This is a genomic window from Micromonospora sp. C51, assembly GCF_018070435.1.
In the GTDB taxonomy this organism is placed as follows: domain Bacteria; phylum Actinomycetota; class Actinomycetes; order Mycobacteriales; family Micromonosporaceae; genus Micromonospora; species Micromonospora sediminimaris.
This window is the reverse complement of the sequence record NZ_JAGPXQ010000046.1, coordinates 1-44,460: the sequence shown is the minus strand read 5'-3', so window position 1 is coordinate 44,460 and position 44,460 is coordinate 1. Positions and strand designations below refer to the sequence as shown.

Here is a 44,460-nt window from a genome sequence, read left to right as displayed (position 1 = left end):
CCTGACCAGGCCACCGGACCACGCACCCCGCGCCGCGTGGATCATGCAGTTGTGGCAGGGGCAAAAAGCAGAAAAAGGGCGTAGCGGCGACCATAACTGCATGATCGGCGAAGACGGGCGGGCGGCCCTCCGTGCTGCCGACGCGGAGGGCCGCCCTTCACCGGGGGATATCGGTGTCCGTGGGGCTTTGGTAACCCTGGGGCCAGATTACCGATGAATGGGGGTCTCGGGAAGAGTGTCCGACTTTGCGTGCCGGCGGCCCGGGACCCGGGTGCCGGGCCGCACCGGCAGGACGACCAGCAGCACGAGGCAGAGCCACACGTACGCGTTGCGGAGCAGGAACTCCCACGGGCTTCCGGTCGGCGACGGCGTGATTCCCCAGTCGTAGAAGGACACCACCCCGTACACGATGATCGAGGTGACGGCGACGGCGAGAATCAGCAGCCGGCGGCGTCGGCGTGCCCCCACCACAGTGCGCGGATCGGTGCCCAACGCCGCGTCCGCCAGGATCACCACCGCCGGGATGAACCAGTAGATGTGGTGTGTCCAGGTGATCGGGCTGATCAGCGCCGCCACCAGTCCGGTAAGCGTCAGGCCGGTCAGCGCGTCCCCGGCCTGCGACGCCCGCACCGCCCGCCACAGCCCGTACCCGCTGACCACCGCGACCAGCAGCAGCCAGATCAGCCGGCTCGGCTCCTCCGGAGCGATGAGCCGGCTCAGCAGTCCGAACAGCGACTGGTTGCCGGTGTAGTCGGTACGGCCGACCCGGTCGGTGGCCCACAGTTCGTGCGTCCAGAACCGCCACGAATCAGCCGGCGCGACCGCCGCGGCGAGCAGGGTCGCCCCGGCCGCGGTCGCCCCGGCCACCACCGCCGCCCGCCACCGCCGGGTGGCCAGCAGGTAGATCACGAAAATGGCCGGGAACAGCTTGAGCGCCGCCGCCAACCCGACGCCCACCCCGGCCCAACGGCTGTCGCGGGGTACGGCGAACAGCAGGTCGGCCAGGATCAGCACCACCAGCAGCATGTTGATCTGCCCGAAGGTGATCGTCTCCCGGGTGCTCTCCACGCCGAGTACGAGCAGCACGCCGACCACGAGGGTGAACAAATGGGGCAGGTGGTTACGACGGATCACCGGATCGAGCAGCCACTTCGTGGTGACCACCACGCCGAGCAGGGTCAGCCCGGTGAAGATCGCCACCGTGGCGCCCAACTTCAGCCAGGAGAACGGCAGCAGGACCAGAGCGGCGAACGGCGGATAGGTGAAGTACAACTCGCCCTGCACCCGGTCCGGCTGCACGTAGTCGTACAGCGGGTTGCCGGCGGCCCACCAGTCCATGGCCGCCATGTAGATCTTCAGGTCGAAGTAGTCGTGGGTGCGTCCCGGCAGGTAGAGGGCGGGAAGCGCCGCCGCCAACGCCAGCGCTCCCACGATCCGGCGGGCCGTACGGCTGCCCGGGTCGTCCAGGTCGACGCTCGGTGGTGTGGCGGGTTCGGCGGACACGGGGAAGACCTTAGCGGTCGGTGACCGTGGCGGCGCGGAGCCACGAGACTTGGCCTGCGCGTAGGCTGTCCCGGTGGCTGATCTTCTCGTTTGGATCGACTGTGAGATGACCGGGCTGGACCTCGGTGGCGACAAACTGATCGAGGTCGCCGCGCTGGTCACCGATCCCGACCTCAACGTGCTCGGTGACGGCGTCGACGTGGTGATCCACGCTGACGACGCCGCGCTGGACGCGATGCCCGAGATCGTCCGGACGATGCACGGCAAGTCGGGGCTGACCGACGAGGTACGCCGCTCCACCGTCACCCTGGCCGAGGCGGAGGAGCGGGTGCTCGACTACGTCACCCGCCACGTCAAGGATCCGCGCACCGCCCCGCTCTGCGGCAACTCGATCGCCACGGACCGGGGCTTCATCGCCCGGGACATGCCCCGCCTCGACGCCCACCTGCACTACCGCATGATCGACGTCTCCTCGATCAAGGAACTGTGCCGCCGCTGGTACCCCCGCGTGTACTTCGGCCAGCCGCAGAAGGGCCTCGCGCACCGGGCCCTGGCCGACATCCGGGAGAGCATCCGGGAGTTGGAGTACTACCGGCGCACCATCTTCGTCCCCCTGCCCGGGCCCGACGTGGAGAGCGCCAAGGCCATCGCCGGCGAACTCTGACCGCCCCGGGCGGCCGCGGGGTGCTGTCGCGGCCCGGCGGCAACCCGCTGGACGTGGTCGGCCGTGGTGGGGGTATGATTTCACCGCACCCGCCCCGGGCGATCGACCGGGCGCGGCGGCATGGTGGCTGTAGCTCAGTTGGCAGAGCACCGGGTTGTGGTCCCGGTTGTCGTGGGTTCAATTCCCATCAGTCACCCCACCGGTCAGGCCCCCTCCACGGAGGGGGCCTGACGCGTCATAGGGGACTGGTAGGGGAAGTCAGTTCATGGTGCCCCGTCGGCTGAACCCGTCTGCGTACCCCTCGGCGTAGGTCTGCTCGACGACAACCCCGACCACCTGGCGGCGGGCGAGGCGGTGCGGCAGCTGGGGGTGGAGGACCCGGTGCAGTAGCCGGACCGCCGCTGACGGATCCTGCAGGTCTACTGGTCGGACAGCTGGCTGTCACAGGTCGATGAGGTGTGGGACTCACGTCAAGATCGATGGGGTGGGGTCGAATCCGCAGCCCAAGACGATGATCCACCGGCAGTAGGAGCGTCACGCCGCGACGCCAGCAGCAGCGGAACACCCACGACCGGCACCAGCCACAACGCAATGTAGAGCCGATCACCCTGACCTGTCACCGGGTGGGCGACCTGCGTGGCCAACCCAGTGCCGGCGACAGCCAACGTCACCCACGCCAAAGCACGGTCGTGGCGCATCAGCGCCCACGCGCCCAGGGCCAGACCAGCGAGCAGCCACGGTGCCCGCAGCTCCTGCTGCAACCACTGCGGCCAAAAGTTGACATTCAGGTCGACCAGTCGACGCCACGGGTCGGCGACGTCGGGCCGGGTGAAGTGGTCGGTGAACTTGTCCTGCAACGTCTCCCCGGCGCCCGCCAGGTTGAGCACCTTGGCGGTCACGGCGATACCCGCCGCCGCGGCGGCACCCACACCGGCGAGGAGGAACGTGCCGGCGTGCCGGTGCTGCCGGCTGGTCGCGGCGGCAAGGAGAGCGGCAGCGGTCAGCCCCGCCGCGACCAGAAGGAACGTGGAGTGCCGCATCGTGGCCCCTACCGCGACCGCGCCGACAAGCAGCACCGTACCGGCCATGATGCGGCGGCGCGTCAACCACCACGCGCCAAGCAGCGCGGCAACGGTGAGCGCCATGACCGGCCCTTCGGTGAGCGGGTAGGAGCCCCACCAGCCGATCGGTGACCCGTAGTAGGCCACCTGCCCGGCTACCGCCAGGTGCACCGGTGCGCCGAGCTCGCGCAGCAGCCTGGCGACGAGCAGCCCGCCGATGGCGGTGCACAGCACGGAGGTCACGGACAGGCCGGCGTTGACGCCGAGGACTGCGACGAGCGGGGCGGCCAGGATCGGATAGCCGGGCCGGTCGCCGAAGATCGCTTCGTAGCGGGGCTTGTTCGGTGTCAGGCCGTCGGGGTACTTGGCGATGCAGTCACGGACGCGCTGAGCCATGCGGGGCGGTTTGTCGATGGTGAGCGGGTTGACGGCTGCCCGCCGAGCGTCCGACCGGGCCTGGTCGCGGCAGTAGGCCGCGAGGGCGGTCTGTTGCGCGTCGGCGGGTGTCTCGCCGAGCAGCTCAAGAGTGGCGCTTGCGTAGCGGTAGGCGTCGTTGGCCGGTCCGACGGCGGGGCGAAGCGCCACCACCCAGAGCCCCACCCAGGCGAGCGCCACGAGTAGCGGTAGCCAGCGCCTCAATGCAGTGCTCCCTTGCGTTGTCGCCCCCGTCTGGGTGCGGGTCAGGAGTGTATCGCCGCTCACCATCAGTCGATCAAGGAGATGGCGCCGAGACGCGTGCGCCCGCCAACCTGCTCGCGGTCCGCTCCTTGCTGATCTTCGGTACGCCGAAAACGGCCCGGGGCCGCCGTACCGTCACGTCCACGCCGAAGGTCGCCGAGGCGCTCAGCGCACTGGTCGTCGGCAAGAGCCGCGATGAGTTCGTCTTCGCCACCCCAACGGCGAGCCGGTGCGTGCCAGGAACTTCCGCCGGGGCTGGCTCACGTCAGTGGAGGCGGCCGGGCTGTCCGGGCTGCGTATCCACGATTTGCGGCACACCCAGGTGGCGGCTGATCTCGGCGAACGTGCCGCTGTCGGCGATCTACCGGCGGCTGGGCCACGGGAGCGTTGCGGTCACCGATGGTCTGACCTGGGCCTCTGGGCGGGTCCAATTCCTTCGGTCACCCCACCCGTCAGGCCCCCTCCACGGAGGGGGCCTGACGCTTTTGGAGTGACCGGCGGCCGGTCTGCGGCCCGCTGCGGGGAGCAGCCACCCCGGTTGCCGCATGTCGCGGTGTGCCCGCCGGCCGAGGCCGCAGGTTGCGGCATGACGCGGTACGCCCGCCAGCGGAGGCCGCAGGTCGCGGCATGTCGTGGCGCCGGTGCCGGCGTGGGGTCAGGCGGTGGGTGCTTCGCTTGACGAGACGTCTGGGTCGGTCTCGTCGTCGGCTGCCGGCTCGTACGGCAGGGCGCTGCCCTTGACGTACTCCTCCCAGCTGACGTTCCAGTCGGTCCAGCCGTTGCCGATCTGGAGCTTGCGTTCGGTGCCCTTGACGACGATCGGGTCACCGACCCGCGTGTTGTTGAACAGCCAGGCGCCGTTGGCCATCGAGACGTTCACGCAGCCGTGCGAGACGTTCGTCGTGCCCTGCTGCCCCTCCGACCACGGTGCCGCGTGAATGAACTCGCCGCCCCAGGTGAGCCGCTGCGCGTAGTCGATCTTCGTCCGGTACCCGTCCTCGGGGCCCAGCTCGTCGTACGTGTCGAAGACCGTCTTGCGCAGCTTCTCCATCACCACCATCGTGCCGCTGGAGGACGGGGTGCTCTTCTTGCCCAGGCTCACCGGGATCGTCTTGATCTTCTCGCCGTTCTTGGTGACGGTCATCCGCTTGGTCCGGTTGTCCACCGTCATCAGCAGCTTCGGGCCGATGGCGATGTCGACGGTCAGGTCGGCCCGGCCGTACCAACCATCGCCAAGCGGCAGCCCGCCGGCCTGCACGCGGTACGACACCTTGCTGCCGGCCTGCCAGAACTCCTTCGGCCGGTAACGGATCTCGGTGGGGCTGACCCAGTGCCAGATGCCCTCCTGGGCCGGCTCCGAGGTCACCGTCATCCGGCGTTGCAGGTCAGCCCGGTACTTCTCCGGAATGTCCCGGCCGAACTTCACGATCAGCGGCATGGCCACCCCGACCGTCTGGTCGTCACCGAGGAAACTGCTGATGCGTACCTGCTGGTCCGGCTCCTCCATCACGGTGAAGGCGCTGGTCGCGGTCACCGGCAGGCCATCGTCGCCGGTCGCGGTGACGGTGGCGGTGTACGCGGCGCCGTAGGTCAACGCCTTCGACGGCAGCCAGCTGCGGCCGTCGGTGGCGAGGTCGCCCTCGACCGCCTCGCCCTCGGCGTCGGTCAGCTCGACCGTGACGTCCTCGGCCTGCTCGGCGGCGAAGGCGATCGCCGTCGAGGCCGGCACGTCCTTGGCTTCCGCCGCCGGCTCGCTGATGCTCACCGACGCCTTCGCGGCCGGCTGGTCGGCGCCGTCCTGCCAGCCCGGCCCCTTGTCGCCACCCTTACCGCCGGTGCAGGCGGAGGTCAGTGCCAACGTCACGGCGAGCAAGCCCGCGGCGAGCACCCCCCGCCGTCGGTTGCGCTGGTCCCGAACTCGCATGGTGTCCTCACAGTCGTGGTCCGCTGCCCGTCCCCATTACTGACGCACCAGTTCACGTACCCGTTGCGACAAGTGAACCGAAACACGTGGAAGCGGGATGTCCGGATAGTGACATATTTCGTCCGGTCATACGGCCGGACCGGCGCCACCGTCCGGAACTGGCAGCGCACTGCCCTTGACGAACTCCGACCAGCTCAGGTTCCACGCGGTCCAACCATTGCCCGCCGCCAGCTTGCGTTCGGTGCCGGTGATGGTGATCGGATCGCCGATCTTCGTACGTTGGAAGAGCCAGCGAGCGTTCGCCATCGAGACGTTGACGCAGCCGTGCGAGACATTCTGCCGCCCCTGGACGTGCTCCGACCAGGGGGCCGCGTGGATGTACTCGCCGCCCCAGGTGATCCGCTGGGCGAACTCGATGTCCGTGACGTACCGGTTCTCCGGATCCGGGTCGTCCATCGTGTCGAAGACTGTCGCTTCCTTCTTCTCCATCACCACAAGCGTGCCGCTGGACGAGGGGGTCTTCTTCTTGCCCAGGCTCACCGGCAACGTCTTGATCAGCTGCCCGTCCTCGTACACCCGCATCCGCTTGTCGGAGTTGGTCACCTTCATCTCGAAGGCCGAGCCGATCTTCGCGGTGGCGTTGCGGTCGACGTTGCCGAACCGACCGTTGCTCAGCGGAATGCCGGCCAACGCGATGCGTACGGTCAGCTTGGTGCCGGCCTTCCAGTACTCCGGTGCGCGGTAGTACGCCTGGGTGCCGTTGTCCACCCAGTGCCAGGCGCCCGGCTGCGGCGGATCGGTCTGCACGAACATCCGCTTCTGCACCTTGGCCCGGTCCTTCTTCGGGATGCCCGGGTGGAACTCCGCCACCACCGGCATCGCCACCCCGTACGTCCGGTCGTCGAACAGGTACAGCCCCGAGGTGATCATCGAGCCGGGCTTGGCCATCGTGGTGAACGTGCTGGTGCCCTCGCTCACCGCGCCGTCCGGCCCCTTCGCGGAGACCGTGGCGGTGTAACGGGTCGACCACTTCAACGGGGCCGACGGCACCCACGAAGACCCGTCCGTACGCAGCTTGCCTTTGACCGCCTTGCCGTCTTCGGTCTTGAGGGTGACCTGCGACACCTCGCCGCCGTCCGGCAGCTTCGCGCCGATCTCCACGCTGACCGGCCGGTTCTTCGCCCCGTCGGCCGGACTCACCGTCAGCGGCGGACCACTCGACACCTCAGGCGCCCCCGGTGCGCCCGGCGTCCCGGTGCCGGACGCCCCGGGTGTCTGGCCGGGTACGAACTCGGCCGGCGCGCGCTCCTCGCCGCAGCCCGACAATGCCAGCGACGCCACCAGCCCCAAGGCGCTCAACAACGCCCCGGCCCGCGCGAACCTGCCCATCCCCACCCCTGTCCTAGCGCACCTGGCGGACATCGTGCCGTATCGCTGCCGCCCGGCATCACCCCGGTCCCACACTTTGCGAAGGCTTGTCATCAAATGTCCGGAAAGCTCGACCGAAGGGAGGACCCCGGGATCTGATTGGAACCCGCTTCAGGGTGCGTGCTAGTGTTTCCCCCGTTGTCAGCGAGCGCCGCTAGCTCAACTGGCAGAGCAGCGGACTCTTAATCCGCGGGTTCGGGGTTCGAGTCCCTGGCGGCGCACCAACGAGCAAGGCCCTGACCTGGTAAAACTCTGCCGGTCGGGGCCTTTTTCGCGTACGCCGGTGGCGGGTGGTAGCTCGGTGGGTGCTCGGGAGCCGTTGGACCCGGATTGGCGTCGGTGGGACCAGTGCGATGCCCATGGACGCCTGGGTTAGGTCCGGGCATGGCGTCATCGCGATTTGCCGTCACCAGAGGCGGCCGACCGATCCGCATTGGCAAGTTGGGTTGCTGTATCGAACGCCGTCGTCCAAGGGAAGGCGCGCTGCCGGTCCTTGCCACTGCCGGGCGGGTGTGGTTCCCAGCGGTCTTCGGGGCCGAGGAGGATGCGTACCCCTTCGTCGCGGAGGCTTGCCACGGCGCGGCGGAAGGGCGAACGGGCGGCGAGGGCGGCGTTGACGAACGGGACGATGACGGTCGGCACCTGTCGTCCGATCAGTTCGGCGACCGAGGTCATGGCGTAGTTGTCGGCGAGACCGAGGGCGATCTTGTTGATCGAGTTGTACGTCGCGGGTGCGATGACCAGGGCGTCGGCGGCGGGTAGCGAACGGCGGCCGCTGAAGGATGCCTGGTAGCTGGATCGAACGGCAGCACCGGTCAACTCCTCGATCACAGGCACGTCGATGAAGTCGATGCCGTTGGGGGTGGCGGTGACGGCGGTCGTCCACAAGTGCTTCTGCGCGGCGTTGATCAGTTGGGTCACGTCGGCGGCGGGCCCGGCGGCGCAGACGACAATCTGAAGGTGGCCGCCGCTCATAGCCGGATCCCGGCCTCTCGTGTGAAGTCGACGACGGCGTTGCGGGCGGAACCCTTGGCAAGGCTCGCGAGGTCGGTGGCGATGTGTTGGACGGTTGGGCGGCAGCGGATCTCCTCGGGTGCCACCTCGTACGCGGTGCGCAGCGCGGTCAGGCCGTGGTCGTAGCGCCCCCACTGGGTGTAGGCGCGGGCGACATCGATGTACAGCGCCGCTTTGCGCTCGGCGAGCGTCACCTTGTCCAGCGGTACCGTGCGCGCGATGCCGATGGCTGTGCCGGCATCACCGAGGGTCAGAGCGACGTTGACCCGGTGGAGCAGGACGTTGGCGGCACCGAACCCGGTCCACCGGTCGTTGCCGTCGTAGCCGAGTCGGGCGGCGGCGCGGCTCGCTTCATCGAGCATTGCTTGCGCGGTGTCACGGTCGTCGGTGCGGGCGGCGGCGACGGCACCTCGGAGGACGAGTGCGCCGTACACGGCTACCGCGTCCGCCGAGGTGAGGCGCGTGTCTTGGTCGAGCACGCCGGCTGCGTTGCCGGCAAGGGTCACTGCCTGCTTGTCGTGGCCGTTTGTCATCAGGGCGTGGGTCATGATCCGAGCGCTCGTGGCGGCGGCTACCGGGTCCTCGCTCGCCGCTGCGGCTCGGGTGCTTCGTTCGGCCGCGATTAGGGCCATCCCTCGGTCGCCCACCTTGAGCAGGACGCTGCCGACGACGTGGTACAGATTCGCAGCCAGAACTTCGACGTGCCTTTTCTGTTCGCCCTGCGCGCTGGCCCTGGCGGGTTCGAGTGCGGGCAGCAGCGTTACGAGCTGGTCAAGAACGCGTTCGTACCGGCAGGCTTGGTAGTCGATCTTCGCGGCGGCCACGGCGCGGGAGAACTGTTGAGCGGACAGCGCCACCGCATTCGGATGGCGTGGCGAGACGAGCGCGTCGAGTAGTGGTGCGACGCCGGGCGCAGCGGCGACGCCGATCGCCGCCCCGCGTAGCAGATCTCTTCGTCGCACGTCACCATCCGAGCCGGAGTCACCTTGTCCGTCATCGCCAGTATCCGTATCCATACCGGCATTCGGCAGCGTGGTGCCTACGGTTGCACCGCTGGTGCCCGTCGCCAGCAGGGCCTCGAAGCGTTCCCGTGCGTCGGGTGTGGCTCGGGCCAGCACGGTGTCCAGCGCAGCCTGCATGTCGGCGCGTGGGAGGACGTTGTCGCCCTGGCTGCTCCACTTGGCCACCGTCCGCCGGGCCGCGCCTAGGTGCTCGGCGAAAGCGGTCACGCTCATCCGCAGCGCGTTACGCAGTGCGTTCGCTTCTCGGCCGGTCCAGGTCGTCACCGGAGCCATCGCACATCCTTCCGAAACGGACAGTCCTCGGCCTGATGATCGTACCGGCACGTGGGGTGACAGCAGGTGCACCGCCAGTGCACCGGTCGGACATTCCGTCCACCTGCCTCCCGGGACCAGGCTGGGTGTGCCGGTACACCGATCCCCAGTGTTCCGGCAAGTCAGCGGCAATCCCACGCTAGGGAGTTCCAGATGGATGTGCCGATTAGCGGCAGGTCGGAATGCGACCCGACGCACCGGCAAGTGCTCGCGCCGGGCACTCCGTCGATCGCACGGGTGACTCCTCGTTCGCGTACCGCTACCAGGGCTGCGTGGGCGGGTGACGGGTGTTCAGGTCCCCGCCGCTGGCGGACAGGGGTGGGGTGGCCGGCACGCCGGCAAGCCCACCGCACGCAGGTGACAGCTCTGACCGGAGGTCGGTCATGACCGTGTACATCTCGCGCAACGCCAAGATCGGTAGACCGCCACAAGACCGTGCAGCGGAGGTTCCCCCGGTGGTGCGGTCGTGCCGTGCCGACCCGCCGCTGCTGACGCATGTCTGGCGGATCGTGTTCGAGCGACAGGCACGAGAGCACGACCATCGGTGACCGGCGACCGGGGCCAGAGCCGGGCCCGAGCGAATGGTGCGGCCGTGTTCCGGCAGGAACATCTGCCAATGCAGCCATTGTGGCTTTGCCGGCGGTGCGGTCAGCCGTGGCCGTGCGGCGCGGCGAAGCTCGCCCTCGCGGCCGAGTACCGGGACAGCCCGGTGAGCCTGTTCCTCTACCTGGCCAGCTGCCTGCACGACGCGATCGATGACCTGCACCGGCTCAATCCCAGTGAGGCGGGTGGTACCGCCTCACTGTTTGACCGGTTCCTCGGGTGGCCCGCCCGCACCCACGCCTACCGAGCCAACACCGCCACGGCGATCGGGAACGAGGAGACATCGTGAACGGCATCGGCCTCATCAGCGTCAATCGTCAGCCGGCAATCGCCAGCAGGTTCCACACACTGGTCGTGCAGCCCACCAGCTTCTGCAACCTCGACTGCAACTACTGCTATCTGCCCGACCGCAGATCCATCCGCCTGATGAGCGATGCCGTCGCGCAAGCCTGCGCCGAATCGATCGCCCAGCAGAACAGCAGTCATCCGGTCAGCGTCGTGTGGCACGGCGGCGAGCCGACTGCTACACCCACCGAGACTTTTCAACGGCTGCTGACTCCGTTTGAGGATCTGCGGCGCGACGGCCGGGTGCGTCACGAGATCCAGACCAACGGCACCCTCATCAACCAGCGGTGGTGCGACCTGCTCGCCATACACGACTTCGAGATCGGGATCAGCATCGACGGTCCAGGCACGCTGAACGGCAACCGGCTCGACCGAGGAGGCAGGGCAACGACCGCCCAAACGATGCGCGGCATACAGAACCTCGTCGACAACGGCCTGACGTACTCAGTGATCTGCGTCGTTACACCCGAGACCATCGACCATGCCGACGACCTCGTCGAGTTCTTTGCCGGTCTGCCGGGCTGTGAGTCGGTGGGCTTCAATATCGAGGAGCAGGAAGGTGCCGACCGCCTGCCAGTCTCCGAGGAAGCCGCCTACTGGTTCTGGTACCAGGTCGTGCGGTACCGGCTTGCCGGCGGCCTGCTGCGGATCCGCGACGTGGACCGCTTGGCCGACTACCTCGCCACCACCCGCGCCGGGCTGGTCGACGACGTCCCGTACGAGCCGATCCCCACCGTCTCCCACGACGGCCAGGTGGTTCTGCTGTCACCGGAGCTGCTCGGCATCAAGGATCCGCGTTACGCGGACTTCATCGCCGGCAACGTGCTCCACGAGCCGATCGGCGACATGCTCGCCCATGGCGGCGAGCTGCGATACGTCACCGAGTTCGTGACCGCGCTCAACGACTGTGCCGACCGCTGCGACTTCTACGACTTCTGCCGGGGTGCGCAGGCAGGCAATCGCTACTTCGAGCACGGCACCTTTACCCCGCGGGAGACCGCCTACTGCCGCACGACCCGGCAAGCCCTGATACGCGCTGCTGCGGATCACCTCACCCCTCAAGGAGGACCCTCATGACCCACGCCCTCACCTCGCTTCTCGACGCCCCGCCGGACCGTCTCGCCCTTCTCGGCGTCGACCCGACCCGCGCGGTAGCGTCGATCGACGCGGCAAAGTTCGACAACCGCCCTACCTGGGACAACAAGGGGAAGTTCGACAGCCGCCCCGCCTGGGACAACTGGAACAAGAAGAAGTCGTAGCCCGACCGGCGGTGCGATTAGACGCGGGGTGGCGTGCCCACCCCGCCCGAACAGGTTGAGGGAACATGCGGACGACCACCGTGGGCGACGTGACCCTTCTCCTGCCCGACCTCGATCCGGAGGACCTCGACCAGGTCAGCGATCTGTCCGACGATGACCTCCGCGACGGCCTCGTCGATGGGGTCTCATGGCGTGGTGAGCAGCTTGCGGAGCAGAGCATCCGAGGCTGCCGGATCACCGGCTCGGACCTCGGTGAGGTCAGCTGGGAAGCCGGGGCTCTCTACGGGTGCGAGATCGTCGGGACGGACCTGTCCGGCGCGACCCTCACCGGTGTCAGCATCGAGCGGTGCTCGTTCACGGGATCCCGGTTCACCGGTGCCCGGCTCATCGACGTCCGCCTCAAAGACGTCCTGTTCGACGACTGCCGACTCGACTACGCCACCCTGAATCGCGTCAGCGCGGCCGGATCGGTGGCCTTCACCAACTGCACTCTCAGCCATGGCAGTTGGTCGTCCTGCCGCCTGTCCGGCATCGCCCTGCGCTCCTGCGATCTCAGCGACCTGGAACTCGAATCCTGCCGCCTCGATGGCGCGGACGTTCGGGGCAGCCGGTTGCACCACCTCAAGACGCCGCTGGACAACCTGCATGGTGCCGTTCTCGGTGAAGAGCAGCTTTCTGACCTGGCCCGTTTGGCCGTCGAAGCCCTGCGCATCGTCGTTCATGCTGAGGTCTGACCGAAGCCGAGACAGCTGACACCCTGACAACCGGCCGACGTCGCCCTAACCCCGGTTGCCCAGCCCATGCACGCGCCGCGCTCACCGCAACCGGCATCAAGCAGCGCCTCGTACTCGCCGACCTTGCTACATCCCAGGGCCGAGAGAAGCTTGCCGGTAATCGTTGGGCCCGTCGCGACACAAGCCAGGGTGAGAGGCGCCGAGGCGATGGGGGTTCGGGTGGGTCCACCGAAGGAAAGGGACGAGGGCTGGTTCACCGGCCTCTACGTCGCCGAGTACGCGAATGTAGTGAGGTATGGCCTGCGCCGACTCGCGGACTCCGACGCGTCGGCGGAGCTGGCCCAGGAGGTCTTCGTCGTCGCCTGGCGTCGTCGTAACGAGAAGACAGGTGAGCTGCTCGCCCACGAGCGACTGACGCTGTCGCCCGTGCGGATCAGCGCGTACCAAGTGATTCTCGATGCCGCCTGGACTGATCGATTAGGTTGAACGCCGAACTCCGGGGCCGCTCCTTCCGGGAGCGGCCCCGCCGCAATGTCGGATTTCAGAGCTGTGGCCGCCTTCCGCGACGCCATCCTCGGCCGGGACGCACCGATCGTGACCCTGCAGCAGGCTGCCGCGATCAGCGCCGCCGCCGAGGCCGCGCCGGTCAATCCCGTCGAAGTGCTTGCCCGCAACGCGCGTGGCATGGGCGTGCCGGGCTGATCGGGGACGACCTGTGGGGATAGATGCCAGCCTGTTCTGCCTGTGCCGACGAGTCCGCCTCTTTCTCGGCAAGCCGGTGCGTAACTCGTGGGACGACATCATCTATTTCGCCTACGCGCACCCGAACGCGCCTAACCACAGTCAGTCGTGGGAGATGTCGGGGGCGTTGTGGAAGATTCTCGCGGAGCATGTCGGTCACCAGTTGCAGGTAATCTACGACTCTCAGTTGGAGTACGACGAGATGTGGGAGCCGCCGGGGCCGCCAGCCAAGATCGGCGGTGACGAGCCTGGTGACATCGAGTTCGATGACTACCTTGCCGATTGGCCCGAGGATGACTTCGCCGACTACCCGAGTAATGGGTGGGATGTGTCGAAGGTCGGCTATCTTGCGTGTTTCCGCTGTCGGGAACGGCTCTGCCTGGGGCAGGCGGTACGCGATGCTGGCGGTCGGGTGTTGTTCTTCCACCGTGGTGGTCCGGAGGCTCCGGCCAACTCCCGGCAGCCGGTGCTCAACCGTGCGGCCTGGCGGTTTCTGGCTCGGCACTCCACGCACGAGTTGCCGATCCTGGTCGGTCCACCGTACGACCGGGGCATTGACGGGTACGTCGAGATCGGCGGCCAGCGGCCTGACGACGTTCCGTTCGACGACTACCTGGCCAACTGGCCCGGGTAGGCATTGGTCAACGCCACGGGCATGATCACACCCGTCGTCCGCCTACGAACTGCGGAACGTGGGTTGATCATGGTCTGATGGCCGTGGAGCTCACCTGCCCCACCGTGCCCGAATGCTGCCGCTGGACCCGCCCCGGAGCGTGGCCTTTGACGAGTCGGCGGTCATGCTGCGCCGGTGCGATGCCATGTGGCTCAGCGACTGCTCGGGATCGGGACTGCACGACGTCCGCGACCGTCGGAGTGAGATGTGCCCAGCCTGCTCGGCGAGCGTCCAACCGTTGTGCCGCTCCGACGGCGCCAGCAACCCCGCAGCGCGCTCCGCCGGGCGGTGGCGGCTCCTGACGGGAGGGTTCCGTTCGAAACCACGCCTGCTGTCGCCTCGAGAAGTATTCTCCTGGAAGTGGTGCAACTCGGTTATTCCGGTCAGTAGTTCGGACTTCGACGCCATGGTTGCGCTGGTGGGTCGAGCCGCGTCGGGCAGTGACAGGTCGTGTCGCGCGACTGGAGGGAGATGCCATGCCGGACGCCATCCCTACTGTCGATCTATTGATCGGCGGTAGGTGGACACCCGCCCAATCAGGGCGAAGGACCACGAAATTACGCCCCATCGATAATGAGCCGCTGTCGGAGGTCGCCGCCGCCGGCCGTACCGATGCGGCGGCTGCCGTTGATGCGGCGGCCTCCGCGAGGGCTACCTGGGGAACTTGGTCGCCGGGGCAACGGCGCGAGGTGCTGCAGCGTGCCGCAGGTCTGCTGACCGAACGCGGCGACGACATCGTCGGTGCGATGTGCCAGGAGACCGGCGCGGTGCTCAGCTGGGGCCAGTTCAACCTGAAGCTCGCCACCGACATGCTCATCGAGGCGGCTGCGCAGACGTACGGCATCGTCGGCGACGTCGTCCCGTCCGACGTGCCCGGCATGACCGCGCTCGGCATCCGCCAACCGGTAGGAGTGGTCGTCGGCCTTGCCCCGTGGAACGCGCCGCTGATCCTCGGCATGCGAGCCGTCGCACTTCCGCTGGCATATGGCAACACGGTGGTGCTCAAGGCGAGCGAGGAGGCCCCGGCGACCCATGTGGCCATCGCCGCCGCCCTGCATGACGCCGGCATGCCACCCGGCGCGATCAACGTGATCACGAACGCACCGCCGGACGCGGCGGACGTTGTCGACGAGTTGATCTGCCACCCGCAGACCCGCTGCATCAACTTCACCGGCTCGACCTCGGTGGGGCGCGTGATCGGCGAGAAGGCCGGCCGGCATCTGAAGCGCACCGTCCTCGAACTCGGCGGCAAGGCGCCGATGCTGGTGCTGGCCGACGCGGACATCCCGGCGGCGGTACGCGCCGCCGTCGCCGGCTCCTTCATGAACCAGGGTCAGATCTGCATGTCGACCGAGCGGATTGTGGTGGAGTGCCAGGTCGCCGACGAGTTTCTCGACCAGTTGGTGACCCACGCCGGCAGGCTGGCCATGGGCGATCCGCATGAACCGTCGACCGAGCTCGGGCCACTGGTGAACCAGCGGGCCGTCGACCATGTCGCGTCGCTCGTCGCCGACGCCCAGAACAATGGCGCCGAGGTGCTCATCGGGGGCCGAGCCGACGGCTTGTTCTACCCACCGACCGTACTTCGCGGCGTGACCCCGAAGATGCGGGTCTACAGTGAAGAGTCTTTCGGGCCGGTCGCTGCGGTGATCGAGGTGGATGACGTCGACGAGGCCGTCGACGTCGCCAACGACACCGAGCTTGGTCTGGCCAGCGCGGTGTTCAGCCGCGACGTGGCCAACGCATTGCAGGTGGCCCGCCGGATCGAAGCCGGGATCTGCCACATCAACGGGACCTCCGTCCACGACGAACCGCAGATGCCATTCGGCGGCGTCAAGGCCAGCGGCTGGGGTCGGTTCGGTTCCCGGGCGGCACTCGCCGAATTCACCGACCTACGGTGGATCACGATCTCGCCGTTGGACCGGCAGTACCCGTTCGGGCCGCACGTCCCGTCCCTGTCCGGAATCTGAGCGGCGGCATGCGCAGCGGGTGATGCGGGCCCGACGGAGGGCTGGTCACGGTCATGCCGAGGTGGCACGCGAGGGAAGGATGATGACGCCAAGTGGGCGACCAGCTGGCTGACGCACTCCAGGTGCTGGAGCGTGGGGAGAGCCGCACCTTCAAGAGCATTCCGCCGGAGCCCACGGGCACCGTCCGCCTGGACGTGACAGAGTCGGCCGGCACCGTCGTGAAACAGTGGTTCGTCACCATGGAGGGCGGGACTGTCCGGGTCCGCAGGCCAGATTCGGAAACGCCCCGGCCGGAGCCGGACGCCGTGCTGCGCACCGACAACGATACGTTCGACCGGCTGGTCAGGGGCGAGGAACGGTTCGTGCCGCTGTTCTTCCGCAACGCGCTTGTGGTCGAGGGGCACCTGGGACTGGTGCACATGCTCGCCATGGTGCTGTTCGCCGGACCGCCCACCGGCCATAATCCACGGGATTTCGTCCATGAGGAAGCCGGCTTCTAATGGTCGAGAAGACGCTCAGCATCCTTGACGGAAACACGTTCCTCGTCACGGATGTGCGTGGCGATGTCACCCCGTCCCCGAATTCACCGGCCGGGCTCTTCTCGTTCGACACCCGCTTCCTGTCGACCTGGGTGCTGCGCGTCAACGGGGAGCGACTCAGCCCAATGTCCCGCAGCGATCTGCACTTCTTCGAGACCCGGTTCTTCCTCGTCCCCGGGAAGCCCACGCACTACGTCAACGCCAAGCTCTCGGTCATCCGCAAGCAGACAATTGGCATTTGTCTCGTCGAACGGCTCGTAGTCCTCAACCACGACATCGAACCGGCGGACGTCTCCATCCGGATAGACGCGGACGCCGACTTCGCCGACATCTTCGAGGTCAAGGAGAATCGGCCAAAGCGCGGTAAGCGATCGGTGTGTCAAAAGGATGGGCGTCTCTGTCTGCACTACGAGCGGGCGACGTTCTACCGGGACACCATCATCTCCAGTGATAGACCGGCCAAGGTGGACGACGGCGGCATGACCTTCGACATCCGTCTCGAACCGCAGGGCCGCTGGGACGTCGAGCTCCAGGTGGAACCGATCATCAACCGGGGGGTCGGCGGTTCCGTTACCGTCTGGGAGGCGTACCGCAGGCGGAGCAGGCCACAGGTGCGCGAGGAGTTGGAGCGCTGGATCGACCGCGCGCCACGGCTCGCCAGCGACTATGAGCCGCTCACGGCGGCATACAAGCGCAGTTTGTACGACCTGGCCGCTATGCGTTACTCGTCGCTGACCGCGACCAGCCCGATCCCGACCGCCGGACTGCCGTGGTTCATGACCCTCTTCGGCCGGGACAGCATCTTCATCAGCCTGCAGACGCTGCCGTTTGTGCCTGCGCTGACCCCGCCCGTGCTTGGCTTGTTGGGGACGCTGCAGGGCAGCACCTTCGACGATTTCCGCGAGGAGGAGCCGGGCAAGATCCTGCACGAGTTCCGGTACGGCGAGTCGGCGGCGTTCGAGGAACAGCCGCACACCCCCTACTACGGATCTGCCGACGCCAGCCCGCTGTTCGTCATCCTGCTCGACGAGTACGAGCGGTGGAGCGGCGACGTGGAGGCCGTGCGTCGTTTCGAACCGCAAGCCCGTGCCGCGCTCAACTGGATCGACGAGTACGGCGACCTGCTTGGCACCGGCTACATTTACTACCGGCGGCGCAACACCCGTACTGGCCTGGAAAACCAGTGCTGGAAGGACTCCTGGGACTCGATCTCCTACCGGGACGGTCGGCTGCCCGCCCTGCCCAGGGCAACCTGCGAGCTACAGGGGTACGCCTACGACGCCAAGATACGCGGGGCGCGAATGGCCCGCGACTTCTGGAACGACCCCGAGTACGCCGACCGCTTGGAGGGCGAGGCGGCGCAACTGCGGGAACAGTTCAACCGCGATTTCTGGATCGAGGAGGAAGGGTACTACGCGCTTGCGCTCGACCCGGAGGGCAAGCGCGTTGACGCCCTCGCCTCCAATATGGGTCACCTGCTCTGGAGCGGCATTGTCGAGCCGGAGCGGGCACGCCGTGTGGCAGACCACCTCCTCGGGCCGAATCTGTTCTCCGGTTGGGGCGTGCGTACCCTGTCCACCACCAACCTCCGATACAACCCCGTCGGCTACCACGTCGGCGCGGTCTGGCCGTTCGACAACTCGATCATCGCCTGGGGTCTGTGGCGCTACGGTTTCCGGGAGGAGGCCGCCCGGATCGCCGATGGCATGATCACTGCGTCGGGGTACTTCGACGGCCGGTTGCCCGAGGCATTCGCCGGCTACGAGCGGAGCCTGACCGGCTACCCGGTCGAGTACCCGGCGGCGTGCAGCCCTCAGGGCTGGTCGGCGGGGGCGCCGCTGCTCCTACTTCGCACGATGCTGGGGCTCAGCCCGTACCCGGACCATCTGGCCGTCGATCCGTACCTGCCGCCGTCGGTGGGCCGGATCGAACTGCTCGACATCCCGGGGCGGTGGGGGCTCGCCGACGCGTTCGGCCGCCGCCGCCGCCGCGACGGCGACCAGCGGGCGGGGCCGGTCGCCCGACTCACCCACGGCGAGTAGCTTCCGCACCACGGGCGAGCTTGATGACGCCACAGTTGGGTCAGGTCGGCGGCGGGGCCGGCGGCGCAGAACGACGATCTGCGACTGCCGCCGGCCCCTCGCGCCGGGGTTCAGCGGTTCGTCGGCTCGCTGGTCGGAGTCGGCTGGACGCGCTCGAACCGTACCCGGCTCAGCCAGCCCGGCAGGTCACTGAGTGCGTACAGTTCGCCGTGCACGTCGGCGTCGATGGCGGTCGGTTGGATGGGGAAGTTGCCGATGATGGCGCTCTCGTAGCCGCCCCAGGGCTTGGGGCGTACGGCGAATGCGAGGGTCGAGCAGTAGTCGCTGGCGACGTAGGTGCCCCAGGCTTCCGGGGTGTCGGACCCTCGGTACACCACACCGCCGGTGACCGAGCAGCTTTCCGTCATGTAGTGCTCGTACTCGAAGACCGGGTCGGTGTACTTCACGCCCGGCTGGCACTGCTCCGGGTCGAACACCGGGGTGCCCTCGCGGCAGGACCAGCCGAGGTTCGCGCCACCCTGCCACGGGCGGATGTGGTTGATCTCTTCGACCAGGCCCTGGCCGACGTCACCGATCCACAGTGAGCCGTCGACCTTGTCGACCGAGAACCGCCAGGGGTTGCGCAGCCCGTAGAGCCAGATCTCCGGCCGCGCGCCGGGGGTGCGGACAAACGGGTTGTCGCGGGGTACGCAGTAGGGCTTCGCGCCGCAGCTGCGGTTGACGTCGATCCGCACGATCTTGCCGAGCAGGGTGCCGAGGTCCTGGCCGGCCTTGTACGGGTCGTTGGCGTGGCCGCCGTCGCCAAGGGACCAGTAGAGGTAGCCGTCGCGCCCGAACGCCACCTGTCCGCCGTTGTGGTTGTTGTACTCGGCGTGCTCCTGGGTGAGCAGCACCTGTAGCCGCTCGGGGTCGCTGATCGGCAGCCGCGCCAGGGTCAGTTCGCCGGCTGGGAGGCTGGTGTAGGCCACGTAGAGCATCCCGGTCCGCGCGAAGTTCGGCGCGGGCGTGATGCCGAGCAGGCCGCGTTCGTTGCCGGACGTGTCGACCCGGGCGGTCAGGTCCAGCACCGGCTCGGCCGCCAAGCCGCTGTCGGGGTGGTAGGAGCGGACGGTGCCTTTCTTCTCCGCGATCAGCATCCTTCCGTCCGGCAGCCCGGTGAGCGCGATCGGACGTTGTAGTCCGAAGGCCACCTGTTCGGCTACCACGGTCAGCTCGGTGAGGGGCACCCTGCCGGGGCGGGGTGCGCCGGCCGTGGCGGTGCCGGCGACCGACGCCGACAGGATCAGAACGAGCAACCCGGCCAGAGCGGGGATCGGGCGCCATCGCCGTCGCGACATGTTCTCAGCTCCTTGAGCAGGTGGAATGGAGTACGCAGTCTGGGAGCGGGTCCAACACTACATCAACTTTTATCAATGCATTAACCGGCAGCGCAGAATCGGCGGCCCGGTGGAGCGGTCTTCGTACGATGACCACCATGGATGTTGCGATCGTGACGAACGCGGTCGTGGCCGCGGTCTCGGTGATCACCGTCGGGGTCTCGGTGTTCTTCGCGCTCCGGCAACTGCGGCTGTCGCAGAGCGCGAACCACACCCTGGTCGCGATCGAGCTGCTCACCCGGGACCGGATGAGCGACGCCTTCCTGGACAGCCAGCAGTTCGTGCTCACCGAGCTGAGGGCTAGGTGTTCGCCGGAGCTGCGGGTCAGCGATCTTCCGTCCGACGCCCGTAAGCATGTGAACCGGATCGCGTTGTACTACAACGGGCTGGGCCAGATGCTGGCCTTCGACGTCGTCGACCCGGCGCTGTTGATCGGCACCGGTGGCTTCCGCGCCCGGGAGGCGTGGAGCGTGCTGGAGCCGTACATCCTCGCCGAGCGGGCGGCCCGCGGGGAATCGTATCTGGCGAACTTCGAGCATCTCGCCGTGCTCGCCACCGAGACGCCGTGGTCGGTTGCGGTGCGCAAGCTGGGCCTACGCCGATTCGACAGCTATCCCGCCGACCTGGGCCTGGCGACCGGGGCGGGTAACGCGGCCGGGAAGGCGCCGGCCGCCGATCCAGCCAGCGAACGCGACGTCAGCTCGGCGGGCTCCGTGTGACGACCACCGCGCCACTGTCCCGGATGGGCAGGTAGGTCGGGTCGGCGCGCCGCCGCGCCTCAACGGCCGCCGGTCGCCGCCTACTCGTCCATGACGTGGGTCAGCGTGGTCGATGTTCACGTGCACATTGCACGCGACGGTGGTGGTGCAACTGGTGTGGCTCGCGACGGTGGATCTTCAAGCTGTGACTTCCATCGATCGAGAGGCGTCGTGGCGGAGCTGTCCGGCCGGTGCAACGTACTCGTCTTACCTGCTCTTTTTCCGGTCTTTCGGGGCAACTCCTTGAGCGTCCCGTAACTTTGTGGCAATCTCACTGCCATCGATGCGTAGCGTTGTGTCGTCTCCTGTGGTCTGCCCCAACGAGCACGTGAGTCGCCGGGCGATGTTAGCGCTAACCCGTCGAAGTGACGCGACTCTGGAAGGTGCTGAGACACATGAAGAATCTCGTACATCCGAGCGGTTTTCCGCGACGACGGTGGTCGACCATGGCGACGATGCGCGCGCTGGCGGTCGGGTTGCTGGTGGCCGGCACGGTGCTGGTGCCCAGCGGTGCCGCCAACGCGGGCACCACGTTGGGCACCTCGGCGGCGGAGAAGGGCCGCTACTTCGGTGCCGCCGTCGGCACGTACAAGTTCAACGACAACACGTACATGACGGTGCTGAACCGCGAGTTCAACAGCCTGGTCGCCGAGAACGAGATGAAGTGGGACGCGACCGAGCCGCAGCGGGGAGTGTTCAACTTCAGCGCCGGTGACCGCATCGTCAACCACGCCCGATCGCGGGGGATGAAGGTACGGGGGCACACCCTGCTGTGGCACGCCCAGCAGCCCGGTTGGGCGCAGGGCCTCTCCGGCGGTGACCTGCGCAACGCCGCCATCAACCACGTCACCCAGGTGGCCTCCCACTTCCGGGGGCAGATCTACTCGTGGGACGTGGTGAACGAGGCGTTCGCCGACGGCGGCAGCGGTGCCCGGCGCGACTCGAACCTGCAACGCACCGGCAACGACTGGATCGAGGCCGCCTTCCGGGCCGCCCGCGCGGCCGACCCGGGCGCCAAGCTCTGCTACAACGACTACAACACCGACGGCATCAACGCGAAGTCGACAGGCATCTACAACATGGTGCGCGACTTCAAGCAACGCGGCGTCCCCATCGACTGCGTCGGCTTCCAGTCCCACCTCGGCACCACGATCGCCGGTGACTACCAGGCCAACCTGCAACGCTTCGCCGACCTCGGCGTGGACGTGGAGATCACCGAGCTGGACGTCACCCAGGGCGGTAACCAGGCCAACATCTACGCCACCGTCACCCGCGCCTGCCTGGCGATCTCGCGCTGCACCGGCATCACCGTGTGGGGCGTACGGGACTGTGACTCCTGGCGCGGCAGCGACAACGCCCTGCTGTTCGACTGCGCCGGCAACAAGAAGCCCGCGTACACGGCGGTCCTCGACGCCCTCAACGGCGGCAGCACCCCGAACCCGACCGGCAACAGGTTCCGCAACGATGCATCCGGCCGGTGCCTGGACGTCAACGGCGCGAGTTCGGCGAACGGTGCCCAAATGATCATCTGGGACTGCCACAACAATGCCAACCAGCAGTTCACCCAGAACGGACGGGCGTTGCAGGTGATGGGCAAGTGCCTGGACGTACCGAACAATGCCGCCGCCGGCACCCGGGTGCAGATCTACGACTGTCACGGTGGGGCGAACCAGCAGTGGGTGGTCAACAGCAACGCCACGATCAGCAACGCGCAGACCGGGCTGTGCCTGGACGTCAACGGCGCCGCCACCGCCAACGGCTCCGCGGTGATCGTGTGGGGCTGCCACGGCGGCGCCAACCAGCGCTGGAACCGGGCCTGAGCTGATGAGCACGACAGTCGGCACCGTACAGAAGGGAACGACGATGGTCCGATCCCGCTCGAACCGCTCGTTGGGCCGGATGCTCGCCTGCGCCCTGGCCGCTCTCGTGGCGGTGCCGACTGCCGTGCTCGGCGGTGCCGCACCGGCAGCCGCCGACACCAGCCAGTTCCGTGGTGTCAACTGGGCCAGGTTGGGTGACAACTTCCACGGCGGACCGCTGGTCCTGCACGGGCTGAGCAGCTCCGACAGCTACGCGACGGTGGTGGCCAAGGCCAACGCGATCTACACCGGCTTCCAGAACAACCTGGACGCCAACACGGTCCGGCTGCCGATCAACACCTACACCGTCGGTACGAGCTGGTGGAATGCGTACACCGGCGCGATCGACGCCGCCACCGCGAAGGGCCTCAAGGTCGTCCTCTCCTACTGGGACGACGGCGTGGCCGCCAGCGGCGGTCGGATCGTCAACACCACCGCCTTCAACACCATGTGGAACACCGTGGTCGCCAGGTACGGCAGCAACGACCTGGTGTACTTCGAGCCGATGAACGAGCCCGGCGGGCACAGCGCCGCGGACTGGGCGAACGTGGTCAACAACTGGCTCACCGCCCGTCCGTCGATCCCCCGCCACCGGGTCTTCGTCAGCGGCGCCGGCCTGAACACCGACATCAAGTCGATGTGCGCCGACCGCCGGCTCGACGGGACGATCGTGTCGCTGCACCACTACACCTTCTTCAGCGGCGCGAAGACCTACGACCAGTGGGTGACGTTCCTGCGGGACGCGATCGGCTCCTGCGCCGCTCGTACCGTGATGGACGAGTTCGGCGCGCCGATGGACACCGGGCTCAACTACCACGACGCCGCCAGCACCGACAACTTCGTACGCTACTTCCGCGCCACCACGGAGGTGCTGCGGGAACTGCGGATCGGCTCGATCTACTGGCCGGCCCTGGGCGGCAAGGTCACCGCCGGCCAGGGCGACGACTGGTACGCCATGCAGAAGCTGCACGGCACCGGCACCAACCTCACCCTCAGCACCCCCAACGCCAGCGGTCTCGACCGCCTCCGGTACGCCTGGGGCCTGACCGGCGGCACACCGGAACCGGTGAGCCGGTTGCGGAACGTCGGCACCGGGCAGTGTCTGGACATCCCCGGCGCGACGACCGCGAACGTCCAGGTCCAGGTGTACGCCTGCAACGACACCGCCGCCCAGCGATGGACCGTGACGGCCGGTGGCCAGCTCACCGCTCTTGCCGGCCAACGGTGTCTCGACGCGTACAACCGGGGGACGACGAACGGCACCGTCGTCGGCACGTACGCGTGCAACGGCGGCGACAACCAGCGGTGGACGATCGGCGGCGACGGCACGATCCGCAGCGCGCAGTCGGGCCTCTGCCTGGACGTGAACACCAGCACCTTGAAGGTCCAGCTCTGGGCCTGCTGGGGCGGCGACAACCAGAAGTGGCAGGTGCAGAACGTCTGACCTGGCACACCCGACCGCACGTACGCCGAGGGCGGGCCCGTGCCCAGGGCGAGGCGCGGTATGTCAATGGCTTCCGGTGGCGGCCCGGGAGCGGAGGGAGAAGAGATGAGAGCTGTTGTCCGTGCCGGAAGAAGAGCCCTACTTGCGCTGGCGGTGTTCGTCTCCGCTGCACTGCCAGCCGTGTTCGCAGACCAGGCCCCGGCTCTGGCTGCGGTCCAGGAGACCCTGTACGTCGCACCCGGTGGAAACGACGCGAACCCGGGCACGCTCGCAGCACCGTTTCGAACCCTGCAGCGGGCCCGGGACGTGGTCCGCACGAAGACCGCGACGATGACCGGCGACATCCAGGTCTACCTTCGGGGTGGCAGCTACCCGGTGAGCAGCACTATCGAGTTCGGGGCGAGCGACTCCGGCGCCAACGGCCACCGGGTGATCTACGCCGCGTACCCCGACGAGACGCCGGTTCTTGAGGCCGGTGTGCAGGTGACCGGCTGGACCCAACACAGCGGGAACATCTGGAGAGCGCCGCTGGACCGGGCCAACAAGCTGCGGGCGCTCTACGTCAACGGCCAGCGGGCCTACATGGCGGCCAAGACGATCACATCCGGGGGCTGCCACGGCACGTACACCATCACCGCGGGACAGGCCGACTGGGCGTGGGAGTCGGGCTCGCAGTGTGAGGGCGCGAGGTACAACCCGGCTGACTTTCCGTCGATCTCCCGCAACCAGGAGGACATCGAGATCGAGACGGGTACCACCTGGACCACGGCCATCGTGGGAGTTCGCCAGGTGACCACGAGTGGTGACGGGCAGAGTCGTATCGCGCTGTTCCAGCAGCCGGGTGCCGCCATCGCCCAGGGGGCGTTCAACGGCAACGCCCAGATCAACGGTAGCCACAAGGTGATGAACGCCTACGAGTTCCTGGACGCGCCCGGCGAGTTCTACTTCGACAAGTCCAGCCGGACGCTCTACTACTACAAGGCCGGCAGCGACAACATGTCCACCGCGTCGGTCTTCGCACCCAACAACGTGACCACCGTGCTGCGGGTCGCCGGCACCTCGACCAGCAACCAGGCGCGAAACATCACGTTCTCCGGGCTCACCGTGCGGCACTCCGACTGGAACCTGTTCAACGTCGCCGGCTCCGTGTTCAAGCAGGCTCAGCAGGGCAATCTCGGCGCGCAGGCGTACGCGCGCGGCAACTTCCACGTCTACTACTACCGCAACGTCGACCTCACCCCCGGCATCATCCACCTGCAGAACGCCAACGCGATCCGATTGGAGCGCAACCGGATCGCGCACACCGGGGCTGACGGGATCACCCTGGTCAACGACGTGACGAACACGCAGTTGATCGGCAACTACACCAACGACATCGCCGGAACGGCGATAAGCGTGGGTCACCCGCAGCACGTCTACATCGGCGATCACACGTCGAGCAACCGCGAGAAGTACCCGGCGCAGGTCGAGGGGCTTCCGAAGAACATCGAGATCAGGAACAACTACATCCACGACAGCTCGGTGCTGTTCAACGGGCACGGCGCGGTCGCGGCGTACTTCGCCGACACCCTCACGGTGCAGCACAACCGCATCGAGAAGGCCCCGTGGGCGGGCATCACGATGGGTTGGGGATGGTGGAACTTCGACGGATCCTCAGGGTCGATCGCGCCCAACCGGCCGACCACCACGGCGAAGAACAACACCATCAGTCACAACCACATCATCGACACGGTGCAACGGCTCAGCGATACGGCGCCCATCTACACGCTGGGCAGCCAGCCGGGCACCACGATTCACGACAACTATTTCCAGGGTGTCCCGGCGGGCCACAAGTACGGACTCCACCCGGACGAGGGCTCGGCGTTCATCACCTTCCGGGACAACGTCCTGAGCGTGGACAAGAACATCACCTGGATGATCAACTCAGACGACTTCGGGCGTAAGCACGATCTGAGCATCACGTCCACGTACGGTCCGATCAACAAGGTCTCCAACAAGAACCTGCCCAACAGCACCATCCACGACATCCTCGTCTCCTCCGACTACGTCTGGCCAGCGGCGGCCTACGGAATCGCTGTCAACTCCGGGCTCGAAGCCTCGTTCCGGGACATCACCCAGCCGCGCAACCTGCCCATGCAGGACTACGTCCTGCCGGCCAGCACGTTCGTCGGCAGCGGCACGTCCTCGATACCGATCCGCAGCAGCGGCGACCCGACCAGGTCGCTGTGGCTGGCCCCCTCCGGCACCACCACCTTCGCCGCCGGCCCGACGATGACCAGGGCAGACGGCAACGCCACCACCATCGCGGTGCCGACGTCGTCGGGTGACTACCGGCTCTACGTCGTCGACGCGCAGGGCAATCGGTCGGCCGAGTCGAAGTCTCTCGTCCGGCGGCAGGGCACTGGCGGTACGCCTGACACGCAGCTCGTCGGCGGCCAGTCCGGCCGCTGCATCGAGGTCCCCGGCGCCACCACCACGAACGGTACCCAGATGCAACTCTGGGACTGCGCCGGCGGCTCGCACCAGCGCTGGACCTACACGGCGAGCAAACAGTTCACCGTCTACGGCAACAAGTGCCTGGACGCCAACGGTGCCGGCACCTCCAACGGCACCACGGTCATCATCTGGGACTGCCACGGCGGGCTCAACCAGCAGTGGAACGTCAACGCCAACGGCACCATCACCAACGTCCAGTCCGGACTCTGCCTCGACGCCAACGGCGCTGCCACCGCCAACGGGACAAAGATCATTCTTTGGTCCTGCAACGGTGGCGCCAACCAGCAGTGGAGTCGACGCAGCTGACGGTCGAACCCCGGGGGCCAGGCACCGACCGTTCCTGGCCCCCGCACTAGCTGTGGGCTGGGCCGTCAGCGCGCGCCCCGGCTACCCCCACCGCCGGGAAGGTCGCGGCTACGATCGGCCGGTGGCCCGGTCCCTCGATCGCATCGCCCTGATCTCCGACGTCCACGGCAACCTGACCGCCCTGGAGGCCGTGCTGGCCGACATCGACGCACGCGGCATCGAACGGATCTTCAACCTGGGTGACTACGTCGGCAAGGGGCCGCGTGGCCGCGAGGTGATCGAGATCTGCCGGGAACGCTGCGAGGTCAACATCCTCGGCAACTGGGACGACTTCCTCCCCGACCCGGACCGGACCTACGACAATGAGGCGATGGCCTGGTGGCTGGCGCAGCTCGCCGCCGGCCAGGGCGACTGGCTGCGCGGCCTGCCGTTCAGCCACGACCTTCTGCTGAGCGGCCGGCGGGTACGACTCTTCCACGCGTCGGCGACAAGCGTGCACCGTCGGGTCCGGTTCGACCACGACGAGGCCGAGTTCCTCGGCATGTTCGCCAACACCCCGGCCACCGGCGACGGGCCGGAGCCCACGGTCGTGGGTTACGGCGACACCCACGATCCGTTCTACGAGGTGGACCGGGACCGCCGCACCCTGTTCAACACCGGCAGCGTCGGCAACGCGATGGGCGATCCGACCCCGGTCTACGTGATCCTCGAAGGTGTCCTCGACGCGGCGGCCGACTCGCCGTTCTCGATCCAGTTCGTCCGCGTGCCGTACGACTTCGAGGCCGAGTTGGCCGCGGCGGCCCGGCTGGGCATGCCCGAGTTGGATGGGTACGTCTCCGAGCTGCGGCACGGCGTCTACCGGGGCGCGATGCACGCTCCGGCCGGACCGAGGTATCACCGGCAGCCGAGACCGGGTCCGTCGGCCGAGTGATCGGTCCGGAACGACAGTGCCCGGCGGTGGCGGTGAATGAGCGAGAAAGACGAGCAGTGGCGCGAGAATGACGGCATGCGTGCCGCCTACATCGAGGGTCCCGGTCCGGCCGACGAAATCCGGTACGGGGATCTGCCGGCGCCACGTCCCGGTCCGACCGACGTCCTCGTCGACGTCCTGGCGACGACAGTCAACCCGGTCGACACCTTCGTTCGTTCCGGGGCGTACCCGACGCCGTTGCCGTTGCCGTTCATCGTCGGCCGTGACCTGGTCGGGCGGGTGACGACGCTGGGGCCCGGTGTGAGTGGCTTCGGCGTCGGTGACCTGGTGTGGTGCAACAGCCTCGGGCACGACGGCCGGCAGGGCAGCTCCGCCGAGCAGGCCGTCGTGCCGGCGGATCGGCTGTACCGACTTCCGGCGAGGGTCGATCCGGCGGTCGCGGTGGCCGTGCTGCACCCTGCCGCTACCGCCTACCTGGGTCTTGTGGTGCACGGGCGGTTGCGGGTCGGGGAGACCGTGTTGGTGGGCGGTGGCGGCGGAAACGTCGGCTCGGCACTTGTGGCGCTCGCGAGGGCGGCTGGTGCCCGCGTCGTGGTCACCGCGTCCGCCGCGGACGCCGAGTACTGCCGGCATCTCGGGGCCGCAGAGGTTCTCGACTACCGGGCGCCCGATCTGATCGGTCGGTTGAGATCGGTGTGCCCTGACGGTTTCGACCTGTACCTCGACACGTCGGGACGGAACGATCTTGAATCGATCGTCGATCTGATCGGGATACGTGGCCGGATCGTGTTGCTGGCGGGACCCCGCACCAGGCCGGTACTGCCCGCCGGCCCCCTCTACCTGAACGATCGCACGGTCACCGGCTTCGTCATCTCCCGCGCCACCACTGCCGAGTTGGCCGCGGCTGCCGGCACCGTCAATCGGATGCTCGTCGCCGGGGAGCTGGCCCCACGCGGCATGGTACGGATGCCGCTGTCGGCGGTCGCCGAGGCGCACCGGATGATCGAGCAGGGTGAGCTGCGCGGACGGCGGGTCGTCATCACGCCGTGAGCGGGCGCGTGGTGCGCGTAGTCACGGTTCGAGAGTCGTGTCGAGCATCTCGATGAGGTGCTCGGCCGCCGCCGCCGTGTCGTAGTCGGGATCGTGGAGTTGCTCGGCGACGATCGCGTCGATGCCCCCACCGACGATGATCGCCGTGGTGCGTACGTCGGTGTCGCTGCTGCCGCCGCGCGCGACCCGGGCCGCGTCGATGAGTTCGGCCAGGGGGCGCCACCGGGCGGCCGGATCGTGGTCGCCGTCGTCGTGCACCATCGCCTCGATGATCATGCGAGTGTGTCGGGGATGTTCCCGCAGGTGCCCGACCATCGACCTGACGTACGCGGCGGGCCGGTTGGCGGTCTCGGCGGCCTCGACCGCACCGGCGACCTCTCCGACGAGGGCGGCGAGGGCGTGTTCGTGTGCGGCGCGTACGACGGCGGCCTTGGTGGGGAAGTGGTAGAGCACAGCGGCCTTGGTGATGCCGGCGCGTTCGGCGATGGCGGCCAGTGAGGCCCCCGCGTACCCCCGGTCGGCGACCAACTCGATGGTGACCTCGATCAGTTGGGCGCGGCGGGCGCGCTCGATCAGGGTCAGTTCGGCCGTCGCGCCTTCTCGTCTCCTTGTCACACGCCAAATTCTACCGTACGGTCGAAAAATCTACCGATCGGTTAGGAGTGTGGGATGCGGACCTGGTTGTTGAGGGCTCTCAACCGGTTGCGGCCCAGGTCACGATGGTCACGCCTGGTCCTGGCCGGGATCGGGCTGATCGTGCTGGTGGTCACCTTCGCCATCCGCCAGCCCGCGCCGATCGGTCACTGGGACAGCTCCGACGGGCAGGACCGATTCCTCCGGGCCTACACGGAGGCATTCGCCGCTCTGCCCGACCCGGCGGAGACCATCGACGTACGCACCGACTTCGGCATCGTCCGCGTCTACCGCTTCGCCGGCACCGGCACCGGAGGCGACGCGGACATCCCGTTGCTGCTGCTGCCCGGGACCGCCTCGGCCACCCCGGTCTGGGCCGACAACCTGCCCCTGCTGCTGCCGATCGGCGACGTCTACACCGTCGACCTGCTCGGCCAGCCGGGCATGAGCGTGCAGAACCGCCCGATCAACACCGACGAGGCGCAGGCCGAGTGGCTGTACCAGACCCTCCGGGCGCTTCCGCCGGGCAGGTTTCACCTGGTCGGTCTCTCGATCGGGGGGTGGACCGCGGTCAACCTCGCGCTGCACCGACCGGAGCACATCGCGTCGATGACCGTCATCGACCCGGTCCACGTCTTCGCCGACCTGCCGTTCGGCACCATCGTACGGTCCATCCCGGCCGCGTTGCCCTGGCTGCCGAGATCGTGGCGGGACAGCTTCAACTCCTACACCGCAGGCGGCGCGCCGGTCGAGGACGAGCCGGTCGCCGACATGATCGAAGCCGGCATGCAGCACTACCGGATGCGGCTGCCACAGCCCACGCGGATCAGCGAGGAACGACTCCGTCGACTCGACCTGCCGGTCCTGGCGATCATCGCTGGCGAATCGGTGATGCACGATCCGCAGTCGGCCGCCGAGACCGCACGCCAAACCCTGCCCCGGGGCACCGTCCGGCTCTACCCCGGCGCTTCCCATGCCGTCAACGGCGAGCAGCCCGAACGGATCGCCGAGGACATCGCCGGTTTCGTCGCCGCGCACCCGTGACCCGATGACCCAGCCTTTGGCGGCTTCGCTTATCCGTGAAACTTTCACCTTTGTCGGGCGGTGCGGAAAGCGCCAACCTCAGCCATTCGTCCGGTGCCGATTGTCCACTCTGTACCGTCCTGCCGGAGTGTTTCCGCCGGGTGCTCGAAATTCTGTTCGGAGTCGGGTGGCGGAGCGGGTATCGGCCGGAGTAAGGTCTGCGTCTGCCGCAGAGCGGCCCACGGCTGAAAGGCGGCTGTCGTCCGCTCTCGCGATTCGTTTCGCGCGAACCCTTCCGTGATTCACCCTTTCGGCTTGTGCAGGAGTTTCCGTGCAGCAGGACGCGGTGCAGCCTTTCAGCGATGAGCAGAATCAGATGGCCGACATTCCTTCGCCGCCGCGGACGCGATCGTCAGTACCGGAGGTTGACATCGCGCGACCAGAGCCGAATCCCGGACGGCTGGCCAACCGTCCGCCCGGCTACCCGAACGCGCTGGTCTGGCTGCGGGTCGGGATTCTGCGTGACTGGCGTGGCGTGCTGGGTTCCTTCGTCGCCGCCTGGTTCTACGTGCCGGTGGCACTGTTCACGGCGGTGGTGCTCGCGGCGGTCGCGGGGCTCGTCCTGGCGTTCACCGGCGGCTCGGTGTTCGTGGACCAGGTTCCCGACGAGATTCGGGACGCGCCGGTTATCGGGGGACTGGTCAGTTCCTTCCTCGAACAGTCCGGTGGGGCGATCGGCGCGTTCGTCGGCGCCGGGCTGGCGTTCCTGGTCGGTCTGCTGCTCGTGCCGGTCCTCCGGTTCAGCGGCGCGGACGGCGCCGTCTCGGTGCTTACCCAATTGGTGGGGATAGCGGCTGCGGCCATTGTGGTGGGCGTGCTCTACACCCTGTACCGCGTGCTGCTCGAGGATCGGCTGCTCCGGGTGTCCGGTGCGCGCGATCTGAGCCGCCGGGAAAAAGAACTGGTCATCCCGATTCTGCACGAGTGCGCGGAGCGGCTCGGCCTGCCCGCGGTACCGAGATTGCTGGTCGAGGACGATCTGGTCAGCACGAATGCGCGAACGTACGCTCGGCACATTGTCGTCACCACCGGTCTGCTCACCGATCCCCGCGACGAGATCGCCGCGCTGTTGAGTCACGAACTGGTGCACTGGCGTACCGGTGACGAGATCACTTCGGCCTTCGTCCGGGGCGTCGGCCTGCCCCTCGTGCTGGTACACGCCGTACCGACCTGGCTGATGCGCAGGTTTCCGCACCCGGCGACGAACCTGTTCGTCTTCCTGTTCTTCTGGCCGGTCCTGCTCACCATGAAGTACCTGGTCCAGCCGCTGCACCGGGCGGATGTCCGGGCAGCGGAGTACCGGGCGGACCTTGGCGCGGTGGTGACCGGGCACACCGAGGGCCTGCGGGCCGTCCTCGAGCGCCGCAGGTCGTTCGAGAGCGGGCGCAGTGGCTGGGACGAAGCCGTCTGCGCCGAACACCCGCCGAACGAGCTGCGCCTGGAACGGCTGGAATCGGTCCGGACCGGTGACGACACCCTCGCACCGCAGACCCCGCCGCGGCGGGTCGTCGACACCGAGGAACTCTTCGGCGGTGACGACCCGGTCGACCTGCGACGCCCGGCCGTCGTCGGCGGCGTCGCCCTGCTCTCCTTCTGCCTGCTCTCCAGCCTGCTCGGCGTCGTGCAGTGGGGATTCTTCCGGCCGGAGACCGCCGTCGACGGGTACTTCTCCGCACTGGCCGACCGCGACGTGGACGACCTTGCCGGCTGGTTGAACCCCGAGGCCGGTGCCGCGGTACGCGACGACGACCTGCTCACCGAGTCGATCAGGTCGGCCGATTACCAGCCGCCCACCGACATCGACATCCGCAGCATCGAACGGGAGGACGACGAGGCGACCGCCACGGTCTCGTTCACGGTAGGCGGGAGCCGGACGGAGGCGCAGGTGCTGCTCCGCCGCGACGAGGAGTCCACGCTCGGCATCTTCAAGGGATGGCACGTCTTCGGCGGTGTCTCGACCCTCTCGGTCGTCGCCGGCCAGCAGGGACTCATGCTCAACGGGGTGTCGGTGCCGGAGAGCCCGCAGGAACAGACGGTGATTTCGGTGCCCGGCCTGCACGTCGTGACCGCTGCCGCCAACCCGCTCAGCGAGGTGGCACCGCAGCGCATCATGGTGCTGCCCGGCACCGAGTTCGACACGCCGATCCAGGCGGTGCCAGAGTTGAGGGCCACCGCCCGGGGCAGCATCGACGGGCAGGTCAAGACATATCTGGACGAGTGCGCGCGGCAGACAGTGGCCGCACCCCAGGGTTGCCCCTTCCGGCTGTCCGGGTACCAGAACGCCAAGGACCTCAAGTGGACCATCGACAGGTACCCCACCACGCAGATCGACATGGTCGGTCCGGCGGTCGCCCAGGTCTCGACGCCGTACGACGGGCAGGGCGAGGTGCGGGTGACCGGCACCTACGAGTCCTTCTACGGCAAGGAGACGTTGATCGAGAGCTATGTCCTCGGCGTCACCGGCGTCGTCACGGTCACCGGCGACGAACTCTCCTTCCAACCCGACGTCGACGAGTGACCAGGAGCATCGGGTGACCGACACGTACCCGGCGGAGAGGCAGCCCGTGCGGCTACAGATGATCACGGACCGGCGGCGTCCCGCCACGGTCTCGCTCATCGACTGGATCCACCGACGTCCGGAGTTCCGCACCGGCGTGCGGGACCTGGGCGGACGCACCGGCGGCCGGGCCGGCTTCAGCGAAGCCGTGATCATCGCGGTGGTCGCGCAGAGCCTGCTGCCCGGTCTTTTCGCCCTGCTCCAGACCTGGCTCAGCCAGCAACCAAGCGGTGCCACCGTCCGTATGCGCATCGGCGAGTCGGAGGTGGAGATCCAGGTGACCGGGCGGACCGATCCCCGGCAACTGCTGGATCAGGTCACCCGGACCATCCAGGAGAACCGCGGGCCCGAACCTCCCGACCCGGGTCGGGACGCCGCCAGGTAGCTCCCGGCCGGACGAGCGGTAAGGCTGTCAGAAGAGGGTGGTGGGCTCGACCGGGATCGGTTCGGGCAGCGGGTCCAGCTGCGGTACCCGGGCGCGTACCTCGTCGTGGAAGCGGCGGGCCAGGGTCGGCGCGTCGGCGTTGTCCGGGGTGTGGACGAAGACGGTCGGGGACCGGCCCTCGCGCAGCCAGTTCGCGGTGACGTCCAGCCAGCGCCGCCAGCCCTCGACGGTGCGCGCCGGGTCGTCGCGGCCGAGGTAACGGACGATCGGCCGGTCGGTGAGCGCCTCCGCGCGTAGCGGCATCCGCGGCTTCTTCGTCCAGGCGTCGCGCTCGGCGTCGCTTGTCGGCGGTTCGGCGAAGAACGCGGTGGTGTCGAATGGGATCCACTCGGCGTCCGTCTCCGCCAGCGCCGTCTCCAACAGCCGGGTCGCGCGGGGGTCAGTGATGAAGGCCGGGTCGCGGACCTCCACGGCGGGACGGTGAGCGGCGGGCAGGCGGCGCAGAAACCGGGCGAGCGTGGGTACGTCGTCCGGGCCGAAGGAGCCGGGCAACTGCACCCAGAGGGCGTACGCCCGGGCGCCGAGTGGCTCGATCGCGTCGAGGAAGGCGCGCATGGGCTGGTCGACGCCGGTAAGGCGGCGCTCGTGAGTGACCACCTTCGGCAGCTTCACCACGAAGCGGAAGTCGGGTCCGGTCTGCTCCGCCCACGAGACGACCGTCTCGCGGGCCGGGGTGGCGTAGAAGGTGGTGTTGCCCTCGACCGCGTCGCACCAGCCGGCGTAGTGCCGTAGCCGGTCCTGCGCCGGCAGCGGATGGGGGAGCAGCCGCCCCTGCCACGACCGGTGGGTCCACATCGCACACCCGACGTGCAGTCGCATGGCCACCTGTTCAGCCGGCGTCGACGCGTTCGACGGTGATGGTGGAGACGCCAACCGTCGCGTCGATGTCGTAGCGGTCCGTTGCGGAGTTCCACTCCGGCGGGGTGAAGGTGGTGCCGCCGGCCACCCCGGAGTGGGTGGTGCCGTCGATGGTGACCGAACCGGCTCCGCCGCCGGCGCGTACCTGCACGGGCGCGTCGCCGGCCAGGCGGACGACGACCTGGCTCGCTCCGCCGCCGAGCATGGTCCGCTGCGTTCCCTCCGGTGCCGGCAGCGTCAGCTCGACACGGTTCGCGCCGGCGGCGAACTCGATGTCACCGAGTTGCGCGCCGCGCAGGTCGAGCTGCTGCTCCTTGGCGCCACCGTTGAGTCGGACGTGCCAGCGGACCGACTCGGCCAGCACCACCTCCACGACCGCCGGGCCGTCCCGGTTGGTGCCGCGCAGGCTGGTCAGCAGGCTACCGTCAGTGAAAGAGACCGCAGGACGGACGTTGGCGTCGCGGGGGGTCGAGACCCGGTACGCGTCGTCGCCAAGGTCGGCGGCGCGCACCTGGATCACGTCGGCGCCGTCCAGCAGGACGAAGGTGGCCTCCCGCAGATCGCCGACGGCACCGGTGACGACGTGCCCGTTGCGGCCGTCGCTCCGGACCGTCACCCACGTCCAGCTGGCAACCACCACCACCACGATGACCAGTACGGCCGCACCGATCCACCACCACAACCGTCGTCCGCCGGCCGCCTGAGTGTTCTCCACGTCGCCTCCCGTACATCGATGACCGCACGGATTACTACCCGCCTGTCACCGACTCTTACGCGCGTCACGCCCGGTGGGCTCACCGCCGGGCGTGGCGGTGAGCCCACCGATCCGTCGCGGGCGATCGTCTCAGGCTCGGGACCACTTCTGGTTGGGGGTGCCGGCGCAGTCCCACAGTTGCAGCCGGCCGCCGTTGTTCGGGTTGTTGTCGCGTACGTCGACGCAGCGGTTCGCGTTGAGGTTGACCAGGTCGCCGGCGGCGTTGAGGGTGAATCGTTGCGCCGGGTTGCCGTTGCAGGTGACGAGGTTGACCTCGGTGCCGTTGGCCGTGCCGGCCCAGGCCGGGTCCATGCACTTGCCCATCGCGCGGATGGTGCCGTCGGCGGCGAAGGTCCACGCCTGCGCGGCGGTGGTGTTGCAGTCCCAGACCTGTAGCGGCGCTCCGTCGACCGGGTTGGCACCGGGGATGTCGATGCACCGGCCACTCTGCTGCCCCCGGATCCGGGTGGTGCCGGTGTTGCCGTCCGGCACGTGGCCGTAGACCCGGACGTAGTCGACGAGCATCTGCTGCGGGAACTGGGTGCTGCCGTCGGGGTAGCCGGGCCAGTTACCGCCGACGGCCACGTTGAGGATCATGAAGAAGGGGTGGTCGAAGACCCAGCGGTTACCGCCGAGCCGGCTCGGGTCGACCCGGAAGAACTCCGACCCGTCGAGGTACCAGCGGATGATGTTCGGCTCCCAGTCCACCCGGTAGGTGTGGAAGGTGTCGGCCAGCGGCTGCCCGATGGTGCGGCTGCCGGTGATCCCGCCGCCGCCGGAGTAGCCCGGCCCGTGGATGGTGCCGTGCACGGTGTTCGGCTCCCGCCCGACGTTCTCCATGATGTCGATCTCGCCGGAGGCCGGCCAGCCGACGTTTCCGAAGTCGTTGCCGAGCATCCAGAACGCCGGCCAGATTCCCTGACCTCGCGGGATCTTGATGCGCGCCTCGAACCGCCCGTACGCCTGGCTGAAGGTGGCCGCGGTCAGCAGCCGGGCCGAGGTGTATTCACACCGGCCGTAGTGGCACTGGTAGTTGGCCGGGTTCTCCCGGCGGGCGGTGATGACCAGGTTGCCCTGGCCGTCGTGCACCGCGTTGCTGGTGCTGTTTGTGTAGTACTGCCGTTCGTTGTTGCCCCAGCCGTGGCCGCCGATGTCGAAGCGCCACTTGGACTGGTCGACCGGGGTGCCGGCCGGCGAGTTGAACTCGTCCTGCCAGGTGATGCCGCCGATCGCGGCGGCGGCCGGTGCGGACTGCACGGGTAGCAGGAGCGCGCTGGTGACGAGGGTCGCGCCCAGGGCGGCGGCTGCCCGCCGAAGGCTGCGGGAGATGGCGTACACGATCGGATCTCCTCGGGGGTGGAGGGATGGATGCGCTGGCGAGGCGAGTGGAGAGCGCTCTCCAAATCCGAGTCTGTCGATTTTAGAAGAATTAGTCAAGGTTGTTAACAACGATCATCGGCATAGTGGCGCTGCGCGTGTTCGTCAACCCGTGGTTGACGCAGGCCAATCGTCAACCTAAGGTTGACGCATGACTGAACCCGTGCAGATGAACAACCCGGTCCGGCTCGACGACCTGATCCAGGCCATCAAGCAGGCCCACTCCGACGCCCTTGATCAACTGACCGACGCGGTGATGGTGGCCGATCACATTGGTGACGTGGCCGACCATCTGATCGGCCATTTCGTGGACCAGGCCCGGCGCTCCGGAGCGTCCTGGACCGAGATCGGCCGCAGCATGGGGGTGAGCAAGCAGGCCGCCCAGAAGCGCTTCGTCGGCGCGGCGATGGATCCGCAGGAGGGCTTCCAGCGATTCACGCCGCGCGCCCGCAACGTGGTGATGGCCTCTCAGAACGAGGCGAAGGCCGCAGGCAACGCCGAGATAACTCCGGCGCACCTGGTGCTCGGCCTGCTGGCCGAACCGGAGGCGCTGGCCGCCAAGGCGTTGGCCGCCAGTGGTGTGTCGGCCGAAGCCGTGCGCGAGGCCGCCACGGCGGCGCTGCCGCCATCCTCGGACGAGGTCCCGGACCTGATCCCGTACGACGCCGCCGGCAAGAAGGCCCTGGAACTGACCTTCCGTGAGGCGCTGCGGCTCGGGCACAACTACATCGGCACCGAGCACATCCTGCTGGCCCTGCTGGAGCAGGAGAACGGCGAGGGTGTGCTCACCGGCCTCGGTGTGGACAAGGTCGCCATCGAGGCGAACATCGCGGCGGCCCTGGCCAAACTGCGGACGTTCGAATAGCCGATCAGGGCTCGACGGGGAAGCCGTACCGGGCGGCGTGCTCCGGGTCGGCCGGATCGATCTGGCGCAACCCAGCGTCGGCGAGGCGCTTGTTCACCTCGTCGAGCCGCTCGCGCACCAACCGGGACTCCTCCTCGGTGACCCGCCCCCGGTGCGGCCGGCCCGCGTGCTCGATCGTGCCGTAGTCGACCTTCTCGGCACCGCGGCGGGCCTTCGGCGGGCGTACCCGCTCGGCGGTCTTCAGCAACTGCGCCATCGGCACGTCGGTGGCCATCGCGTCGAACTCGCTCGCGGTCAGCACCACCCGACGTGGCTCGCCGTGGCCGTGCCGGTCGTGGATCTCGACCACCGCCACGTCCAGCGCCGCGTCGTCGATGCTCTCCACCTCCACCGGAGTGGCGTCCAGTTGCACGGGCCCGGCCACCAGGTCAGGGTGCTCGAGAACGACGATGCGAACGGCCTCGTCGTCGGCACCCAGCACCGTGCCGCTGAAGTCGGAGACGTGGATCGTCTTCTTGCCCATGGATGTGCCAGCTCCCGTCGTGACCGTCGAAGGACCAGCAGACGTTACCCGACAGGTGTGCGAAAGCGCGCGGTGGCTCGCCGCCCTACAGGCTTCCTCGGCGCGCCACCCACTCGGTCGGCTGACCAGTGATCGCGGCGATCCGGTCGTAGTCGGCGTCGTAGTGCAGCACAGTCGCTCCGTGCACCTCTGCGGTCGCCGCGATCACCAGGTCGGGTAGTCGGAAGTTGCGATGCTGGCTGTCCGCGGCGAGCATGCGGTGCACGGCGAGAGCACGATCCATCGCCTCGGCTGTCACGTCCATCCACCGGTGGCCGCGCAAGGCTTGCCACAGGATCTCGTACCCCTTCGGATGAGGAGCATTGTTGAGGAACTCGAGAGCGGCCATGTGACAGCTCGCCAGTCGTCCCTCGGCCAGCAACGTCTCAAAGCGGCGTCGGACCGCCGGGTATCGCCCCTGAAGCACGAACACCGACGTGTCGGCGAGATAGATCGCTCCTGCCATCACGCGGCCTCGGAGTCGCGCCCATCCTCGACGAGTCGACCGAGATCCCGGCCGCCGCCGTAACGCCACGCCTCTGCGGAGCCGGTGAAGTCCATTTCCACCTGATCGAATGCGGCGACGATTTCCCGTGCCTGGCGACGCAGGGCAAAGGCGTGCAAGGCGGCGTTGATGGTCGCCACCTTGGTCTCGGTGCCGAGCACCTCGCGGGCTGCCTCAAGCCACTCGTCGTTCACGTCCACGGTGATGCGTGTCATGCCCACAACTATACGCCAGATAAGCGGCTTTCAAGGCACCAAGATTACGTTGTAGTTGGTGCGTCAGTGCGGGTTCAGGTGGTGCCGAACGGGGCCAGCGGGCAGACTGTTCAGCTCGCACCAGGAGAGCGTGCCGGGACGGGTCCGGTGACCGCGGTAGGCCGCCTGGGCCGGAAAGCGGCCGATGAGCCGGTGGTTGCGCCAGGCGCGCTCGGGGTCCTGCTGATCACGTTCCTGCGGCTGTTTCTGCATGCCCCCACCGTTCCAAAGAATGTTGTCCATGTATGGAAATGGATATGACGGTCGATAGATCGTTCAGGTTCCCAGGATCAGGCCCACCTACGCACCCGAATCGACCGCGTCGTCGTACGGTGAGCGGCATCGGCGGTGACGGACCGGGAGGTGTTGATGCTCGATCGGCGGCTTCACCTTCACCTGGCGACCTGGCTGGGACAGTGGCCGGCCGGCCCGGGCCTGCACGTGGTCGGGTCCGGGCGGCGCACCCAACCCGCCTGGGACGGCCGGCCGCGCCCCGCCGTCGCGGTCCACGCCGGGGCCAGCGGCGTGCTCTCCGTGGCGCCCGATCGGGTCGCGGCCGTTCGTGAGCTGGCGCGGCACCCGGACGGTCTGCTGAGCGCCTTGCCGGCGGCGGTCGGCTATCCGAGTTGGGCGGTGCACGACGACGTGTTCCGGTGGAGTGTGGCGCCGACGGCACTGCCGGATGTCGGTGAGTGGGTGCCGCCCACCATCGCCGGCCTGCCCTCCTGGTTGCGGCTGTTCGACCGGTCGGTGCTCATCGTGCGCGACCAGCGGGGCCGCTACCTGGCCGGCGTCGGCATCAAACGGCATGACCGGCACGGACACGAGTTGGCGGTGGGCACCGTCCCGGCGGCTCGCGGACGCGGGCTGGCCCGGCGGCTGGTGGCCCAGGCTGCCCGCCGAGTGCTCGACGACGGCGCTGTCCCCACCTACCTGCACGACCGGCGCAACGGCGCGTCAGCGCGGGTGGCGGAGGCCGCTGGATTCCCCGACCGCGGCTGGCGGTCCTACGGCGTCTACCCGAGCTGAACGCCGACCGGCAGAGCGCGGACCGTGGATCCCGGGCCGGATCCACGGTCCGCAGCCTCCCCCCAGGTCCGCGTGAGGCTTCAATGCCGATCACGCTACGTATGCAGAACCCGCTCGGCAAGGTGTCGCCGCCGTCTCGCAGCTGTCCAATTGTGGACTTGACCTGGGCAGAAGCATGTTCTCCCGCCCACCTCGCTCAGTGACGCAGGGTGTGAATCAGGCTGACGACCTGTTGCGTCACCGGCCGCAGCACGCGCAGTCGTGACAGCTTCACCAGCCGGTCGACAAGCGGCACCGCGCCGTCGATCAGTTGCCGGGTCCGGGCCTGTCCCGGTGAGCGGTCGTAGACCCAGAAGAGCACCACGCCCATGTAGGCGAGCCAGAGCAGCTCGGGCAACTGGGGGCGCAGCTCCGCGTCGACCTTCGCGGTGGAGCCGGCGAGCACGTCGGCGTAGAGGCCGATGGACGCCTCGCGGGGACCGGAGGACTCCGCGGAGAAGGGGCTCAGCGGGGAGGTCGGTTCCGCAGCGGTCTTGAAGAAGCTCGCCGCGAACTCGTGTGACGGGGTCAGCACGTCGATACCCGCGTGCAGCACCCCGGCCAGCCGGGCGGCGAAGTCGGATTCGCGTTCGAGCACCGGCTGGGCCGCCGTTCGGTGCTCCGTCTGCGTCCGGGCGTAGAACTCCTGGATCAGGTGTTCCTTCGACTGGAAGTAGTAGTAGGCATTGCCGACCGCGACGCCGGCCTCTGTCGCGATGGCGCGCATGGTGGTGCGGGCGTAACCGCGTTCGCGGAACAACCGCATCGCGGTCTCCAGGATCAGCTGCCGCGTCTGCTCACCCCGAGCGGTCGCCGCCTCACCCGCAGCGGTCGTCGGCACAGTCTGGTCGGTCATTCCGGTCACCGTATCCCGCCGCCTCGCCGGTCGGCTCCGGCGACGGTTCCCGGACCCGTTCGCGTACCGCCGACGCGGCGGCCACCACCCGTCGGGCCAGTGGCAGCAGGTGGGGGCGGGCGAGGCGCTGGGCCGTCTCCCGGTGGTCGGCCAGCGCCCACAGGCAGGCGAACCAGGCGCCGTCGCCCGCGTACACCTCGCCGGTGTCGGCGATCACCGTGAGGTCGCGCAGCGTGGCGTCGTGGTCCAGGCCCGGAAAGCGCAGCCGGGCAGCCGCCGACCCGGCCGGCACGAACTCCAGCGGTACGAGTTGCGGGCGCGACGACAGCCAGCCGCGCGCGGCCCGGCACAGTGGGCAGTGCGCGTCGTAGAGAACGGTGAGGCTGCGGATGCCACCACCCCCGTGCGCGGTGGCATCCGGCAGTCCCTCCATCCCGCCCCGGCCCGGTGTGGTCATCGGGCCGGCGGCGCGGCCGTGGCCGGCGGGTCGGCCTGGCCCTGCCCGGCCGGCGGTGCGCCCGGCCCAGGTGCGCCCGGCCCGGGCGGCACCGGTGGGTAGGCGTGCTGAACCGGCAGTCGGCCGACCGGGGCCAGTGGTGGATGGGTGGCTAGCTGGCGCAGCCGGTTCCGCCGGTAGCGGCCCAGGGCGTAGACGTTGAAGAAGTGCAGCGCGCCGAGGACCAGCAGCACCAGACCGATCTTCAGCGAGAGTTCCTCCATGGCGACGCTGGTGGAGCCGACGGACTCGGAGTGCCGCATCGCCACCGTGACGTAGCCGAGGTTGAGGAGATAGAAGCCGACCACGAGGAGGTTGTTCACCGCCCGCGCCAGGCGTTCGTCGGCGAACACCTCGTCGAGGAAGACCATTCCGTTGCGAGTGAGCGCCCGCGCCACCCAGACGGTCAGACCGATGCTGATCGTCAGGTAGGCCAGGTACATCCAGACCTTGATGTCCATGCGTCGACCAATCTTGAACGCGTTCAACTTGATGGACGTCAGCGTACGGCACAAGTTGAACGCGTTCAAGATGGACCGTTGGCTCAGCGGGCCAGGCCGAGCACCTCGGCAGCGGCGCGGCCGTTGGCGTGGCTCGCGCCGTACGTGGTCACGAAGGCCCGCACCGCCTCGGGTCGCCAGGTGGCCGGCCAGCCCATCTCGACCACGGCCACCGGATGTGCGGCGGCCAGCGCGTTGGCCAGCTCCGGGCCGCCGGGCAGCCGGTGCAGGTGGCGGGCGACAAGGACGACCGGCCGGTCACCGGCGCGCCGACGCAGGTCGGCCGGATCCGTCTCGGCGGCCACCACCCGGATCTGCTCGGTGCCGCCCAGGTGCGGGCCGAGTCCCCACGGCACCCGGCCTTCGGCGATGGTGGAGTCGGCGTGCAGATGCACCACGAGCGACCGGTCCAGTCCGGTCGGCACGCCCTCCACCCGCACGGCCCGGCGGGCCGCCGCGTACCCGAGGTCGGTGGGGGTGGCGGTGGTGCGGTCGACGGTCCGGGTCCAGGCGGCGAGGTCCGCGGTGCGACCGGCGGCCTGTTCGACGCGGGTTCGCTCCAGCCGACCGTCGCCGAGCGCGGCCACGATCTCGGCGGCGACCCGCTCGACCAGGTTGGCGTCGACCTTGGCCCCGATGCAGAGCAGGTCGGCACCGGCGGCGAGGGCGCGTACCGCGCCGGGGGCGATGCCGCCGGCGGCCAGGGCTGCGCCCTTCATCTCCAGCGCGTCGGTGACGATGACGCCGTTGAAGCCGTACTCGTGGCGCAGCAGGTCCACCAGTGCGGCCCGGCTGAACGTGGCGGGTCCGTCCCCGGTCAGCGCGGGTACCCGGATGTGAGCGGTCATCACCGCCTTCGTCCCGGCGGCGACCACTGCGGCGAACGGCGGTAGATCCCGCTGACGCAGCAGGTCGAGTGCGGCGTCCACGGTGGGCAGTTCGTGGTGGGAGTCCGCCACGGTCGCCCCGTGGCCGGGGAAGTGCTTGGCGCAGGCCGCCACCCCGGCAGCCTGCAGCCCGGCGGTCGCGGCGGCGGCGTGCGCGGCGACGCTGACCGGGTCGGCGCCGAAGGACCGGGTGCCGATGATCGGGTTGTCGTCGGCGGTGTTCACGTCGACCGTGGGCGCCAGGTCGAGGGTGATGCCCAGGCCGGCCAACTCGGCGCCGATGGCCTGGTAGACCTGGCGGGTCAGCGCCACGTCGCCGACCGCGCCGAGCGCGGCGTTGCCCGGGTACGGGCTGCCGGTGGCGTGTGCCAGCCGGGTGACGTCGCCGCCCTCCTCGTCGATGGCGATCAGTACGTCGGACCGGCCGCTCCGTAACGCCGCGGTACTCGCCGACACCTGCGCCGGACCGTGGACGTTGCTGCCGAACAGGGTGTGTCCGGCGAGCCCGTCGGCGACCAGGTTGACGGCCCACTCGGGCGGAACCGGCCCCCGGTACGCGGCCAGCAGGGTGCTCAACGCCAGCCGGCGCAGTCCTGGATCCTGCCCCACGTGCTCTCCTCTCGATGCCGGCCGGCGCGGATCTCGTACCGGGTCGGCGGAGGGTCGGGTTCCCGCGTGGCCGATACGCTACGGCTTACCCGTTCGCCTGTCGGTTCACAGTTCTGAAGATCGTATAGTTAGCAAAATTTACTAATACTTGAGGACAGATGGCATGAGTGCGACCCGGCTGCCCGGCACCCCACGTCTGTTGCGGGCCCTCAACGACCGCGCGGCGCTGGAACTGCTGCTGGAGCAGGGGCCACTGACCCGGGCCCGGATCGGCGAACTGACCGGGCTGTCCAAGGTCACCGCCTCGCAACTGGTGGAGCGGCTGGAGGAACGCGGACTGGTCACCCGCGTCGGCGAGCAGGCCGGCGGGCGAGGCCCGAACGCCCAGCTGTACGCCGTACGCCCCGGCAGCGCACACGTGGTCGGCGTCGATGTGGGTCCGGAGCGGGTGGTGGCTGCCTGCGCCGACATCACCGGTGCGGTCATCGGCCGGGTCGAGCAGTCCACCCAGGACACCGACGACCCGGTAGGCGTGGTGCACAACGCGGTCGTCCGGGTGGCCGGCAGCGCCGGGGCGCAGCTGTCGAGCGTACGCCGGATCGTGCTGGGCACCCCCGGCCTGGTCGACCCGGGCACCGGTGACATCACCTTCGCGTACAACCTGCCTCGCTGGCATCGTGGGCTGCTCGCCGCGTTGCGGGACGACCTGGACACCCCGGTCGTCTTCGAAAACGACGTCAACCTGGCCGCGGTGGCCGAGGCGCAGTCCGGTGCGGCGCAGGGCTTGGCGGACTTCGTCCTGGTCTGGGTCGGTGCCGGCGTCGGTCTGGCGATCGTGTTGGGCGGGCGGCTGCACCACGGCAGCAGCGGCGCGGCCGGTGAGATCGGCTACCTGCCGGTGCCCGGCGCACCCATCCCGCGCGACGTTTCGCGCCGGGCGAAGCCGGCCTTCCAGCAGCTGGCCGGCGCCGACGCGATCCGCGCCCTGGCCCGGGAACACGGCTACCCGGACGTCGCGGCCGACGCGATCCGGGCCGCGATCGCCGCCGGCACCTCGGGTGGGCCGATGCTCGACGAGGTGGCCCGCCGGCTCGCCCTCGGCGTGGCGAGCACCTGCGTGGTGCTCGACCCGCCGCTCGTGGTGCTCGCCGGGGAGGTGGGGCAGGCCGGTGGGGCGGCCCTGGCCGAGCGGGTGCAGCGCGAGGTCGCGGCGATCACCCTGGTGCGCCCCCGGGTGGTACCGACCGGCCTGACCGAGGAGCCGATCCTGCACGGCGCCCTCCGCACCGCCCTGGACGCCGTCCGCGACGAGGTCTTCGGCTCCACGGTCGGCTGACCCCGTCCTCACCCGTCGATCATGAAGTTGTTGTGCGGGAGAGCGCTTGCGGGCGACAACAACTTCATGATCAACCGGAGGGG

Annotated in this window: 43 protein-coding genes and 2 tRNA genes; 26 read left to right on the top strand and 19 right to left on the bottom strand. The window is 68.6% G+C overall.

What is annotated here, in order from left to right; genetic code table 11:
* Nucleotides 1–207: 207 nt before the first annotated feature.
* Entirely contained in the window at nucleotides 208–1,503 is a 1,296-nt protein-coding gene (locus KBX50_RS28380) for a glycosyltransferase family 87 protein (protein ID WP_210940940.1), read from the bottom strand.
* A 73-nt stretch (nucleotides 1,504–1,576) separates the two neighbouring features.
* Here KBX50_RS28380 and orn point away from each other — a divergent pair, with 73 nt between their 5' ends.
* Together orn and KBX50_RS28370 are read left to right on the top strand one after the other, a co-directional pair.
* Nucleotides 1,577–2,167, top strand: a complete 591-nt coding sequence (gene orn, locus KBX50_RS28375; RefSeq protein WP_210940939.1) for an oligoribonuclease — start codon at nucleotides 1,577–1,579, stop codon at nucleotides 2,165–2,167.
* Between the two features lie 123 nt (nucleotides 2,168–2,290).
* A tRNA-His gene (locus KBX50_RS28370) sits at nucleotides 2,291–2,366 on the top strand.
* Between the two features lie 271 nt (nucleotides 2,367–2,637).
* On the opposite strand, the gene KBX50_RS28365 is transcribed toward KBX50_RS28370, so the two are convergent.
* The 3 genes from KBX50_RS28365 to KBX50_RS28355 form a co-directional block, all read right to left on the bottom strand.
* Nucleotides 2,638–3,867: a hypothetical protein gene (locus KBX50_RS28365; protein ID WP_247674585.1), complete on the bottom strand. Its 1,230-nt coding sequence runs from the start codon at nucleotides 3,865–3,867 to the stop codon at nucleotides 2,638–2,640.
* A 694-nt stretch (nucleotides 3,868–4,561) separates the two neighbouring features.
* The gene (locus KBX50_RS28360; RefSeq protein WP_210940938.1) at nucleotides 4,562–5,830 is read right to left on the bottom strand and encodes an Ig-like domain-containing protein; all 1,269 of its coding nucleotides are present in this window, start codon (nucleotides 5,828–5,830) and stop codon (nucleotides 4,562–4,564) included.
* A 126-nt stretch (nucleotides 5,831–5,956) separates the two neighbouring features.
* The gene (locus KBX50_RS28355) at nucleotides 5,957–7,219 is read right to left on the bottom strand and encodes an Ig-like domain-containing protein (RefSeq protein ID WP_210940937.1); all 1,263 of its coding nucleotides are present in this window, start codon (nucleotides 7,217–7,219) and stop codon (nucleotides 5,957–5,959) included.
* A gap of 187 nt (nucleotides 7,220–7,406) precedes the next feature.
* Between KBX50_RS28355 and KBX50_RS28350 the strand changes: the two genes are divergently transcribed.
* Nucleotides 7,407–7,482: transfer RNA gene (locus KBX50_RS28350), tRNA-Lys, on the top strand.
* A gap of 166 nt (nucleotides 7,483–7,648) precedes the next feature.
* Here the strand turns inward: KBX50_RS28350 and KBX50_RS28345 are convergent.
* Nucleotides 7,649–8,233, bottom strand: a complete 585-nt coding sequence (locus tag KBX50_RS28345) for a flavoprotein (protein ID WP_210940936.1) — start codon at nucleotides 8,231–8,233, stop codon at nucleotides 7,649–7,651.
* Nucleotides 8,230–9,567 carry a hypothetical protein gene (locus KBX50_RS28340; protein ID WP_210940935.1) on the bottom strand — a complete coding sequence of 446 codons (1,338 nt, stop codon included), beginning with the start codon at nucleotides 9,565–9,567 and terminating at the stop codon, nucleotides 8,230–8,232. Before KBX50_RS28340 ends, KBX50_RS28345 begins: the two co-directional genes overlap by 4 nt.
* Before the next feature lie 422 nt (nucleotides 9,568–9,989).
* Between KBX50_RS28340 and amcA (KBX50_RS33680) the strand changes: the two genes are divergently transcribed.
* The 11 genes from amcA (KBX50_RS33680) (at nucleotide 9,990) to KBX50_RS28290 (ending at nucleotide 18,512) form a co-directional block, all read left to right on the top strand.
* Entirely contained in the window at nucleotides 9,990–10,154 is a 165-nt protein-coding gene (gene amcA / locus KBX50_RS33680) for a multiple cyclophane-containing RiPP AmcA (protein WP_307871098.1), read from the top strand.
* Between the two features lie 68 nt (nucleotides 10,155–10,222).
* Entirely contained in the window at nucleotides 10,223–10,498 is a 276-nt protein-coding gene (locus KBX50_RS28335; protein WP_247674584.1) for a hypothetical protein, read from the top strand.
* Nucleotides 10,495–11,631 (top strand): cyclophane-forming radical SAM peptide maturase AmcB, encoded by a 1,137-nt coding sequence (amcB, locus tag KBX50_RS28330; protein WP_210940933.1) that lies wholly within the window; start codon nucleotides 10,495–10,497, stop codon nucleotides 11,629–11,631. Before KBX50_RS28335 ends, amcB begins: the two co-directional genes overlap by 4 nt.
* Entirely contained in the window at nucleotides 11,628–11,813 is a 186-nt protein-coding gene (gene amcA, locus KBX50_RS28325; RefSeq protein ID WP_210940925.1) for a multiple cyclophane-containing RiPP AmcA, read from the top strand. Before amcB ends, amcA (KBX50_RS28325) begins: the two co-directional genes overlap by 4 nt.
* 65 nt (nucleotides 11,814–11,878) lie before the next feature.
* Nucleotides 11,879–12,547, top strand: a complete 669-nt coding sequence (locus tag KBX50_RS28320) for a pentapeptide repeat-containing protein (RefSeq protein ID WP_210940922.1) — start codon at nucleotides 11,879–11,881, stop codon at nucleotides 12,545–12,547.
* 219 nt (nucleotides 12,548–12,766) lie between these two features.
* Complete coding sequence (locus tag KBX50_RS33070; protein WP_247674583.1) at nucleotides 12,767–13,033, top strand: hypothetical protein; 267 nt, start codon at nucleotides 12,767–12,769, stop codon at nucleotides 13,031–13,033.
* Between the two features lie 63 nt (nucleotides 13,034–13,096).
* The gene (locus KBX50_RS28310; protein ID WP_210940921.1) at nucleotides 13,097–13,249 is read left to right on the top strand and encodes a hypothetical protein; all 153 of its coding nucleotides are present in this window, start codon (nucleotides 13,097–13,099) and stop codon (nucleotides 13,247–13,249) included.
* A 13-nt stretch (nucleotides 13,250–13,262) separates the two neighbouring features.
* Complete coding sequence (locus KBX50_RS28305) at nucleotides 13,263–13,922, top strand: hypothetical protein (protein WP_210940920.1); 660 nt, start codon at nucleotides 13,263–13,265, stop codon at nucleotides 13,920–13,922.
* A 515-nt stretch (nucleotides 13,923–14,437) separates the two neighbouring features.
* Entirely contained in the window at nucleotides 14,438–15,931 is a 1,494-nt protein-coding gene (locus tag KBX50_RS28300; protein WP_210940918.1) for an aldehyde dehydrogenase family protein, read from the top strand.
* Between the two features lie 92 nt (nucleotides 15,932–16,023).
* Nucleotides 16,024–16,431, top strand: coding sequence for an SCP2 sterol-binding domain-containing protein (locus KBX50_RS28295; protein ID WP_210940916.1), 408 nt, complete (start codon nucleotides 16,024–16,026; stop codon nucleotides 16,429–16,431).
* Nucleotides 16,431–18,512, top strand: a complete 2,082-nt coding sequence (locus tag KBX50_RS28290; RefSeq protein ID WP_210940907.1) for a glycogen debranching N-terminal domain-containing protein — start codon at nucleotides 16,431–16,433, stop codon at nucleotides 18,510–18,512. The genes KBX50_RS28295 and KBX50_RS28290 overlap by 1 nt, the downstream gene beginning before the upstream one ends.
* A 110-nt stretch (nucleotides 18,513–18,622) precedes the next feature.
* Here KBX50_RS28290 and KBX50_RS28285 read toward each other — a convergent pair whose 3' ends face one another.
* Nucleotides 18,623–19,849 carry a sorbosone dehydrogenase family protein gene (locus KBX50_RS28285; RefSeq protein ID WP_210940905.1) on the bottom strand — a complete coding sequence of 409 codons (1,227 nt, stop codon included), beginning with the start codon at nucleotides 19,847–19,849 and terminating at the stop codon, nucleotides 18,623–18,625.
* 137 nt (nucleotides 19,850–19,986) lie between these two features.
* On the opposite strand from KBX50_RS28285, the gene KBX50_RS28280 reads away from it, so the two are divergent.
* The 6 genes from KBX50_RS28280 to KBX50_RS28255 all read left to right on the top strand — a co-directional run bounded on the left by KBX50_RS28280 (nucleotide 19,987) and on the right by KBX50_RS28255 (nucleotide 28,732).
* Nucleotides 19,987–20,607: a hypothetical protein gene (locus KBX50_RS28280; RefSeq protein ID WP_210940898.1), complete on the top strand. Its 621-nt coding sequence runs from the start codon at nucleotides 19,987–19,989 to the stop codon at nucleotides 20,605–20,607.
* Nucleotides 20,608–21,101: 494 nt separating this feature from the next.
* A complete protein-coding gene (locus tag KBX50_RS28275; protein ID WP_210940943.1) occupies nucleotides 21,102–22,466 on the top strand; it encodes an endo-1,4-beta-xylanase in 1,365 nt (454 codons plus the stop codon).
* A 43-nt stretch (nucleotides 22,467–22,509) separates the two neighbouring features.
* On the top strand, nucleotides 22,510–23,949 hold the full coding sequence (locus KBX50_RS28270) for a ricin-type beta-trefoil lectin domain protein (RefSeq protein ID WP_210940895.1): 1,440 nt from the start codon (nucleotides 22,510–22,512) through the stop codon (nucleotides 23,947–23,949).
* Between the two features lie 105 nt (nucleotides 23,950–24,054).
* Nucleotides 24,055–26,751: an RICIN domain-containing protein gene (locus tag KBX50_RS28265; protein WP_210940893.1), complete on the top strand. Its 2,697-nt coding sequence runs from the start codon at nucleotides 24,055–24,057 to the stop codon at nucleotides 26,749–26,751.
* Nucleotides 26,752–26,872: 121 nt separating this feature from the next.
* Nucleotides 26,873–27,682, top strand: a complete 810-nt coding sequence (locus KBX50_RS28260; RefSeq protein WP_210940892.1) for a metallophosphoesterase — start codon at nucleotides 26,873–26,875, stop codon at nucleotides 27,680–27,682.
* 36 nt (nucleotides 27,683–27,718) lie between these two features.
* The gene (locus tag KBX50_RS28255) at nucleotides 27,719–28,732 is read left to right on the top strand and encodes an NADPH:quinone reductase (RefSeq protein ID WP_247674582.1); all 1,014 of its coding nucleotides are present in this window, start codon (nucleotides 27,719–27,721) and stop codon (nucleotides 28,730–28,732) included.
* A gap of 21 nt (nucleotides 28,733–28,753) precedes the next feature.
* Here KBX50_RS28255 and KBX50_RS28250 read toward each other — a convergent pair whose 3' ends face one another.
* Complete coding sequence (locus tag KBX50_RS28250; RefSeq protein ID WP_210940891.1) at nucleotides 28,754–29,347, bottom strand: TetR/AcrR family transcriptional regulator; 594 nt, start codon at nucleotides 29,345–29,347, stop codon at nucleotides 28,754–28,756.
* 54 nt (nucleotides 29,348–29,401) lie between these two features.
* Between KBX50_RS28250 and KBX50_RS28245 the strand changes: the two genes are divergently transcribed.
* The 3 genes from KBX50_RS28245 to KBX50_RS28235 all read left to right on the top strand — a co-directional run bounded on the left by KBX50_RS28245 (nucleotide 29,402) and on the right by KBX50_RS28235 (nucleotide 33,390).
* Nucleotides 29,402–30,409: an alpha/beta fold hydrolase gene (locus KBX50_RS28245; RefSeq protein WP_210940890.1), complete on the top strand. Its 1,008-nt coding sequence runs from the start codon at nucleotides 29,402–29,404 to the stop codon at nucleotides 30,407–30,409.
* Between the two features lie 355 nt (nucleotides 30,410–30,764).
* The gene (locus KBX50_RS28240) at nucleotides 30,765–32,966 is read left to right on the top strand and encodes a M48 family metalloprotease (RefSeq protein ID WP_210940889.1); all 2,202 of its coding nucleotides are present in this window, start codon (nucleotides 30,765–30,767) and stop codon (nucleotides 32,964–32,966) included.
* Between the two features lie 13 nt (nucleotides 32,967–32,979).
* On the top strand, nucleotides 32,980–33,390 hold the full coding sequence (locus KBX50_RS28235) for a hypothetical protein (RefSeq protein WP_210940888.1): 411 nt from the start codon (nucleotides 32,980–32,982) through the stop codon (nucleotides 33,388–33,390).
* Nucleotides 33,391–33,417: 27 nt separating this feature from the next.
* Here KBX50_RS28235 and KBX50_RS28230 read toward each other — a convergent pair whose 3' ends face one another.
* The 3 genes from KBX50_RS28230 to KBX50_RS28220 all read right to left on the bottom strand — a co-directional run bounded on the left by KBX50_RS28230 (nucleotide 33,418) and on the right by KBX50_RS28220 (nucleotide 36,400).
* Entirely contained in the window at nucleotides 33,418–34,245 is an 828-nt protein-coding gene (locus tag KBX50_RS28230) for a DUF72 domain-containing protein (protein ID WP_210940941.1), read from the bottom strand.
* 34 nt (nucleotides 34,246–34,279) lie between these two features.
* Nucleotides 34,280–35,023 (bottom strand): hypothetical protein, encoded by a 744-nt coding sequence (locus tag KBX50_RS28225; RefSeq protein ID WP_210940887.1) that lies wholly within the window; start codon nucleotides 35,021–35,023, stop codon nucleotides 34,280–34,282.
* A gap of 129 nt (nucleotides 35,024–35,152) precedes the next feature.
* Nucleotides 35,153–36,400 (bottom strand): glycoside hydrolase family 16 protein, encoded by a 1,248-nt coding sequence (locus KBX50_RS28220; protein WP_210940885.1) that lies wholly within the window; start codon nucleotides 36,398–36,400, stop codon nucleotides 35,153–35,155.
* A 190-nt stretch (nucleotides 36,401–36,590) separates the two neighbouring features.
* On the opposite strand from KBX50_RS28220, the gene KBX50_RS28215 reads away from it, so the two are divergent.
* Nucleotides 36,591–37,304 carry a Clp protease N-terminal domain-containing protein gene (locus tag KBX50_RS28215; RefSeq protein WP_210940883.1) on the top strand — a complete coding sequence of 238 codons (714 nt, stop codon included), beginning with the start codon at nucleotides 36,591–36,593 and terminating at the stop codon, nucleotides 37,302–37,304.
* A gap of 4 nt (nucleotides 37,305–37,308) precedes the next feature.
* Here KBX50_RS28215 and KBX50_RS28210 read toward each other — a convergent pair whose 3' ends face one another.
* From KBX50_RS28210 to KBX50_RS28195, 4 genes are all read right to left on the bottom strand, one after another.
* Nucleotides 37,309–37,827: a hypothetical protein gene (locus KBX50_RS28210; protein WP_210940882.1), complete on the bottom strand. Its 519-nt coding sequence runs from the start codon at nucleotides 37,825–37,827 to the stop codon at nucleotides 37,309–37,311.
* Nucleotides 37,828–37,912: 85 nt separating this feature from the next.
* Nucleotides 37,913–38,332 (bottom strand): PIN domain nuclease, encoded by a 420-nt coding sequence (locus tag KBX50_RS28205; protein ID WP_210940880.1) that lies wholly within the window; start codon nucleotides 38,330–38,332, stop codon nucleotides 37,913–37,915.
* Nucleotides 38,332–38,586, bottom strand: a complete 255-nt coding sequence (locus KBX50_RS28200; RefSeq protein ID WP_210940879.1) for a type II toxin-antitoxin system VapB family antitoxin — start codon at nucleotides 38,584–38,586, stop codon at nucleotides 38,332–38,334. Before KBX50_RS28200 ends, KBX50_RS28205 begins: the two co-directional genes overlap by 1 nt.
* Nucleotides 38,587–38,649: 63 nt before the next feature.
* Complete coding sequence (locus KBX50_RS28195) at nucleotides 38,650–38,838, bottom strand: DNA repair protein (protein WP_210940878.1); 189 nt, start codon at nucleotides 38,836–38,838, stop codon at nucleotides 38,650–38,652.
* Nucleotides 38,839–38,994: 156 nt separating this feature from the next.
* Between KBX50_RS28195 and KBX50_RS28190 the strand changes: the two genes are divergently transcribed.
* Nucleotides 38,995–39,654, top strand: coding sequence for a GNAT family N-acetyltransferase (locus KBX50_RS28190; protein ID WP_210940877.1), 660 nt, complete (start codon nucleotides 38,995–38,997; stop codon nucleotides 39,652–39,654).
* Nucleotides 39,655–39,850: 196 nt separating this feature from the next.
* Here the strand turns inward: KBX50_RS28190 and KBX50_RS28185 are convergent, their stop codons facing one another.
* The 4 genes from KBX50_RS28185 to KBX50_RS28170 form a co-directional block, all read right to left on the bottom strand.
* Nucleotides 39,851–40,549 carry a TetR/AcrR family transcriptional regulator gene (locus KBX50_RS28185; protein ID WP_210940876.1) on the bottom strand — a complete coding sequence of 233 codons (699 nt, stop codon included), beginning with the start codon at nucleotides 40,547–40,549 and terminating at the stop codon, nucleotides 39,851–39,853.
* Entirely contained in the window at nucleotides 40,512–41,006 is a 495-nt protein-coding gene (locus tag KBX50_RS28180; RefSeq protein ID WP_210940875.1) for a thiol-disulfide oxidoreductase DCC family protein, read from the bottom strand. The genes KBX50_RS28185 and KBX50_RS28180 overlap by 38 nt, the downstream gene beginning before the upstream one ends.
* Entirely contained in the window at nucleotides 41,003–41,506 is a 504-nt protein-coding gene (locus KBX50_RS28175) for a hypothetical protein (protein ID WP_247674581.1), read from the bottom strand. Before KBX50_RS28175 ends, KBX50_RS28180 begins: the two co-directional genes overlap by 4 nt.
* An 83-nt stretch (nucleotides 41,507–41,589) precedes the next feature.
* On the bottom strand, nucleotides 41,590–43,041 hold the full coding sequence (locus KBX50_RS28170; protein WP_210940874.1) for a glycoside hydrolase family 3 protein: 1,452 nt from the start codon (nucleotides 43,039–43,041) through the stop codon (nucleotides 41,590–41,592).
* Nucleotides 43,042–43,204: 163 nt separating this feature from the next.
* Between KBX50_RS28170 and KBX50_RS28165 the strand changes: the two genes are divergently transcribed.
* Nucleotides 43,205–44,377: an ROK family transcriptional regulator gene (locus KBX50_RS28165; protein ID WP_210940872.1), complete on the top strand. Its 1,173-nt coding sequence runs from the start codon at nucleotides 43,205–43,207 to the stop codon at nucleotides 44,375–44,377.
* The last annotated feature ends 83 nt before the right edge of the window (nucleotides 44,378–44,460 follow it).

Bases quoted from the DNA above. Each gene is read 5' to 3' on its own strand.
- KBX50_RS28215 (WP_210940883.1), top strand. From the start codon at position 36,591: ATGACTGAACCCGTGCAGATGAACAACCCGGTCCGGCTCGACGACCTG.
- KBX50_RS28335 (WP_247674584.1), top strand. From the start codon at position 10,223: ATGCAGCCATTGTGGCTTTGCCGGCGGTGCGGTCAGCCGTGGCCGTGC.
- KBX50_RS28280 (WP_210940898.1), top strand. From the start codon at position 19,987: ATGGATGTTGCGATCGTGACGAACGCGGTCGTGGCCGCGGTCTCGGTG.
- KBX50_RS28200 (WP_210940879.1), bottom strand. From the start codon at position 38,586: ATGACACGCATCACCGTGGACGTGAACGACGAGTGGCTTGAGGCAGCC.
- KBX50_RS28240 (WP_210940889.1), top strand. From the start codon at position 30,765: ATGGCCGACATTCCTTCGCCGCCGCGGACGCGATCGTCAGTACCGGAG.
- KBX50_RS28210 (WP_210940882.1), bottom strand. From the start codon at position 37,827: ATGGGCAAGAAGACGATCCACGTCTCCGACTTCAGCGGCACGGTGCTG.
- KBX50_RS28360 (WP_210940938.1), bottom strand. From the start codon at position 5,830: ATGCGAGTTCGGGACCAGCGCAACCGACGGCGGGGGGTGCTCGCCGCG.
- KBX50_RS28190 (WP_210940877.1), top strand. From the start codon at position 38,995: ATGCTCGATCGGCGGCTTCACCTTCACCTGGCGACCTGGCTGGGACAG.
- KBX50_RS28175 (WP_247674581.1), bottom strand. From the start codon at position 41,506: ATGGACATCAAGGTCTGGATGTACCTGGCCTACCTGACGATCAGCATC.
- KBX50_RS28185 (WP_210940876.1), bottom strand. From the start codon at position 40,549: ATGACCGACCAGACTGTGCCGACGACCGCTGCGGGTGAGGCGGCGACC.
- KBX50_RS28205 (WP_210940880.1), bottom strand. From the start codon at position 38,332: ATGGCAGGAGCGATCTATCTCGCCGACACGTCGGTGTTCGTGCTTCAG.
- KBX50_RS28255 (WP_247674582.1), top strand. From the start codon at position 27,719: ATGAGCGAGAAAGACGAGCAGTGGCGCGAGAATGACGGCATGCGTGCC.
- KBX50_RS28245 (WP_210940890.1), top strand. From the start codon at position 29,402: ATGCGGACCTGGTTGTTGAGGGCTCTCAACCGGTTGCGGCCCAGGTCA.
- KBX50_RS28275 (WP_210940943.1), top strand. From the start codon at position 21,102: ATGCGCGCGCTGGCGGTCGGGTTGCTGGTGGCCGGCACGGTGCTGGTG.
- KBX50_RS28230 (WP_210940941.1), bottom strand. From the start codon at position 34,245: ATGTGGACCCACCGGTCGTGGCAGGGGCGGCTGCTCCCCCATCCGCTG.
- KBX50_RS28345 (WP_210940936.1), bottom strand. From the start codon at position 8,233: ATGAGCGGCGGCCACCTTCAGATTGTCGTCTGCGCCGCCGGGCCCGCC.
- KBX50_RS28195 (WP_210940878.1), bottom strand. From the start codon at position 38,838: ATGCAGAAACAGCCGCAGGAACGTGATCAGCAGGACCCCGAGCGCGCC.
- KBX50_RS28340 (WP_210940935.1), bottom strand. From the start codon at position 9,567: ATGGCTCCGGTGACGACCTGGACCGGCCGAGAAGCGAACGCACTGCGT.
- KBX50_RS28300 (WP_210940918.1), top strand. From the start codon at position 14,438: ATGCCGGACGCCATCCCTACTGTCGATCTATTGATCGGCGGTAGGTGG.
- KBX50_RS28180 (WP_210940875.1), bottom strand. From the start codon at position 41,006: ATGACCACACCGGGCCGGGGCGGGATGGAGGGACTGCCGGATGCCACC.
- amcA (WP_307871098.1), top strand. From the start codon at position 9,990: ATGACCGTGTACATCTCGCGCAACGCCAAGATCGGTAGACCGCCACAA.
- amcA (WP_210940925.1), top strand. From the start codon at position 11,628: ATGACCCACGCCCTCACCTCGCTTCTCGACGCCCCGCCGGACCGTCTC.
- KBX50_RS28355 (WP_210940937.1), bottom strand. From the start codon at position 7,219: ATGGGCAGGTTCGCGCGGGCCGGGGCGTTGTTGAGCGCCTTGGGGCTG.
- KBX50_RS28290 (WP_210940907.1), top strand. From the start codon at position 16,431: ATGGTCGAGAAGACGCTCAGCATCCTTGACGGAAACACGTTCCTCGTC.
- KBX50_RS28320 (WP_210940922.1), top strand. From the start codon at position 11,879: ATGCGGACGACCACCGTGGGCGACGTGACCCTTCTCCTGCCCGACCTC.
- KBX50_RS28165 (WP_210940872.1), top strand. From the start codon at position 43,205: ATGAGTGCGACCCGGCTGCCCGGCACCCCACGTCTGTTGCGGGCCCTC.
- KBX50_RS28270 (WP_210940895.1), top strand. From the start codon at position 22,510: ATGGTCCGATCCCGCTCGAACCGCTCGTTGGGCCGGATGCTCGCCTGC.
- KBX50_RS28285 (WP_210940905.1), bottom strand. From the start codon at position 19,849: ATGTCGCGACGGCGATGGCGCCCGATCCCCGCTCTGGCCGGGTTGCTC.
- KBX50_RS28265 (WP_210940893.1), top strand. From the start codon at position 24,055: ATGAGAGCTGTTGTCCGTGCCGGAAGAAGAGCCCTACTTGCGCTGGCG.